Origin of the sequence: Mucilaginibacter flavidus, assembly GCF_024055575.1 — a bacterium.
In the GTDB taxonomy this organism is placed as follows: Bacteria; Bacteroidota; Bacteroidia; order Sphingobacteriales; family Sphingobacteriaceae; genus Mucilaginibacter; species Mucilaginibacter flavidus.
In genome coordinates this window covers 749729-807399 of sequence record NZ_JAMXOE010000002.1, presented here as the reverse complement: position 1 = coordinate 807399, position 57671 = coordinate 749729, and the positions used below count along the sequence as shown (strand labels likewise).

The 57671-nt window shown below is 42.6% G+C and carries 60 protein-coding genes and 1 tRNA gene (2 of these 61 running past the window's edge); 31 read left to right on the top strand and 30 right to left on the bottom strand.

The window, feature by feature from the left end; genetic code table 11:
* From NAF19_RS07740 to NAF19_RS07730, 3 genes are all read right to left on the bottom strand, one after another.
* Positions 1-676 carry the 5' portion of a TolC family protein gene (locus NAF19_RS07740; RefSeq protein ID WP_252789250.1) on the bottom strand. It extends 668 nt beyond the left edge of the window, so 676 of the gene's 1344 nt are visible here — the first part of the coding sequence; it begins with the start codon at positions 674-676; its stop codon lies off the left edge, out of view.
* 603 nt (positions 677-1279) lie between these two features.
* A complete protein-coding gene (locus NAF19_RS07735; protein ID WP_252789249.1) occupies positions 1280-1765 on the bottom strand; it encodes a rhodanese-like domain-containing protein in 486 nt (161 codons plus the stop codon).
* Positions 1766-2041: 276 nt separating this feature from the next.
* Positions 2042-2344, bottom strand: coding sequence for a DUF6799 domain-containing protein (locus NAF19_RS07730; protein ID WP_252789248.1), 303 nt, complete (start codon positions 2342-2344; stop codon positions 2042-2044).
* 906 nt (positions 2345-3250) lie between these two features.
* Between NAF19_RS07730 and NAF19_RS07725 the strand changes: the two genes are divergently transcribed.
* The 3 genes from NAF19_RS07725 to NAF19_RS07715 all read left to right on the top strand — a co-directional run bounded on the left by NAF19_RS07725 (position 3251) and on the right by NAF19_RS07715 (position 4682).
* Positions 3251-3430 (top strand): hypothetical protein, encoded by a 180-nt coding sequence (locus tag NAF19_RS07725; RefSeq protein ID WP_252789247.1) that lies wholly within the window; start codon positions 3251-3253, stop codon positions 3428-3430.
* 229 nt (positions 3431-3659) lie between these two features.
* Entirely contained in the window at positions 3660-3911 is a 252-nt protein-coding gene (locus tag NAF19_RS07720; protein ID WP_252789246.1) for a hypothetical protein, read from the top strand.
* 393 nt (positions 3912-4304) lie between these two features.
* The gene (locus NAF19_RS07715) at positions 4305-4682 is read left to right on the top strand and encodes a sensor histidine kinase (RefSeq protein WP_252789245.1); all 378 of its coding nucleotides are present in this window, start codon (positions 4305-4307) and stop codon (positions 4680-4682) included.
* Here NAF19_RS07715 and NAF19_RS07710 read toward each other — a convergent pair.
* The gene (locus NAF19_RS07710; protein ID WP_252789244.1) at positions 4641-5087 is read right to left on the bottom strand and encodes a hypothetical protein; all 447 of its coding nucleotides are present in this window, start codon (positions 5085-5087) and stop codon (positions 4641-4643) included. The two genes, NAF19_RS07715 and NAF19_RS07710, sit on opposite strands and share 42 nt — an antisense overlap.
* Positions 5088-5785: 698 nt before the next feature.
* On the opposite strand from NAF19_RS07710, the gene NAF19_RS07705 reads away from it, so the two are divergent.
* The 13 genes from NAF19_RS07705 (at position 5786) to NAF19_RS07650 (ending at position 14394) form a co-directional block, all read left to right on the top strand.
* Positions 5786-6178, top strand: coding sequence for a single-stranded DNA-binding protein (locus NAF19_RS07705; RefSeq protein WP_252789243.1), 393 nt, complete (start codon positions 5786-5788; stop codon positions 6176-6178).
* Positions 6179-6223: 45 nt separating this feature from the next.
* Positions 6224-7291, top strand: coding sequence for a DUF932 domain-containing protein (locus NAF19_RS07700; RefSeq protein ID WP_252789242.1), 1068 nt, complete (start codon positions 6224-6226; stop codon positions 7289-7291).
* 43 nt (positions 7292-7334) lie between these two features.
* Positions 7335-7688 (top strand): penicillin-binding protein, encoded by a 354-nt coding sequence (locus tag NAF19_RS07695; protein WP_252789241.1) that lies wholly within the window; start codon positions 7335-7337, stop codon positions 7686-7688.
* Positions 7685-8359: a DUF8835 domain-containing pootine gene (locus tag NAF19_RS07690; RefSeq protein ID WP_252789240.1), complete on the top strand. Its 675-nt coding sequence runs from the start codon at positions 7685-7687 to the stop codon at positions 8357-8359. Before NAF19_RS07695 ends, NAF19_RS07690 begins: the two co-directional genes overlap by 4 nt.
* Before the next feature lie 5 nt (positions 8360-8364).
* A complete protein-coding gene (locus tag NAF19_RS07685) occupies positions 8365-8952 on the top strand; it encodes a hypothetical protein (RefSeq protein WP_252789239.1) in 588 nt (195 codons plus the stop codon).
* 12 nt (positions 8953-8964) lie between these two features.
* Positions 8965-9183: a PRTRC system protein C gene (locus NAF19_RS07680; RefSeq protein ID WP_252789238.1), complete on the top strand. Its 219-nt coding sequence runs from the start codon at positions 8965-8967 to the stop codon at positions 9181-9183.
* Positions 9184-9186: 3 nt separating this feature from the next.
* Positions 9187-9360, top strand: a complete 174-nt coding sequence (locus NAF19_RS07675) for a hypothetical protein (RefSeq protein ID WP_252789237.1) — start codon at positions 9187-9189, stop codon at positions 9358-9360.
* An 11-nt stretch (positions 9361-9371) separates the two neighbouring features.
* Positions 9372-10337, top strand: coding sequence for a hypothetical protein (locus tag NAF19_RS07670; protein WP_252789236.1), 966 nt, complete (start codon positions 9372-9374; stop codon positions 10335-10337).
* The gene (locus NAF19_RS07665) at positions 10334-11053 is read left to right on the top strand and encodes a prokaryotic E2 ligase family D protein (RefSeq protein WP_252789235.1); all 720 of its coding nucleotides are present in this window, start codon (positions 10334-10336) and stop codon (positions 11051-11053) included. The genes NAF19_RS07670 and NAF19_RS07665 overlap by 4 nt, the downstream gene beginning before the upstream one ends.
* Entirely contained in the window at positions 11050-11856 is an 807-nt protein-coding gene (locus NAF19_RS07660) for a PRTRC system ThiF family protein (RefSeq protein WP_252789234.1), read from the top strand. Before NAF19_RS07665 ends, NAF19_RS07660 begins: the two co-directional genes overlap by 4 nt.
* A 748-nt stretch (positions 11857-12604) precedes the next feature.
* On the top strand, positions 12605-12898 hold the full coding sequence (locus tag NAF19_RS07655) for a hypothetical protein (RefSeq protein ID WP_252789233.1): 294 nt from the start codon (positions 12605-12607) through the stop codon (positions 12896-12898).
* A gap of 193 nt (positions 12899-13091) precedes the next feature.
* Positions 13092-13274, top strand: coding sequence for a DUF2630 family protein (locus NAF19_RS30720; RefSeq protein WP_370362860.1), 183 nt, complete (start codon positions 13092-13094; stop codon positions 13272-13274).
* A 43-nt stretch (positions 13275-13317) separates the two neighbouring features.
* A complete protein-coding gene (locus NAF19_RS07650) occupies positions 13318-14394 on the top strand; it encodes a sensor histidine kinase (RefSeq protein ID WP_252789232.1) in 1077 nt (358 codons plus the stop codon).
* Positions 14395-14836: 442 nt separating this feature from the next.
* Here NAF19_RS07650 and mgtA read toward each other — a convergent pair whose 3' ends face one another.
* The 9 genes from mgtA to NAF19_RS07610 form a co-directional block, all read right to left on the bottom strand.
* On the bottom strand, positions 14837-17398 hold the full coding sequence (mgtA, locus tag NAF19_RS07645; RefSeq protein ID WP_252789231.1) for a magnesium-translocating P-type ATPase: 2562 nt from the start codon (positions 17396-17398) through the stop codon (positions 14837-14839).
* 45 nt (positions 17399-17443) lie between these two features.
* The gene (locus tag NAF19_RS07640) at positions 17444-19843 is read right to left on the bottom strand and encodes a phosphoketolase family protein (RefSeq protein ID WP_252789230.1); all 2400 of its coding nucleotides are present in this window, start codon (positions 19841-19843) and stop codon (positions 17444-17446) included.
* A gap of 2 nt (positions 19844-19845) precedes the next feature.
* Positions 19846-21045: an acetate/propionate family kinase gene (locus tag NAF19_RS07635; protein WP_252789229.1), complete on the bottom strand. Its 1200-nt coding sequence runs from the start codon at positions 21043-21045 to the stop codon at positions 19846-19848.
* A gap of 186 nt (positions 21046-21231) precedes the next feature.
* The gene (locus NAF19_RS07630) at positions 21232-21921 is read right to left on the bottom strand and encodes a VIT1/CCC1 transporter family protein (RefSeq protein WP_252789228.1); all 690 of its coding nucleotides are present in this window, start codon (positions 21919-21921) and stop codon (positions 21232-21234) included.
* A gap of 370 nt (positions 21922-22291) precedes the next feature.
* Positions 22292-22399: a hypothetical protein gene (locus NAF19_RS30715; protein ID WP_370362858.1), complete on the bottom strand. Its 108-nt coding sequence runs from the start codon at positions 22397-22399 to the stop codon at positions 22292-22294.
* A gap of 350 nt (positions 22400-22749) precedes the next feature.
* On the bottom strand, positions 22750-23073 hold the full coding sequence (locus NAF19_RS07625; protein ID WP_252789227.1) for an MFS transporter: 324 nt from the start codon (positions 23071-23073) through the stop codon (positions 22750-22752).
* Between the two features lies 1 nt (position 23074).
* Positions 23075-24334 carry a hypothetical protein gene (locus NAF19_RS07620; protein ID WP_252789226.1) on the bottom strand — a complete coding sequence of 420 codons (1260 nt, stop codon included), beginning with the start codon at positions 24332-24334 and terminating at the stop codon, positions 23075-23077.
* Positions 24331-26001 carry a 2Fe-2S iron-sulfur cluster-binding protein gene (locus NAF19_RS07615; RefSeq protein ID WP_256484232.1) on the bottom strand — a complete coding sequence of 557 codons (1671 nt, stop codon included), beginning with the start codon at positions 25999-26001 and terminating at the stop codon, positions 24331-24333. Before NAF19_RS07615 ends, NAF19_RS07620 begins: the two co-directional genes overlap by 4 nt.
* Before the next feature lie 73 nt (positions 26002-26074).
* Positions 26075-26380 carry a hypothetical protein gene (locus NAF19_RS07610; protein WP_252789224.1) on the bottom strand — a complete coding sequence of 102 codons (306 nt, stop codon included), beginning with the start codon at positions 26378-26380 and terminating at the stop codon, positions 26075-26077.
* 102 nt (positions 26381-26482) lie between these two features.
* Between NAF19_RS07610 and NAF19_RS07605 the strand changes: the two genes are divergently transcribed.
* Entirely contained in the window at positions 26483-26710 is a 228-nt protein-coding gene (locus tag NAF19_RS07605; RefSeq protein ID WP_252789223.1) for a hypothetical protein, read from the top strand.
* Positions 26711-27046: 336 nt separating this feature from the next.
* On the opposite strand, the gene NAF19_RS07600 is transcribed toward NAF19_RS07605, so the two are convergent.
* The 6 genes from NAF19_RS07600 to NAF19_RS07575 all read right to left on the bottom strand — a co-directional run bounded on the left by NAF19_RS07600 (position 27047) and on the right by NAF19_RS07575 (position 31275).
* Complete coding sequence (locus NAF19_RS07600) at positions 27047-27709, bottom strand: hypothetical protein (protein ID WP_252789222.1); 663 nt, start codon at positions 27707-27709, stop codon at positions 27047-27049.
* Entirely contained in the window at positions 27709-27879 is a 171-nt protein-coding gene (locus NAF19_RS07595) for a hypothetical protein (RefSeq protein WP_252789221.1), read from the bottom strand. The genes NAF19_RS07600 and NAF19_RS07595 overlap by 1 nt, the downstream gene beginning before the upstream one ends.
* 123 nt (positions 27880-28002) lie before the next feature.
* Positions 28003-28860: a hypothetical protein gene (locus tag NAF19_RS07590; protein ID WP_252789220.1), complete on the bottom strand. Its 858-nt coding sequence runs from the start codon at positions 28858-28860 to the stop codon at positions 28003-28005.
* 1234 nt (positions 28861-30094) lie between these two features.
* Positions 30095-30424, bottom strand: coding sequence for a hypothetical protein (locus NAF19_RS07585; protein ID WP_252789219.1), 330 nt, complete (start codon positions 30422-30424; stop codon positions 30095-30097).
* A 29-nt stretch (positions 30425-30453) separates the two neighbouring features.
* Positions 30454-30732, bottom strand: coding sequence for a helix-turn-helix domain-containing protein (locus NAF19_RS07580; protein ID WP_252789218.1), 279 nt, complete (start codon positions 30730-30732; stop codon positions 30454-30456).
* Between the two features lie 12 nt (positions 30733-30744).
* Entirely contained in the window at positions 30745-31275 is a 531-nt protein-coding gene (locus NAF19_RS07575) for a hypothetical protein (protein WP_252789217.1), read from the bottom strand.
* A gap of 230 nt (positions 31276-31505) precedes the next feature.
* On the opposite strand from NAF19_RS07575, the gene NAF19_RS07570 reads away from it, so the two are divergent.
* A complete protein-coding gene (locus NAF19_RS07570; protein ID WP_252789216.1) occupies positions 31506-32093 on the top strand; it encodes a hypothetical protein in 588 nt (195 codons plus the stop codon).
* Positions 32094-32103: 10 nt separating this feature from the next.
* Here the strand turns inward: NAF19_RS07570 and NAF19_RS07565 are convergent, their stop codons facing one another.
* On the bottom strand, positions 32104-32496 hold the full coding sequence (locus NAF19_RS07565; protein ID WP_252789215.1) for a helix-turn-helix domain-containing protein: 393 nt from the start codon (positions 32494-32496) through the stop codon (positions 32104-32106).
* A gap of 457 nt (positions 32497-32953) precedes the next feature.
* Between NAF19_RS07565 and NAF19_RS07560 the strand changes: the two genes are divergently transcribed.
* The 6 genes from NAF19_RS07560 to NAF19_RS07535 all read left to right on the top strand — a co-directional run bounded on the left by NAF19_RS07560 (position 32954) and on the right by NAF19_RS07535 (position 43729).
* Positions 32954-33277, top strand: coding sequence for an RNA polymerase sigma factor (locus NAF19_RS07560; RefSeq protein WP_252789214.1), 324 nt, complete (start codon positions 32954-32956; stop codon positions 33275-33277).
* A 19-nt stretch (positions 33278-33296) separates the two neighbouring features.
* Positions 33297-33581: an RNA polymerase sigma factor gene (locus NAF19_RS07555; RefSeq protein WP_252789213.1), complete on the top strand. Its 285-nt coding sequence runs from the start codon at positions 33297-33299 to the stop codon at positions 33579-33581.
* Positions 33582-33785: 204 nt separating this feature from the next.
* A complete protein-coding gene (locus NAF19_RS07550) occupies positions 33786-37406 on the top strand; it encodes an ABC transporter permease (protein WP_252789212.1) in 3621 nt (1206 codons plus the stop codon).
* Between the two features lie 309 nt (positions 37407-37715).
* Positions 37716-38765 (top strand): FecR family protein, encoded by a 1050-nt coding sequence (locus NAF19_RS07545; RefSeq protein WP_252789211.1) that lies wholly within the window; start codon positions 37716-37718, stop codon positions 38763-38765.
* A gap of 202 nt (positions 38766-38967) precedes the next feature.
* Positions 38968-42537 (top strand): SusC/RagA family TonB-linked outer membrane protein, encoded by a 3570-nt coding sequence (locus NAF19_RS07540; protein WP_252789210.1) that lies wholly within the window; start codon positions 38968-38970, stop codon positions 42535-42537.
* Positions 42538-42547: 10 nt separating this feature from the next.
* Positions 42548-43729 carry a RagB/SusD family nutrient uptake outer membrane protein gene (locus NAF19_RS07535; protein WP_252789209.1) on the top strand — a complete coding sequence of 394 codons (1182 nt, stop codon included), beginning with the start codon at positions 42548-42550 and terminating at the stop codon, positions 43727-43729.
* A gap of 143 nt (positions 43730-43872) precedes the next feature.
* Here NAF19_RS07535 and NAF19_RS07530 read toward each other — a convergent pair whose 3' ends face one another.
* Together NAF19_RS07530 and NAF19_RS07525 are read right to left on the bottom strand one after the other, a co-directional pair.
* The gene (locus NAF19_RS07530) at positions 43873-44070 is read right to left on the bottom strand and encodes a hypothetical protein (RefSeq protein ID WP_252789208.1); all 198 of its coding nucleotides are present in this window, start codon (positions 44068-44070) and stop codon (positions 43873-43875) included.
* A gap of 295 nt (positions 44071-44365) precedes the next feature.
* A complete protein-coding gene (locus NAF19_RS07525; protein WP_252789207.1) occupies positions 44366-44671 on the bottom strand; it encodes a calponin homology domain-containing protein in 306 nt (101 codons plus the stop codon).
* A gap of 80 nt (positions 44672-44751) precedes the next feature.
* Here NAF19_RS07525 and NAF19_RS07520 point away from each other — a divergent pair, with 80 nt between their 5' ends.
* The 4 genes from NAF19_RS07520 (at position 44752) to NAF19_RS07505 (ending at position 48621) form a co-directional block, all read left to right on the top strand.
* Entirely contained in the window at positions 44752-44979 is a 228-nt protein-coding gene (locus NAF19_RS07520) for a hypothetical protein (RefSeq protein WP_252789206.1), read from the top strand.
* A gap of 27 nt (positions 44980-45006) precedes the next feature.
* Positions 45007-45267: a hypothetical protein gene (locus NAF19_RS07515; protein WP_252789205.1), complete on the top strand. Its 261-nt coding sequence runs from the start codon at positions 45007-45009 to the stop codon at positions 45265-45267.
* A gap of 248 nt (positions 45268-45515) precedes the next feature.
* Entirely contained in the window at positions 45516-48275 is a 2760-nt protein-coding gene (gene mobF / locus NAF19_RS07510) for a MobF family relaxase (RefSeq protein ID WP_305884787.1), read from the top strand.
* The gene (locus NAF19_RS07505) at positions 48244-48621 is read left to right on the top strand and encodes a hypothetical protein (RefSeq protein WP_252789203.1); all 378 of its coding nucleotides are present in this window, start codon (positions 48244-48246) and stop codon (positions 48619-48621) included. The genes mobF and NAF19_RS07505 overlap by 32 nt, the downstream gene beginning before the upstream one ends.
* Before the next feature lie 6 nt (positions 48622-48627).
* Here NAF19_RS07505 and NAF19_RS07500 read toward each other — a convergent pair whose 3' ends face one another.
* The 3 genes from NAF19_RS07500 to NAF19_RS07490 form a co-directional block, all read right to left on the bottom strand.
* The gene (locus NAF19_RS07500; protein WP_252789202.1) at positions 48628-48978 is read right to left on the bottom strand and encodes a hypothetical protein; all 351 of its coding nucleotides are present in this window, start codon (positions 48976-48978) and stop codon (positions 48628-48630) included.
* A gap of 133 nt (positions 48979-49111) precedes the next feature.
* On the bottom strand, positions 49112-50083 hold the full coding sequence (locus NAF19_RS07495) for a hypothetical protein (RefSeq protein ID WP_252789201.1): 972 nt from the start codon (positions 50081-50083) through the stop codon (positions 49112-49114).
* Positions 50076-51500, bottom strand: a complete 1425-nt coding sequence (locus NAF19_RS07490; RefSeq protein WP_252789200.1) for a type IV secretory system conjugative DNA transfer family protein — start codon at positions 51498-51500, stop codon at positions 50076-50078. The genes NAF19_RS07495 and NAF19_RS07490 overlap by 8 nt, the downstream gene beginning before the upstream one ends.
* 35 nt (positions 51501-51535) lie before the next feature.
* On the opposite strand from NAF19_RS07490, the gene NAF19_RS07485 reads away from it, so the two are divergent.
* Positions 51536-51814, top strand: a complete 279-nt coding sequence (locus tag NAF19_RS07485; protein ID WP_252789199.1) for a helix-turn-helix domain-containing protein — start codon at positions 51536-51538, stop codon at positions 51812-51814.
* Between the two features lie 318 nt (positions 51815-52132).
* Here the strand turns inward: NAF19_RS07485 and NAF19_RS07480 are convergent, their stop codons facing one another.
* The 3 genes from NAF19_RS07480 to NAF19_RS07470 all read right to left on the bottom strand — a co-directional run bounded on the left by NAF19_RS07480 (position 52133) and on the right by NAF19_RS07470 (position 54521).
* Positions 52133-52576 carry a hypothetical protein gene (locus tag NAF19_RS07480; protein WP_252789198.1) on the bottom strand — a complete coding sequence of 148 codons (444 nt, stop codon included), beginning with the start codon at positions 52574-52576 and terminating at the stop codon, positions 52133-52135.
* A 216-nt stretch (positions 52577-52792) separates the two neighbouring features.
* The gene (locus NAF19_RS07475; protein WP_252789197.1) at positions 52793-53698 is read right to left on the bottom strand and encodes a nucleotidyl transferase AbiEii/AbiGii toxin family protein; all 906 of its coding nucleotides are present in this window, start codon (positions 53696-53698) and stop codon (positions 52793-52795) included.
* Entirely contained in the window at positions 53679-54521 is an 843-nt protein-coding gene (locus NAF19_RS07470; RefSeq protein ID WP_252789196.1) for a type IV toxin-antitoxin system AbiEi family antitoxin, read from the bottom strand. The genes NAF19_RS07475 and NAF19_RS07470 overlap by 20 nt, the downstream gene beginning before the upstream one ends.
* A 266-nt stretch (positions 54522-54787) precedes the next feature.
* Between NAF19_RS07470 and NAF19_RS07465 the strand changes: the two genes are divergently transcribed.
* Together NAF19_RS07465 and NAF19_RS07460 are read left to right on the top strand one after the other, a co-directional pair.
* Positions 54788-56410 (top strand): hypothetical protein, encoded by a 1623-nt coding sequence (locus NAF19_RS07465; protein ID WP_252789195.1) that lies wholly within the window; start codon positions 54788-54790, stop codon positions 56408-56410.
* A gap of 6 nt (positions 56411-56416) precedes the next feature.
* Positions 56417-56935 carry a DUF6705 family protein gene (locus NAF19_RS07460; RefSeq protein WP_252789194.1) on the top strand — a complete coding sequence of 173 codons (519 nt, stop codon included), beginning with the start codon at positions 56417-56419 and terminating at the stop codon, positions 56933-56935.
* Positions 56936-57089: 154 nt separating this feature from the next.
* Here the strand turns inward: NAF19_RS07460 and NAF19_RS07455 are convergent, their stop codons facing one another.
* Both NAF19_RS07455 and NAF19_RS07450 read right to left on the bottom strand, forming a co-directional pair.
* Positions 57090-57368, bottom strand: a complete 279-nt coding sequence (locus NAF19_RS07455) for a helix-turn-helix domain-containing protein (protein ID WP_252789193.1) — start codon at positions 57366-57368, stop codon at positions 57090-57092.
* A gap of 248 nt (positions 57369-57616) precedes the next feature.
* Positions 57617-57671: transfer RNA gene (locus NAF19_RS07450), tRNA-Met, on the bottom strand (it continues 19 nt past the right edge of the window).

Sequence of the window (57671 nt, the reverse complement as noted above, 5' to 3'; positions counted from 1 at the left end):
GCGCTTTGGCCAGATTGCTTATAACGGCGGTAACGTGTACCTGCGCATTTAACAAGTCTGACTTCTGTATCAGTCCCTGCTTCAAATGGTTATCAGTATAGGTATAAACGGCTTGCGCGGTTTGGTTCGCTTCCGTTAAAACTTTCACCGCCTGGTAAGCCAACTGCAATTGCTGGTAAGCTTTCGTAATTTCAAAAATCATGTTTTCCTGAGTGCGCTGAGTTTTATATTGATAAATTTCTGTTTGCTTTTCGGCGCTTTTACGCATGTAAAGCATGTCGATATTGAGCAATGGCTGCTTAACCTCCAACTCTGCCATATAATCTGTGGTCGCCGAAGGGTGATTTAATAAAGCAGGATTAAAGTTATTTTGGGTGATGGTTCCTTGTTGCAGTTTAAAGCCGAAGGCGTTGAGGGGGTTATTGGTGCTCATCGCGGTATAGGACAGATCAGCCTGTGGCAGGAAAATAGCCTCCGTTTGCTTGTAATTGGCCGCAGCGATATTTCCGTCCAGCTTGGCCAGCTGAATGTTTTTATTGTTGGCTAAAACCGCTGATATCGCTTCGCTAAAACTTAAGCTTTTAGTGTTTTCTTGTGAATGTGCCGTCGAAAGCACACCAATGGTTGCTATGACCGTTAAAACAAGTAATTTTAAAAAATGCTTGATATTGTTCATTCCTTTTTATTTGAAGCAAAAGTAGTTTCAGAAAAAAAGTTAAACGGTAACATTTGTTACTTACTAAACCGGGATAAGTAAATTTTCAGGCATTCCATAAATTGGTTGCAGATACCCTAGCATATTCCAAAATCCAAAATAGGTTTAGAGAGATTTAATAGACTTGGAAACATAATAAATAGAAGTTATAATAATTATCAAATAGGGAGAGAACCTGCCACCTTGTAAATTTAAGTTAGCGCTCATGATGATCATTTGCCAGGGCAGACAGAAAGTTCAACCAAATTGGATTGTATCTGAAAAAGCCTTACATAGGAATAGTCCAGATTTGTCTTATCCAATTGCTGGCTGATAACCCTATGAACGTGTTTTATCGTTTCATAAATTTAGGTATACTATATTTGCCTTTACCAGTCAGGTCAACGAAATGTGCCCTGCGGTGAGCACTATTCCTTTCGTTATAAACAAACCCGTTACGAGTCATACCTTCGATTGAACATCAACTATCCCTAGTAAATGATCTGCAGATATTTTCCGATCAAAGTTTCCGGGCGGTATTTTCGAAAAGGGTTGTCCTAACATGTAAATAGCAATCTGCTAGTTTTATTCATGATCTTTACCTGCCAATGGGTAACCTTTTGTTTTCCAATTGGTTTGCAAGTTGGTCGGCAAATCTAAGAGTTTAATATTCATAAAACCTATTTTTTTCAATTCAATAAACGCAGGCCTAATATTCGGGCATTTAGTAAACGGACAGCATCCGCAATAGATAACGATAACGGTGCTTTTAGGCAGAGCCGCAACAGTGTTTTTCAGCGTTGTCATATTTTCATCGGCGCTCACTGCGCCGATATGTTTTGCGCCTTTAATATCTTCCACCGCGCCAATATTAAGGATCACTGGTAGTTTGCCCGGACTATCTTTTAACATAGTTGCAAGCTCCTTTGGTTCTATCAATTCGCTATCCTTCCAGGGATAAGTATTAAAGATGAAAGGTGATAGGGTCGGTGACGTTTGGGCTCTAACGACGGACGACCATAGACAGGCTGTTAGCAAGCAATAAAACAACACACTGGTTTTATTTTTCATTTGATTTCTTATAAAGACCTTTGACCGTGTAAAGATGATATTTATCCATGAAAAATAACCGTAAAACCCGTTAGGATAATGTTTATATTCACAACACGCCGGATTAGGTAAGCTGGACACAAGCGGTTCCGCAAGATGGTCGTTAAAAAAAAATGAATTAGTACGTTTCACTGATTGAAAATACTGATATTTATTTAATTAAGAATAAGGTAATAAAACCGCCCCGTTAAGGAGCGGCTTGCAGATACATGATAAGCCGAAATTCACGAGGTGAAATTACATTTTCATCTTGTCATCCATCATGCCCTTTTTCATCGGCATTTTCATCACCTTACCATTCATCATTACACATTGCCCTTCTTTTAACATCATGGTTTTACCGTCTTTCATTTTCACGGTACCATCTGTCATCACCATTGTCCCATTGTTCATGGTCATCGTTTTAGTCATTGGCATACTTTTACCATGCATCATGGTCATCATTTTACCGTCCATCATCATAGCGGAGTGGTTCATTTTTTTCATAGACATGTGCGACATCTTATGCATAGATGTGTCGGCCATTTTGGTTTGTGCCATTGCGCTACAACTCAATGTAAGCGCAGTCAAGGCGATCATAATTCTTTTCATGTTTTCGTTGGTTAGCTTTGCTTATATATACCCACTAATCGAGCCACGTTTTTCGAATTACTCTTTTACTTTGAGCAAACCGCAACTTTTAAAACCGGGAATGTATGGAACGTTCAATTTATAGATGGCCGTGAAGTGATGCTAAATGTCGTAATGAATGGGTTCAGCGTAGTGAAGTCATCTGGACAATACCGTGATCATAGCCATAGGAAAGCACATCGATGGCATAAATCAAAAAAAAAATCACCTAATGTTACCATTAAGAAAGATCTATTACTGTATTAAGTTTACGATTCTTGCCGTATTATCTCATAACTGGATTAACTAAAATCGGCAACTTTGCAGTTTCAAAACTTTTATTCTTGCGGATAATGGAACGATTAAACAGTTTTCTGGACGAGGAACGACAGATTTTCGAAATATCCCTATTATTCAAGTGAGCCAATTGGAATGCCATTGTCAAAAAAGAACTTGAGCAACCGCTCCCTTTTGATCCTAAAGAACCTATCATTCCTCAAGAAGATCCTTACCGGATACCGGACGAAGACCCTATTAAAACACCGCCAAACGAAATACCTTTTCCATTTGAATTACCATAAATATTAATAACAAGAGCAATTAAAAAGGGTCCGTAAGGAATATACAACTCTATTGATATTGATTTTTTAATACAGTCTATGACGGTTGAAGTGCTTAGTAGTAATTGTAAACGTTTACTAATTAATCAGTTAGCTTACATCAAAATCCCAACACTCAGGACAAAATTCAATTTGAGTTAGAGATAAGATCATTTTTAAAATCGTTCGGAATGACAGAGATTATGAGCGCAATCAATTCACCATAAATAGTACAACAATGAGCAAAGAGAAAAAAAATAACTTGAAAAAAACAGTAGGAAAAGTAGTTCCAAAACCTTCCAATGATGGCATGAATACGCCGGTGCCGGATCAAACGGCAGCCCACGAACCTTCAGCAAGTGAGGTTGCATTATTAAAACAAGCTGAAAATCCATTAGGTGATCCGAATAAGGTTTAATGGTTTTAAGCCACCGAGGATCACGGTAATTAATTGATGCGTTTTTTCTTAGTCCGATTTTTGTAGTGTAATAGATGTAATTAGCATAACCCTTTGGATAATGATCGAAATTAAAAATACAGCACCCGTTATTACTGTAACAGCTACATTATTGGTTAAGTTACCAAAGCTAAAAAGGCCACGTATTAACCGCCCTATACATAAATAATCATTTATTCAGCTTTTACTTATGAAAAGTTTCACGGTAATTATTTCGATATACAATTTGGCGATGGACTTTATTGTAACCTGCATTGGTTCCAAACCTTATCGTTTCAAGGTGGAAACGATCATTGGCGAACCTCATACTACTGTGCTAAAACTCCTGCCTGGACATGAATGGGTAGCAGAGGAGGTTTCGATGAAGTATTTTACCAAAGACAACATCAAGAGATTAGGCTTACTAATCGAGGACGAAAAACCTAAATGGGCTTTGAGTTGATTATTCCTGATTTAGTTCATTTGGTATTAATCGTTCTTAATAACCTACAGTTATTTTAGTATAAGTTTGACACCAATAGTATTCATCTATTATTAAATTGTAACGAATGAGTTATGAAATCCTGTTAGCTGATGGCGTTGTCTTACTATTGCAGATCACTGCGGCAACTTTCAAAACGTGGAAAGTATGGTGTATTCAATTTATAGATAGCCGGGAAGTGATGCTTTATAAGTGTGGTGATGAATAAGTACAGCGTAATGAAGATAACTAATCAACGCCGGGCTTTTGGTCAGCAACTTGTTGTTCAATGGCTGTTACCCTTTCAAGCAACGCTGAATCGACTGGTGCCATCGTTGAATTGATAAAATCGATCAGAACCACTTTCAAAGTGTATTGCATAATATCCTGTCGAATGCCGTAAAGTTCTCACCAAAAAACGGATTAATCAATATTTCCAGCAAGATTATTAAAAGTGGGTTCAATAAACCTAAGTGGCTTTTAGCTATTAAGGACGACGGTATTGGCATCCCGTTTGAAATTCAAGGTTTTGTTTTTGACCAGTTTACTCAAGCGCAGCTGCCTGGTACCGAAGGTGAAACACCGACCGGTCTTGGTTTATATTTCGCTAAAAAAACAATGGAACAGCATGGCGGCAGGATCTGGTTTGAAAGCGTTGAAAACAAAGGCCCACTTTTTTTATTGAACTGCCTTCCTATAAGTTTTTATTTGCTAATGGTCAAGCTCATCCAGCTTCTTTTGCTCTTCAGGTGAAAATTGAACATATTCCGATAAGTCTTTAACCATCTTCCTGGCAAAAACGGCACTTTCTGAATCACTTTTCATGACATCATCCTCCCCTAAATCAACGTCTGTCCCATATATCGCTTGCTTTAACTCTTTCCGGTGATGGAGCTCATCAATCTTTTCCCTCATTTTTTCAACCTTTGAAAAATCCGGCTTTCCGTTTTTCAGCAGGTCAGCGAAATCTTTATAAGGTGACAGATCGATTTTGATCACTTTTTGCATGATCTCGCCCCACTGCAGCACTTCAACCACTGAATATTCCTTATTATTTCTTGACTGTACCTCCATTACCATCGCCAGGTACATTTCCGGTGTTCCGTTCCAACCCGGTTTCAACTTAAACAGCTTCAGCAAAAATGATAACGCGCCCATACTTTGGTTATTTGCATTCGTCCGACATATTGTAAATATAGGTATGCCTATTGTTTTTGTCAACTCGTTATTTAGTTAGTCCCTATTTGGGCAAGCCCTTCGGGCCGGGCTTTCCGCTATATCTGCTACGCAGGATGCCGCTCCTATCCCTTTTGCGAATAAATGGTTAACAATTTACCCTGCGCAACAGCCTAACCAGCGGATATAAAAATGTCACGGTGCCCGCATTTGTTGACCACGCTCATTACATTTTGCCGGGTCAAGCCGCTTTTGCGAGGCTGCCGTATTTTAGGATTTCACCTGCTTTCCTCCTCAGATTAGCAAACTACGGAGATTTTTAGTTGAACACTTTGTGTTTCCTGATTGCCTCTGACTTTTTTTTCCGGCTGAGGTCGTTATCGCCTACGGCTCCAATGGCATTTTTTATTTAATCAATGAGTATTTTAATCGAAACGGGTAAAAAGCGCAGCTAAAATCAAGCCTGGAGTTGTCGTGGGGTTTGCAAAAGACTACGGCATAAACGGTTTCCTCCCCGCCTATGGGCGGGTCCCCTCCAATTATTCCGTTTCCTTTTGCCCGCTGCCGGGCTTTAAGATTTGCTTTCTTTTTCCCCTTTTTCTTTTAAAAATAATCAATCAGGGCAAGGCGGCGAAAGGAAAAAGCAAACAACAATTTATTCATTATTAAACATTAAAATTATGCTATTCACAGGAAGATTAACCGCAAACGCAGAAGTAAAGGCGGTAAAAGGGGACAAACAGGTAATCAATTTTACCGTAGCCATTAACCAAAAATGGAAAAACAAAGCGGGTGAAAAAAAGGAAAAAACCGCATTCGTTGACTGCGCTTACTGGCGCAACTCCGGCATTGCCGAATACCTCACCAAAGGCGCAGTAGTAGAAATTTCAGGATGGATGGAAGCACAGGGCTACCAAAGCAAAAGCGATGGCATTAAGGCAAGGTTGATTTGCACCTGCGACACCATCAAGCTGTTTTCGCTAACTCCCAAAAGTGCCGACCCAACAGAAGGCAAAGAGAAAAAAGCGGTAACGGCTGGCGCAGGTAAAGACGACGACGACCTGCCATTTTAAGCAATCCCATTCATTAACAATTTACAAAATTTAAAAATTACCATCATGGCACATAACTTAAATTATAACGAAGCAAATCAGGAATACAGCTTTTTCAGCGTAAAGGAAAGGGCATGGCATGGATTAGGTAAGATAGTGGAACAACACCCCACCAGCGCCGAAGCCATTAAATACGCAGGGCTTGACTACTTCGTAGAAAAACGCCCCTTGTTTACCTATGATACCGAGAACCATACTGGCGACCCCGATACAGATATACTCATTCCTGAAATCGAAGTGCCTAACTACTTCGCTACTATGCGCACCGATACCGAGCAGGTTTTGGGTGTCGTGGGCAGGGATTACGAAGTCGTACAAAATGTAAATGCCTTCGAGTTTTTTGATGCTATCGTAGGTGGCGGTGATGGTATTTTATACGAAACCGCAGGGGCTTTAGGCAAAGGCGAGCGTATATTTATCACCGCCAAACTGCCCGGCTATATTCGTGTAGGCAAAGACGATTTTATTGAAAAATACCTTTTCCTGACCACTTCGCACGATGGTTTCGGCAGTATTACCGCAGCATTTACACCTATTAGAATTGTGTGTAATAATACGCTTAACGCTGCATTAGCCAACCATTCAGGCGCAATCAAAATCCGTCATACCGCATCTGCAAACGACCGTTTAAAACAAGCGCATACCCTAATGGGCATCAGTTCAAACTTAGGGGCAGAATTGCAGGACTTGTTTAACAATTGGTCACAGGTACGTATCACCGATAAGGAAGTAAAAAAATTGATACAGGTGGCAATGGCACCGAATAAGGAAGTCCTTAAAAATCTCGAATTAGGCAAGGACGATGAACTTTCAACCACCTACACCAATATGGTTGACAAGGTATATGAGTATGCTTTTAGCAGTCCTACCCAACAAATGGAAACTACCGCCGGAACAGTGTTTGGCGCATACAATGCCGTTACAGGTTACTTTCAAAATGTCCGCAACTATAAGGACGAAGAAGCCAAATTTAAATCCATCATCGAGGGGACAGCCAAACAACGAGCACAAACTGCCTTTAACCTCTGCCGTGATTTTTCCCGCAGTGGTGCAAGTGCCTTAATCCTTAACTAACCATCCGGGGGGAGCAATCTCCCCTTAATTAAATCAAAAGAAAATGACACGTTCAAATCTTTATATCACCCTTACTAATGGCGAAGCGATTATTTGCGTTGCCGACAGCAGTAGCGCACCCGAACAGGGGTACATTGTGGAAAGGCTATTGCTCGTGCTTTTATCACTCAACGATGCAGATGCGGAACTGGCTTTGCTAACCGAGCATTGCGCCTTAAACGAATTACGCATCAATGCGACCTACCGCTATGAAATCAATCTGCAAACTAAAACCGTAGCTTTTTTTGACGAGATATATTTCTATAAAACGGAAATCTTCCGAAAGGGCGAAAATCTGACCCGCAGGTACACCGCTTATTTGTCATCCATTGAAAACAAAACCCCTATAAAGCCATGAAAACGATAACACTCAAACTATATAGTTTTAATGAATTGGAAAAGGAAGCCAAACAAAAGGCATTGACGACCTACAGGGATTTAAACGTCAATTTTAATTGGTGGGATGATGAACTGGAGGACTTTATAGAACTGTGTTCCTACTTAGGCATAGCGGTCAACAATGACAGTATCAAATTCAGGGGCTTTTATTCGCAGGGCGATGGTAGCGGCTTTTCCGCTATAGTGGACATACCCAAATTGCTTATCGCAGTTGCCAACCAATCGTGGAAAGACTATGCGCCAATGCAGGAATTTGTATTCAGTATTCCGCAGATTGACCGCAGCGTAATTGCATTGGTCGCTAAGGGATTGTTACCAAGCGAACCACAAATCATTTGCAGGTCGAGGCAGTTTGGCATAGTAACAGATTTAGGCATTTCCGGATTTATCAGGGACGGCAAAACGCATGATAACATCTTTGAAGAACTGGACAAACTCGAAGAATGGCTACGCTCGTTCGCTGAAATCCTGAACCGCTACCTATATCAAACACTCGAAAAACAATACGAATTTCTAACCAGCGATACCGCCATCAAGGAAAGCATTTTAACGAATGAATACCTGTTTACCACAGATGGCAGGTCGGCAAACCATTTAGTTAAATTGAATAAACGCACACTTAAAAATTAAAAATCATGACAACGAACTTTTTTCAAAATATAGCAAGCCTCAATCTTCCCGGTACATGGAAGTTAGTCATTCAAACCGATGCAGATGGCAACATGACCGTATCTGAATTATTTAACGCTACCTGCGGGGATAAAGCGGTAAAGCTGATTATCCCTTATACGCTCACAGGCACAGCGCAGGACTTAGACGAAGCATTTTTTACCAAAATTACCGACCCGTTAGTAAAAACCGCAGAACTGCAAACCAATTTGGAAGCGCATTTAAAAAGCGTGGAACAGGCTAAAGCAGCTTCTAAATTGGAGCAGGACAAAAAGAATAAGGAAAAAGCACAGGCAACCGCCACCCCGAAAAAGACGGAAGATGCGGAACTACCTGAACCAAAAATCAGTAAAGAGGACAAGAAAAAAGTCTACGATACGACAATGGAAAATGTAACCGAACTGATTAAAAAGTTCAAGTTTTCCGAAGCCCTGACCATCCTGCCAAGCGTAGAGGAACACCCCAACAAAGAAAACGAACTGAAAAAGAAACGCCAGTATTTGGAGCAACAAGCCAACCTATACGAGAAAGCATTATTGAATTACAACTCTTAAAGAAACACAGCCATGTTAGAAACGAAATTACTACCAAGAGTTTTTGTCCACACCGAGAACGGGCAAAAAATCCGCCTGACCGACCCTAACGAAGATTTTAGCCCCGAAGCAGTATGCAACTATTATGCGAACCTGTACGCCATCCTCACTACCGCCAAAATTTCAGGGCCTGAGTTTGTAGATGACTGCCGGGAATATAAATTTGTATCCACCATAGGAGTGAAAGGATAGTCGATGAAAACGAATGAGAACAAAGGATTAATTAAACAATGCAATCAGCAACAATGGAAGCTACATCAGCAACTCGCACATTTCGCAAAAGACCTCGACAGGCTACCCGATGCGCAGGAAGCAAGGCTCAACCGCCCACGCTCCGCACCGCAGAACCTGTTGCCAATGGTTTTTTAAGGCACAGCTTTATGCCCATGTACCAGCCGGCAACGGAATTGCCAAAACAATCAGCAGTAGAGGGGGATTTTTTTAAATCCCTCTCACACCTGGTTAAACACTATGGTTTAAACCTGACAGGCTATCGACAACTGCCCTACCCTTATAATATTCTGATGGCAGAAAAGGAGGTCAACCGCCAACTAAAAAAAAAGGGCAGGTATCGGGAACTGCTGATCGTGGAACAGGAAGATAGTCATACCTGCCTGACCGTTAAAGAAACATTCAATCAGGATTTTGGCTTGTTTTATATCCCGGTGATGCCGATTTACGACCTGTGGCAAAAGCCGGAATACACCCATTGTGCCGAACTGATTACCGCCGTTTGCGCCTACCTGTATATCGAAGCGGATGTTACCTATTACCGGGACGAGGACACCTATATGTTTTACAATTATCAAATACTGGACGAATGGATAACCGAGGGCAAAGACGATATGGAGGAACATGATTATAAAAGGCAAAAAACAGCCTATGATAACGCACTGACACAAGGTGATTTTATACAGGAAAAAATGATGGCGACAGGTTTTCGTCATAGTCTGGACAGCCTTATCGCCAACTTCTATGCCCTAAGTGATTTTGAAAAGGAATGCCTGAGCGTAGCCCAAAAATGTTGGGACTTATGGCAGACCTTTCCCGGCATGAACCTTTTTAAACATGCCAGTTTACAAGATTATGAGGTGGAAGATTACGAGGATAACTATGTAGCCATGCACGAGTATTTCTCTTTTGTCGGGAGCATGAGCGATAGCGTAAGCGATACGTTGCGGGACATGGTGAACAACGATTTTAACGAACGTTCCCGTTACCAGGAGCCGGAAGTCATCACCTTTTTTAATGAACATAAACCATTATATACCGATGAACTGGCTTATGAAGATAAGCTATATAGGCTTATCGATGATTTATGTACCCTATTATACCACAAGCCATGAAAGATTTAACGAACACTTTCGGAAATTTATACCAGCCTGTAAAAGCCCTGCTGATTATGCAAAAAACAGGCAATGACCATCAATCCGATTTTTATATCGAAAGTTATGATATGGACGTTTCGGGCTGCCCCATCAACGGGCATCCCTTATCTATTCAAGAAAGCCATAAATTAGCAAAAGCATTACAGGTTAATGAAAAAAAGGCGCAGGGCTTTTTAAATCCGAAAGGCTTAATGCCCCCTAACGTGCTAACCATCAATAGTAGTTCATCAGGCTTTGCCGTTTGGCACACGCCACCCCAACAAATCAAACTGCTTTTCATAGAGAGCCTCGGCATCCCATCGGGAATGGCGCATGTCCCTGCAATGGTTTGGAAAGCAGGGAAGAATAGCCTACAGGTTTTTGCCGTAACCGAAACCGACTTTACAGAAGATACGCTGTTATATCACGCGCCTTACTTTAATGTCTATCCTGACGGTAGGGTTTGTATGGGTAATGTGCAAATCAGCATCCCCAAAGATTGCGGGTTGGAACAGTTTATGGAGTTGTGGCAAAGCGATTTTTTCAACAGCTATTTCAGCCACCTGTTTGGGGGGCATCAGCCAGTAAAAGGAAACATCGTACAGTTATGGCAACACCTGACCGAAAGCGGGGAGCAATTCCCGACCGATGTATTGATACCCAACAAATTTCAAATTAAACACCTCATCAGATGAAAACATTAACGCCCATACATATTACCGATAATTACCTGATAAACCCCACCAATCCTATTACCGTTAACTTAATCGGTTGTGGTGGTACAGGTAGCCAAATGCTGACCAATCTTGCCCGGATAAATCAGGCTATGCTTGCCCTCAATCATCCGGGGCTAATGGTTTTCGCTTATGATGATGATCCGGTGAGCGAGGCCAACCTCGGCAGACAATTATTTGCCGAAGCAGAAATCGGCTTGCATAAAAGCGTGGTATTGATCAACCGCATTAACCGCTTTTTTGGTACTAACTGGAAAGCGATAACGCAACGCTATGATGCAGGCTACGTGGAAACCCGTTCCAATGATGGCAAAGCCAATTTGTTCATTACCTGCGTGGACAATGCCGTATCAAGGTTTGAAATCGGTACGATACTGCAAGAGTTTACAGGCTACCAAAGTTATGAACGCAACCGCCCTTTATACTGGATGGATTTGGGAAACAGCAAACACACAGGGCAGGTGATTTTATCAACCATAGGAAATCACAAACAGCCGGAATCGAAGAAATATGCACCCGTGGGGAACCTGCCATTTGTAACTGAAACTTTTAAGGAACTGTTAGAAACGGCAGACGCTACCGACAATACGCCAAGTTGTTCATTAGCCGAAGCCCTGACCAAACAGGATTTATTTATCAATTCTACCTTAGCCAATATGGGTTCATCCCTTTTGTGGCAACTGTTTAAGGACGGCTTATTATTTAACAGGGGCTTCTTTATGAACCTGCATGATTTCAGGACACAACCCCTAAAAGTAGCTTGAACAGTCATGACCATTGTAGATCAAAATAATAAAATAATTACCGTAGAAAATTTGGATTTAGCCCTCCTGCAAGCGGACGATTACCACCATTACCGGCATGTTGACCCCTCATTAAGTTACTGGATGAGGGCTTACAGGCTTATTGGGAAGATGTCTATCAAAAATTGCTCCGGCTAAAAAACGAATAAAAATCGCGCCATCCTGCCACTTGCTACTTTCATCCGCAACAGGCAGTATGGCGTGTTGGGTCGCCAGACTTTCATAAAATCAATCCTGCCTCCGGCTATTATTGATTTTGCGAAACACAGGCATATTTAATTTAAAGAATGATGGCTAGTTTGGTGCAATACAATCCTGTATTTCATCGCTTGGGTGTAAAGTGGGAACAATCATTAGGAGAACTATATATAAACTTAAATATCAATAATTAGATTTTCTCCAAAAACAGCTTTTGAAAGCCTGTAAAGAGCAAGCTTTTAGTTTGAAAAGTATTTAATGCAATAATTTCTTATGATTGGAATGATCTGCAAATCTAACGATTGAATTAGCAAGCCTAAAGAAAGCCAGTCAAAATATAAGTCTTGCATTTATAATGTATTACGCACAAACAAATCTTGTTATAATTGTTACATCTGTACAACTCCTATCAATCAGCGGATCGATTAAGACTCATTACCAACTTATCCGGCTCATTTTCATGTAGGGTTAATGGTCGTTAATTAATTGCTTCTTAAAATAATTCATATTCATGCACTCAATAAAAAATACACATCTGGTAAGTGCTGAGACACTTTTCCAAAGTTTGCAAAGCGACTTCGCGAATGAGATCAATATCAAACTGTATTCCAGCCTGAGCATAGAATATGCTCATGTATATGACGTGATCAATGTCTACTTCCTCGAAATTATAGATGGTGCTGTATTTACCATTACCGTTAATGAGAATGAAATAGAACTATCAAATAACGGTGACGTTACTGAATACAATACAGACTTACTTGAACAACACCTTCATGATTTCCTGCTTGAAAGATGCAGTTAGCAGACGACTGGCTCTCTTATAAAACACTTATAGATTAATAACCTTCTTAAAGACAATATTTAACTAAATATATCAGGGAAGAAAAAAAAGAAGATAATTTAATTATAAATCATATCAGACAACTTACGGAAAAAGGAGAGCATTTATATGGCAATTCTGAACTAACTGATCAGTATGTTCATACTTACATACAATTAAATCTGAACTTGATAAGTATTGGGATTTGCTTCGTAAGCGCCGGGCTTTCCGCAATGTAGGAGATGATCCAAACAGAGCGCAAATGCGATCTGCTGATACTATAGAGCATTACAAAAGTGAAAAAGGCCAATTTATTAATCTTCTCTACCTGTATATATTATTTCAATTGGCATTTTAGATAGGCCAAAAAATACTTTTTTTTTGTGAACTTATAATAGAATATGGTTAATCAAGATCAAAAAATTAAAAAACTCATTAAGCTAAATGATGAGTTAGAGAATTATTTCAGAAACACGATCATTCCGCAGTTATTTGTCGATAGTGACTTGATTTTACGGAAGTTTACACCTCCGGCCATGAAACAGTTTTCCTTAAAAACAGAAGATGTAGGGAAGAATATCGATGACATTAAAGATAATTTTCGCTTTCCTACTATAGTTGAGAATATTGAACAAGTCATCCACAGTAATGAAATCCTTGAAAAAGAAATCCAGACAACTGATTTAAGATGGTATCAGATGAACATTATACCCTATGTTATTACCAAAACTAAAAAAACAAATGGGGTAATTATCACATTTGTAGAAATAACAGCACGGATTAAAGATCTGGTCAATCAGGAAATGCTCATTGCCGATCATGAAACCTTACTTGACACCATATCTCATGACATTAAAGGTCCGTTAACCAGTTTACTGCTAACTATTAATCAACTTAAAAAGGTTTCCACGGATAAGTCCAAAATATTTTTAATGTTTTTCGGGGTTTTAGAAAGTTCCATAAAAAAAATGCAAACTATTATAACGGAGTTGACTGATGCTGGTAAGCTAAAGCATAAATATAAAGTAGAGGAAGAGCGTATAGATTTTGAAAATATCCTTGAGGATGTTCGTCTTACCCTGGCTGGAACGATTATGGAATCCGGCGCCATAATTAGTAGTAATATTAAAGTGTCCCGGATATTGTATTCCCGAAGAAAACTAAGAAGTATAATTTATAATCTGGTAAATAACGCCATCAAGTTCCAATCACCAGATCGAACTCCTGAAATAACAATAAGTACAAGAAAAGAAAAAAAATATATCGTGATAAGTGTAAAGGATAATGGTATTGGGATAGAGGAAAGTAAATATAAAGAAGTATTTTCAAAATATAGCCGTATCGAAAATACTGTTGAAGGCACTGGTATCGGCTTGTATCTGGTCAATGAGATAGTAACTAATTCTGGGGGGAAAATCTTACTGAAAAGCGAGTTAGGCAAAGGTTCTGAATTTCAGGTTTACCTAACCGTACAGTAATTAAAAGCAAAATCGCAAACCAAGAATTAAGTGGATAATCTTCTCTCAACACTAATTTTTTTACTACAGTGGTCGAACTTAAACCCCATGCAGTAATTTAAAACAAAATTTCATGGAATATTCCAAACGAACGAATAACCCTTCCAGGTTAAAGTCAAGCTCTTGAATATCTTTTCGCTCCAAAAGAACATGTTCTATAAGGATTTTTTTTTGGGAAACAAGCCCATGTAAATCCATGTTTAGAGAAGCTACGTCTTTATAAAGTTCCCTTCCGTAATTTCATCAAAGCCTTTTATACCGGTGAGGCACTTTTGTAGTTGCTTAGGAAGATCAGCACTTTTTTTCATGTTATTTTAACGTTTAGAATAGTCTTTTTTTTCCTTTTATCGCCGGCCATTGAATGGTTAACGATGTTTTCAGTACTCTTATATCCATCATACATTCACTCTTTCAACACCGTTAACATTTGCTTGTTTGCAGCAGCATTCATCTTTCTATAAAACGCTCTTTTCGCCAGTTCGGCCGAGCCGAGGTAGCATACAATGATAAGCAGCATCCAGCCATAATAGGATAAAGGCAGCCGGGTAAACCCGAACCAGGCGGCTAAAGGTGTCAGCGGAAGTGCCAGTACCAGTAGCAGGATCATTACCGTAGCGATAGCCAAATATTTGCCCGGCAGACTTTTAAAAAATGGCAGCCGCGTCCTGACTACCAATACGATCAGCGTGGCGGAGATTACCGATTCGGCAAACCACCCGGTTTGAAACACCTTTTCGTTCGCATGAAACACAAATATCAATACCCCAAAAGTGAGGTAGTCAAAAACAGAACTCAGTAACCCAAAGGTGATCATAAACCGTTTGATGAACCGCAGGTCCCAGCGTTGCGGCGATTGAATATTGATCTGGTCGACCCTGTCTGTAGCGATGGCCATTTCGGGAAAGTCGGTTAAAAGGTTGGTCAACAGGATCTGTTTCGGCAGCAGGGGCAGGAATTTCAAGAATAATGATGCCCCCGCCATACTGAACATATTGCCAAAATTTGCGCTGGTAGCCATAAAAATATATTTCATGGTATTGGCAAACGTTTTGCGGCCTTCGATAATGCCATCGATCAACACTTCGAGGCCGCTGCTTAACAATACTATGTCTGCCGCTTCCTTGGCTACATCTACCGCAGTATTTACAGATATGCCTACATCGGCGGTGTGGAGCGCCGGGGCATCGTTTATGCCATCGCCCATAAACCCTACTACGTTGCCTGCCTTTTTTAAAATGGTGATGATCCTTTCTTTTTGATTGGGCTCCACTTCAGCAAATACATCCGTTAGGGGCGCTTTGTGAAACAACGCCGCATTGGTCATCTTCAGCAGGTCGCCGCCGGTTAGTATTTGCGGGTCTGTAATTCCTATTTGCAAAGCCAGGCTTTTGGCCACCAGGGCGTTGTCGCCGGTGATGAATTTTAGTTTTACACCGAGGTCGTTCATTTTAGCCATCAGATCGGCAACATTGGCCTTCAGTGGGTCAAACAAGGTGATGAAACCTATAAATACCATGTCCTTCTCGTCGGCTTTGGTAAAATCCTGTTTGGCATCGGCAGGTTTGTAGGCCACGCCTAATGTACGGTAACCAGCGGCGCTCAATTGCTCGTATTGCTTATGTATAGCGGCCGTGCTATCCGCAATAGCCTGTACCTTCCCGCCGACGGTTTCAACCTGGCTGCAAACTGCTAAAATATTATTTAATGCGCCTTTGGTAATGGCAAAATTCTCTTTTTGGTTTTTTAACTGTATGGTGAGTCGCTTACGGATAAAATCATAGGGGATCTCTGTTTGCACCTGGTACGTATTTGCCGGGCCTTTATATTCCGCACAAATTGCGGCATCTATGGGGTTATTAAAACCCTGCTGCAGGGAGGCGTTGAGCCAGGCGTATTGTAAAACCTTATCGCTGTGCCGCCCGTTGATATCCAGCGTATCTTTTAATTTCACTTTACCTTCGGTAATGGTGCCTGTTTTATCGGAACACAGAATGTTCATGCTGCCAAAGTTTTCAATGGATGACAGGCGTTTAACGATCACCTGTTGCTTAGCCATGCGCCGCGCGCCCGTAGACAGGTTGACACTGATGATGGCGGGCAGCAATTGCGGCGTTAAACCTACGGCTAAGGCTAAGGAGAACAGGAAGGAATCGAGCACCGGCTTGTGCAAAAACACATTGATGCCAAAAATGATGATCACCAGCAACAAAGTGATCTCCATTAGCATGTAACCGAATTTCCGGATCCCTTTTTCAAAATCAGTTTCGGGTACCCTGGCCTGCAAGCCTGCGGATATTTGTCCGAATTCCGTTTGTTTACCAGTTTTTATGATGAGTGCGCTGGCCTTGCCGCTGATGACATGCGAGCCCATAAAGAGCGCATTGCTTCTTTTGGCCAGCGGCGTACTGGCGGGCAAAACGCCGGCATTCTTTTCTACCGGATAGGTTTCGCCGGTAAAGGCGGCTTCATCAACAAATAGTTCCTGCGACTCCAGGATCAGGCTATCCCCGGGGATCACATCGCCGGCAGATAAGATCACCACATCGCCCGGAACGACATTTTCAACCGGTATCTCTTTGGTCTTCCCGTCCCTCAAAACATTACAATGCAGTTGTACCATTTTCATCAGCTCTTTTACCGCATCCGAAGCGCCTTTTTCCTGCCAGAAGCCCAGAAAACTGCTGATCATTACAATAGCCAGGATGATCAACGTATCGGCCACATCACCCAGGCCGGCCGACAGCAATGCAGCGGCGATCAGCATCAGGGTGATGGGGCTTTTAAATTGCGAGAGGAAGAGAAGTAATGCCGATGATGACGTGTTGGCTTTGATGGTATTAGGGCCATATTGCGTCCGCCTTTTGATCGCCTCCCGATCACTTAGCCCCTGCTCGTTAACCCCGAACTGCTTTAAAGCTCCCGCTTTATCCAGGTGCCAAAAAGGTTGATCTGTTTTCGTTTCCATTTGATTAGCCTTTTTTATGCACGGTTAACAGGGATTAATTTTCAATCATGCTTTTGATGGCTTAATGGCGTCCCATTTCCAGTTCAGGATTTCGGGCATATCTTTACCATGGGCACCAATATAGTGTTTATGTTCCGTTAGTTTATCCTGTAACATTTGTTTCAAATAAACGCCTTTAGTGCGGGTTTGCGGCAGGCGGTCTATCACATCCATCACCAGATGAAACCTATCCATTTCGTTAAGCACCGTCATATCAAATGAGGTGGTGATGGTTCCTTCCTCCTTATAGCCCCTTACGTGCATATTGACGTTATTAGCCCGGTTGTACGTTAAACGGTGCACTAACCAGGGGTAGCCGTGGAAAGCGAACACCACGGGTTTGTCGGTTGTGAACAAGGCGTTATAGTCGGGGTCGCTCAGGCCGTGCGTATGTTCGCTACTCTTCTGAAGCTTAAACAGATCCACTACGTTGATCACCCGTATCTTGAGTTCGGGCAAATGTTCGCGCAAAATGGAAACGGCCGCCAATACTTCTAATGTCGGCACATCGCCACAACAGGCCATAACCACATCCGGTTCCGCTTCCTGGTCATTGCTGGCGAAGTTCCATATACCGATGCCGCGCGTACAATGGTCTACCGCTTGTTCCATAGTGAGCCATTGCGGCGCAGGGTGCTTACCCGCAACTATTACGTTAACGTAATGAAAGCTGCGCAAACAATGATCCATTACCGATAAAAGACAATTGGCATCAGGGGGAAGATATACGCGTACAATATTTGCTTTCTTATTCACCACGTGATCAATAAAGCCGGGGTCCTGGTGGGTGAAGCCATTATGGTCCTGCCGCCAGACTGTGGAGGTTAGTAAAATATTTAATGAAGCGATCTTTCGCCGCCAGGGCAATTCTAAAGTAATTTTCAACCATTTGGCATGCTGGTTAAACATCGAATCCACAATATGGATGAATGCCTCGTAGCAGTTAAATAAACCATGCCTGCCGGTTAACAGGTAACCTTCCAGCCAGCCCTCGCACTGGTGCTCACTCAGCATTTCCATCACACTGCCTTCGGGTGCCAGAAACTCATCACTGGCTATAACCGGTGCCTCCCATTGGCGCGGGGTTACTTCAAATATAGCTTCCAATTTATTGGAAGCCGTTTCATCCGGCCCGAAGATCCGGAAATTTCGGTTTGTGCTATTCTCTTTGATCACATCCCGTAAAAAACGGCCGGAGACGTAAGTGTCGCCTTCGCCATCCACTCCCGGTGCACCTACTTCGCAACCATAATTCCTAAAATCGGGCATTCGCAGGTCGCGTAATAACTGGCCCCCGTTAGCATGCGGATTAGCGCCCATACGTCTTTCTCCTTTTGGCGCCAGTTCAGCCAGTTCGGGCATCAATTGTCCTTTATCATCAAACAATTCTTCGGGCTTGTAGCTCTTCATCCAGTTTTCCAATAGCTGCAAATGCGCTGGCGGAGCAGATGCAGAAACGGCGAGCGGTATTTGGTGCGCCCTGAAATTCCCTTCGATCTTAAAGCCATCAACTTCTTTAGGCCCGGTCCATCCTTTGGGCGATCTCAATACGATCATCGGCCAGCGTGGACGTTCCGTAACCCCATTAATAGCTGCATCGTTTTTGATCTGCCGGATATGTCCGATGGCCTGGTCTAATACGGCGGCCATTTCCTGGTGCATAAGGGACGGGTCATCCCCCTCGACAAAATAAGGTTTCCAGCCGTAACCCAAAAACAATTGTTCCAGTTCTTCATGGCTAATGCGCGCTAATATTGTTGGATTAGATATTTTGTATCCATTTAAATGGAGTATGGGTAATACCACCCCATCGGTAAGCGGGTTTAAAAATTTGTTGGAATGCCACGCCGTAGCCAATGGGCCTGTTTCTGCTTCGCCGTCTCCGACCACACAGGCCGCGATCAGGTCCGGGTTATCCAGTACCGCGCCAAAAGCATGACTAAGCGAATAACCCAGTTCGCCGCCTTCATGAATGGAACCTGGTGTTTGTGGCGACGCGTGGCTGGAGATTCCACCCGGGTAAGAAAATTGGGTAAAAAGCCTTTTTAAACCTTCTTCGTCCTGCGTGATATTGGGATACACCTCCGTATAGGTACCTTCCAGATAGGTACCCGCTACCACCGCCGGGCCGCCATGCCCGGGGCCCGAAATATAGATCATGTTCAGGTCGAAGCGTTTAATGATCCGGTTCAAATGGGTATAAATAAAGTTCTGTCCCGGCGTTGTACCCCAATGGCCCAGCAACATATTTTTCACATGCTCCAGCTTTAAGGGTTCTTTTAATAAAGGATTATGCCGCAAATAAAGTTGCCCGACAGACAAATAGTTAGCCGCACGCCAATAGGCATTGATCTTGTATAATAATTCGGGGCTTAACGTTTCCGGTTTCATCAATTCTGTTTCCATAATTATTTTTTAATATCCTGTTTTATTACCCTGCAAACCATGCGGGCTATCATTAATTCTTCGTTGGTTGGAATAACGCGAATGGTAACCTTGCCAGTGCTTTTAGAGATGATCGCTGCATTTTCAGCATTCTTCTTTTTATCCAGGTCAATTCCTAAAAATTCAAGATCAGCACATATCCTATCCCGTACCGCAGGCGCATGTTCGCCAATGCCACCGGAAAACACCAAAGTGTCTAAACCCCCTAAAACGGCGGCGTAAGCCCCGATATATTTTTTAGTTTGATAGCAAAAAAATTCAATGGCTTCGGCAGCGCGGTGATCGGCATGACGGATTTTGAGCAGCTGCCGCATATCAGCGCTGGTTTCCGAAATACCAAGCAGGCCCGATTCATGGTTGACCAGGTGATTGAACTGGTATGGACTCAATTTTTCGTGTTGCATCAGGTAAGCCGCCACACCCGGATCAAGGTCACCTGTCCGCGTGCTCATTGGTATACCAGCAGTTGGCGTAAAGCCCATACTGGTATCCATGCTTTTGCCATTTTTGACAGCGGCAAGACTGGCACCGCTGCCCAGGTGCGCTATAATAACCTTGCCCTTAGCAGCTTCCTTACCGGCGATCCTTTCCAATTCCTCCATGAGGTAGGCATAAGAGAGCCCATGGAAACCGTAGCGCCTGATACCGGCCTTACTGAACCGGCGTGGAATAGCCAATAGTTTAGCCACCGTTGGCATGGTAGCATGAAATGCGGTATCAAAGCAGGCCACCTGTACGATGGATCTGTAGCGCTTGCTGAGCAGCCCGATCATCTTAATTTCTTCCGGTAAGTGCTCCGGGTCATAAGCGCTTATTTCTTTTAGTTTACCCAATAATTGAGTTGTAATTTTTTCAGGCATGGTATGTTCCAGCCCGTGAACCACCCGGTGCCCGACCGCTTTAATATGATCAAAGGCATCCTGTTTTTCCAGCCAGTCTAATAAAGCATTACCGGCTTCATGGTGATCGCCACCTTTTATATCGATGATGTTTTGTTCCGAACCAGCCTTTGTAAAACTGAGCTTGCAGGTTTGGGTACCAATATTTTCCACCTGACCCGACAATAAAAGCGATAAAGGGGTTTTAATAGCATACAGCGCAAACTTAATGCTGAACGAACCGCCATTGATGGTCAATACAGAGCCCTTGTTCGATCTCGTCATAGTAGATTTTTATGGGAATAATTGAAAGCAGTAGTATTGGGCAGGAACGAAATAATTTAAAGGCCTTTTATGTTCGGTTGCAATTTTATGGCCATTAAGAACTACTGCTGATATAAGCCATAAAAGCAGTAAAGGTTTTAATTTAAAATTAATATTATTTGGCGTAAGGTTGGAGCTGTTTTGAACTTACCCGGTCTTTACGCTGAATAAATATCCAACTAAAGCGGTGATGCCCATGGCTATGGTTCCCCAAAAGCAGATTCTGATAATACCTTTCACCATACTTGAACCACCTGCCTTTGCGGCGATTGCTCCCGACAATGCAAGAAATATAATGGCCAAAGAATAAAGCAAAATAACCATCATACCTATAGGGGCAAATAAAGAAACCAAAAAGGGCAACAACCCGCCGGATATAAATGATGCGCCGGAAGCTAAAGCTGCCTGCAATGGCTTTGGCTGCGAAAATTCATTAATTCCTAATTCGTCCTTAGCATGAGCTTCTAAGGCATTGTGCTTTGAAAGCTGTTTAGCTACCTGCAATGACAATTTAATGTCTAAGCCGCGTTTTTCATATATTTTCGCAAGCTCTTTTAGCTCGATATCAGGTATGGTTTCAAGCTCTTTCTTCTCTCTTTCTAAATCTGCAGTTTCTATGTCAGACTGTGAACTGACAGAAACATATTCACCCGCTGCCATTGATAATGCCCCTGCAACTAATCCGGCTAACGCTGCCAGAATGATCGGGCTTCTCGTGGTACTGGCCGCAGCTACTCCGATTGCTATACTTGTTGTTGAAAGGATACCATCGTTTGCACCTAAAACAGCCGCCCTGAGCCATCTACTTCTATTGGTATAATGCTTTTCCAGTTCCATTCTTTATTGTTTGACCTTCGTAATTGAATTAAACCATGAACAAATACCTTTGTTTGATTATTTGGTTTTATCCAGATTAAGGATATTTTCGCAAAGGCAGCTTTAATAAACAAATCGACGGGTACTTACTAAAGGGCATAAGCCAATTCTCCGTCCTCAATTGCACCAAGTAAAAAGGCCGACCAGCAGATAGGATTATACCAGTCTGAAATAATACCTGTTCAGCGGTCATATTATCCGGCGCCATAGACAGCTGATGTTCACATACGGCACACAGAGATGTTTTGCCTCTTCACGAAGTAGCCGTTGCATCCAGGAACGGCTACTTCGTATGCAGTCTAATAATTTTAGGCCATTTGTTTAGCAAGATTTATCTCGGTAGGGACATAAAAAAAGAAGCTCCTTCACCCGGTTTAGACGACACCCTGATCGTGCCATTTAAAGCTGTGACCAAGTCTTTAACAGTAGATAACCCAATGCCCGTGCCGTTTTGTTATAACGATCGGTAACTTTGTATTTGTATTTGCACATAATTACAATTGTGAAGTTAGCTTTCGGTAGTTCTACACCCTTTTGCATTAATTTTTATTTGGTTCTACTATACGTTCGATTGATTAAAACTGATTTACTTAAAAACACAGCTATGAAGAAACGGGTCATTGATCTCTCAAGACACCTGACTGGAGCGGGAATTAAAGAAAATTTTCAGAACAGAAAATCTATGCCGTGTTACTTCTGTTATTGTGGCTTTTAGTTTTTATATTGAAGAACTAAAAGCCATAATCACAACTTGCCAACAAAGTTCGTTATGCCTATTTATTTGAATATTCAGTTACTACCATATTTTTGTCGAGCCGCTTCATAAATCAAAGCCTTTTCTGGGATTGAAAAACACTTGAACAGAGCACTTAAAAAATACCCCCAACGAATAAAGGGTATCCGTCTGCTAAGATGATCGGATAATTTGCCAAAATAGCCTTTACTAAACCCGGCAACTGCTTCAGCAAGTTCTTCTAAAACTCCTATTAATAATACCGAAAAGCCAATGTGCTTTAAGTATATGGGCATTACCGGGTACAGCATCTCACTTGAGATGTCGGTAAGCAAACTCACCAATGATAGTATCCAAATAGCCCTTGTTATAATTTGCATATTAAAATCTTAAATATCTGGCCGCGTTAACCCGGAACTCAAAACGAAACTCATCAAAATTTTGCTGGCCAGGACTTATTATTTGCGAAGAACCGTTTAATAAGTGTTTCGCGTACTCGACATGAAAGTTTACTAATTTATGTGTGAATGGCAAATTATAATTGATCCCTAACCGAACCGCCTGTTCTGTGGCGGCTGAGACCCTATTTGATAAATTAACAAGATCATACCTAACAAATGGAACAAGATCCCCGGTATTTTCTTCGTCAAAGAGCTGAAATTGCAGCATGGCATAGCCGCCTGCGACATTTAAACCCTGATCTGAATAACGCGAGTAAATCGTTTCATATTCAAACGTATATAAATGCTTGCCGAGTTTATTTGTATAATCCAGGTTGTTTTCAAAGCTAAATTTATTCCCGGTGGCGGGTGTGCTGCCAAGTGAAACCTGGTTTATTGCAGACACCAGAACAAAACTCCGGTTGGTAATATCAGTCGTCCGGTCAATGGCAACACCAACATTCAATCTTTCAGGGCTTTTGTCCGTAGGCTGGATGAAGGTTTTGGTTACTTTAATAGCTATATCTTTCCAAAACTGATAACGGGGCGTATCTGTATTCATGGAACCCCGGTTGTCCTGCATGGCAAATTGCAAAAAAACAGTAGGATTAATTTGCTTCTGTATTTGCAAGCCCCACTGCGTGCCGAAATTATTAACGGAGCCATGTTCTTCTAATATCAGGCTTCTGTTAATGGTAACAAGATTGCCTGACGAGAGGTTATCTTCCCGTGAAAAAACATGCGTGTTTTCGCCAAATAGTATTCTGAATTTATTCGGATCGTCCGCATTTTGAAAAGCAATAAATAAATTTTCCCAGTCTTTAAAACGTTTGGTTGCCTGGAAGAACTTATTATCTGTAAAGTCAACTTCGTAAAATAATACCGTTCTGTACCTGTTGCCACTGATGCGAAAGTTATAAGCCGGAAGCCTAAATTCCATCCCCTGCCTTACGCGCCGGAATGCGGAATAATCGCCAGGAGAAAATAAACCTTCCGCATAAGCCCAGGTTGTTAAAGTAAAATCTCCATTTTTATACTGTAAACCGGAATCCTTGTCATATTGAAAAGGGTGGGGACGCGTGGAACTGTCATCAAGGGTGAATTTTTTAGTAGTATCAGTCGTTTGCGCATGAAGTTTCATAGTAAAAAACAGCCAGGTTATGGAAACCATAGCCATTACCGGATATTTTAACTTGCTCATGATTTTACTGCATCATAATCAATCTTGATATTCCCGGTCAGCGGAATGGCCTGGCAAGTCAAAATTAAGTTTTCCTGAATGTCTATGTCTGTTAAAGAAGCGTGCTTTTTCATTACAACTGTGCCATCCAAAAGCTTTGCTTTGCAGCTTGAACAAATCCCTTCTTTACAGGAATACGGTGCATTGATACCTTCTTCCAATAGCGCATCCAATAGCGTTTGTTCTTTTGCACAATTCGTTTCACTGTTGCTACCCTCCAATTTTGCGCTTAACCCGGCACCTGCATTAGTAATATCTTCCAAACCGGTACCTGCTTTTAATGGGTCGTTTTCATCACTAATAGATATAAATCTTTCCAGACGAATTTTAAGCGGTGGTATTCTATGCTGAATTAATTCTTGCTCGACTAATTCCATAAATGGCGAAGGCCCGCATATGTAATAGACAGTATCTGCAACCGGCATGTTCTTCCATCTATTCATAAACTGAACTATTTTATCTTGATCAATTCGCCCCTTCAATCCGTCCCATCCCACTGAAGCAGCACTTAAAATATGGGTTACCGAAAATCTTCCCTGGTAAAAAGCCTGTAACTCTTCCAATTTCTCCTTAAAAATAACTGAACCCAATTCCCGGTTAGCATAGATCAGGGAAACATGTGTATGTGACTGCCTGAGCAATAAAGATTTAATAATAGAGAAAATGGGTGTAATGCCACTTCCACCGGCAAAAAAGACAAAATGAGAAGGATTCGTTAAATGGTTTTCTTTAAAAAAATTGCCCGCTGGCGGAAGGACAAAAAGCTCGTTGCCTGGCTTCAGATTATCATTTAAAAGATTGGATACGACACCATCTTTCACCCGCTTAACCGTAAAATAAAACGTATTATCTGAATACGGCGAACTGGCAAGCGAATATGCCCTTTTATACTCCTTACCGTTCACTGATATTTTTAACTGGATAAATTGACCCGATGTATATTTAAATGCACTTTTGAGCTTTTCCGGTATATTTAGTACAAAGGTTTTTGTATCAATTGTTTCTGTGACTATTTGCGAGATGTGCAGTTTATAAAACTTTGCTGATTGTCTTTTTCCGATCTCGAAACGAACCCTGAAAAAGATTGCAGCTAATAAAACCAATAAACATGCTTCACTGGCTACCTTTTCCGCATCCAGGAAATCAACCGGCCTGTTCTTTAATTCCGGGTCCATCACAATCCCATGCACAACGAAAAGCAAACCTGTTGCGTAAGAAATTAAGTGAATATTTTTCCAGGTGCGAAACCCAAGCCGGTTTTTTACAAATTTTTGCGTTGTCAGGATAACCAGTACAATGGCAAACATGGAGATCGTGCCTAAAGCCACAAAAAGCTTTTGAGTGGGCGCATGAACGGGAAAAACAAGGTCAATAAATGAAAATTTTGTTGCTGGGTCAAAGAGCAATAACACCGGATGCAGCAATATGATGGACAAAGCAATGTAAGCTGTCCGGTTATGCCAGTTATAGATATTAAAGCTTTTTAGGGCTTTAGGTAACCTGTTATAAAGGGATGATCTTTGATAAGATGTAATGATCAATATGCCAAACAGGTAATTGACGGTTAAAATAAGGGTGGCTACAATACCCGAATCAGCGGATAATTGCAGAAATATAGAATCTGTCATTGATTGTGATTTTTAATTTCCATAAAGTACCTGCCGGATAAATGACAGGCGAATTTGAGAACTGGAAATAAAATCAGATACGAAAAACGGAGTATTGCAAAAACAACCTTTCGGGTGGTAGAAATCGGGAAAGATTAGAAAGTTTTTGAGGGTTTATTTTAGTGCAAAATGGTAATATAACAACGCCAAAAACAATTAGCAGGGATAAAATAGCTAACTGAACGGGGGAATGAAAGTCATTCAGTTTTTCGATTGCTATTTTAAATTGTTGCTCCTGCTTAAAATTGGCTTTACTTTCTTCCTGATCAAACTCCAATACTGATGAAAGGTAAAAAACACCTGCCAGGAGCAGGAAAAATACAGGGGTTTTCCGTTTCACTATGCAAATATAACTATAACTCGGTCAATTTTTAATTTCAATAAGTTTGTTTACAGATTGTGAAGGTTATCTGTAACTCAAAATGAATGCAAATGTTTATAAATGCAGTTGTCCTTATACTGGCAGGATTTAGGTTACAGCAAAGATATCGGGCTAGTGATTTTGTCAACGATAGGAAATCACATACAACCGGAACCGAAGAAATATGCACCTGTGGGAAACCTGCCATTTGTTACCGAAACTTTAAAGAAATTATTGGAAACGGTAGATGCTTACTATACCCATGATAGGAGACCCATATCGCAGGTTAACTTAGTCTATTTTGACTAATATAATTGTGTTTGTATATTAGCATGTAATCGCCTTTGCACCTAATTATAGTTGCAATTGTTTAATTAACAGTTCTACACCCTTTTGTATTAATTTCTATTTCGGTAATATTTAAACATTCAGTTGAGAAATCAGTTTACTTAAAACAGTTATGAAGAAACGAGGCATTGATCATGCGAGATAACTGACTGCAGCGGGAATCAAAGGAAAAATTTCAAAACAGAAAATCTATGCAGTTCTACTTCTGTTATTGTGGCTTTTGGTTTTTTTATGGAGGAGTTGAGATCCATTATCACAGCTTGCCAACAAAGTTAGTTATATCTATTTCTTTGATATTTAGGTATTGCCGTATTTTTTGTCAAGCCACTTCATAAAATCAAAGCCCTTTCTGGGATTGAAAAACCCCTGAATACAATCCGGGTTTCTGATACAAATTTGTATGTGGCTTTTTTCAAAAATGCCGGCACCGGTAAAGGCTGGCCCTCCCTCGGTAAATACGCCCCTGGTGGAATCAAAATGCTTGATCCCACTGAATCCCTTCGCTGCAATTTCCGACTGGTATTGCTTGTATATCCCGGCATGCATGTACTCAATAGTGGTACAATCCAGCACTCTTAAAATCTTATCTTTATTAATATCGTAGGCGAGGTCTTTATTTTCAGGAAGTTCTTCTCCGAGCGCGTGGTATCTGCTGGCCATCAATTGGTAATGGAATTTTAACAATTGAATATAACGGCTATCCAAAAAATCACAGCAATAATTTAAATGAAGAACTGCCCCGACAACTGCAGGGACTTTGATCTCTCCGCGCTTCTTTTTGTCTTTGGCCCATTGTAAGGCCCTTTCATAATTGTTTTCCCAAAAGTACATGCCGTGACCAAGCCAGTCATAAGGCTTTTCACTCAACTGAATGGTACTGGAACTATTAATGAACTTGTTTTTGATCTCTTCTTCGCAGCCATGAAAACCAATGATCAGATTTGGCCGGGACTCATACATCAGGCAGATTTAACCAATTTATTTAAGATAGCATACGGCGCGGTGAACTCTCCTTTGTCGTTCTTGATGCCTGCCGAAATAAAGGATTGAAGCGCCTGTTCCTTTGTAGGAACGGTTTTGAGTTCTTCTTTAACCAAGTCGGTCAATTTTTTTAAATCCTTGTCGCTCATGATCGTAATAATTAATAACAAATATCGACAAATTATTTTAATAACTCAAATCATTATAGCAAGAGTGACGTGGGCCTGGTTATGTTTACCGACCAATATAATGCCGGCTGAAAATCATCTTTACTAATTATAATTGGAAAGGTTATAGTTGGCATTGAGCCAGTTGATCATGCCAATCAGGTGTCCCTTTAGTTTTTGTGCAGTGGCAAATTCAACGTCGGTGGATTTTTTTTGCAAGCTATCCGGAGAAATGTACAAAGTGTTTGGTGTGTAAAAGTGACCGGCAAAAAATTTGAATAACTCGCCAAGGTTTTCTTTTACTAAAAATCCTTTTTCAATTTGCATCCTGATGAATAGTCCAAACTGCGGAACCGGTAAATTGATCAGGAACCGCGAATTTGTTTGTGCGTTTTTAGTATCGCATATAAACCTCCGTTGTAACTTAACCCTTTTTTTTGCAAAAGTATATTTACCATTTACAAATTCACCCAGTTCCATAAATAGACTTCTGTTCTTAGATGGCATCGTGAGCCCTTTTTCAGTCGTCAGGTTGTAAAGCCTGTCCTTTTCCGCCAATAACATTTCTCGTTGTTCATGCAGGCCGGGAATGTCATCCAGGCGCTCCCTGAGTTGATAAAGGTAAAAGAGGTAAAACGCTTGTGTGTTAAAATCGTGAATGATCAGCAGGTCGGCCAGTTTTTTGTTGTCCAATTCAGAATCCTTTAACAGCAGATCCATCAGGGATGTGATGTACCTCGTGTCGTCCAAGGTAATGTCTTTTTTATTTATAAGCGCTGATAGGCCGGTTATGACTACATCCAATAGTTCTTTATCAATAACGAAGGCATTAAAATGATCCGATACTTTATAAAACTTTTCTTTTAAGCGGGGTATAACCGCTCGAAGATTTGCCTGTGATATTTTTACGCTTGCTGTCTGTGCCGGAAAGGATTCACCCAGCGACAAAAGGAGTCCTTCCAATAGATTAAGTGAATAATAGTAATGTTCCTTGATACTCCGCGCTTGGGGATGATTTTTTAGTAAAGCTGAATTTTTTAAAATGTAGGCATTCAGCGTATTACTTAAATTGACAATTCCGGTAATTAAACTTTCGATGTGCTTTTGGTCATATTCCTGAATGCTCAAAGGCCATTCTGAAACCGCGAGAAGTATTGTAGCTTCTTCCTTTTCCAGAAAATTTTTCCATTTATTAAATTCTGATGTAGTTATATGCTTGCCGATAAAATTTTTAGGTTCTATTGACTCTTGTACAAATAGCCGTAGTTGGACAGATATAAAGTTCATAAATGATGCTAAAAATTCGTTTTTTGAAACATAAAATTTACTGCCAAAACTAAGTGACCTGCTAAAGGGTATAAATACTTATATCAGGGGTTTACGGTAACTAAATAGGGGTATGTTTGATGACATACCCAAAGATTTAACCTTCCGGCAATGATTTCTCGTCCAATTGCAGCGGCATCATTTTATATTCCTTGAAAAAGGACTATTTTTAATTAAATGAGTTTAAAGAAAGTAAAGTGATAAGATGTATCGGGATCGATGATGAATTTTCGTGCAATGAAATATTGAAAGAGTATTGCAGTAGGATACCATTCATTGAGCTTGTAGCCGCGTTTACTGATCCGTTATCGGCGGTGCTTTTATTAAAAGTGGAGAATTTGATCTCGTATTTCTTGATTTTTATATGAGCAATATCAAGGCCCGAGCCTCTTTGCCCGATATTCCCTCCCCGATTAAAGTCACTATTATGACATCTGAACTTTAAGCAGAATCAAAGAATATGAAATGACAGTAACCGATATCATACCAAGCCCTATTCATTTGAACGGTTCTTAGCGGTCGTTAAATCAGTTGACAAGAAAACAAAAAGACAGCACCTAAGTTTATACCAAAAGTGAATATCGCTATGTTAAGTCTTACAATATGAGAAAGATGTCGTTGTTATATTGTTTGATTCTATTTAGTTGCTCAACTCAAAAATCGGTTGTAACAGATTTTGCTGTGATTCAAAAACATCCCAGACCTATAAAAATATTTTGTATTGGCTATTGGAAGGCCGGTTATATAGTACTTACCTTGCTGGATGCGAAAAAGAGTATTTTACGATCATAGCGAATCGAAATGATTCTTTAAAATCAACACTATCTATTTACCTTAACTTGAATATTCTGGCATTGTAAGGTAATGTCAATTATTCAATAAACCGGCTTTGTAAGTCAGGCCTGATATAAAAAGTACTTGGAATTTTTTGATGGGAAATTTTATTTGTTAATTCTCTGTGAACTTCAGGAGTCCAGGTTAGCTGTTGTTTATTATCAGCTTTGACTAGGCCATACTTCCCCCCGAAACCCACTTCCGCTTTATGAAACAAGAATTTAGTACTATCACCCAGTTTTTGCACTTCAAAAATATGATAGGGCATCATCCCACCATCCAGCTTATTGCCTTCCTTGATAAGAAATACTACTTTAAAAGTATCGTCGCCTATGATATAATGTTCATTAAAAACTTCTTGCATCATGATTTCTATGTAGATTATAAGTATAATTATTAAGCGTGAGCATGCTCACGGGCAGTATAGATAAGTGGAGCCCCTAATTCTGCTTCCAGTTTAGCCAGGGTTTTAAGGGTGAGGTTATGGTTTCCTTTAAGCCACTTGTTAATTTCGGATGGCTTTTTATTCATTTTTGCAGCCAGGTCTTTTTGAGTATAGCCCTTCTCCTGCATGAGCTCATTAATTCTTACCACGATATCAGTATATTGACGTACAAAAATACGCACTTCCTGTGGAGTTTCATCCTGTATCCTTTGCGAAACTTTACTTCTCATAGCCTTATATTTTTAAAGAAAAATGTCTTCGTCATTATTGGCAGAAACTATTCTCCTTTTATTTTCATCAATTATAATTTCACCGTCTTTTAACCCTTCCTCGATCCGTTTTGCAAACCGGCAGGCTTCCACCCATTTAAGGTGAATATCTTTACTCTCCTGATTTGTCCAGGCAGATTTAATACCCCCGTTAAACAAAACCACAATATCGCTGCGGTTATTGATCCGCAAAGCGTACAACCGAAGCGGGAAATTAGGATAGGCAAACAATACTTGTTTCACCTTTACCTTACCTGTATTGGGTAAGCCGGTAACTTCATTTTCCGACCGGTTAAACAAAGCATCAATAGCCCCGTGATCATCGCCCAAACTATCCAGCACAAAACTTAACATCTGCTGGGTCGCTGTTTTTAGTTCAGGAATGGCGTCGTATTTATTAAAGAACTTATCTGTTTCACTTTCGCTTGCATCCTCCCAACGTACAGTATAAAACGTACACTTCTTCCCTTCGTCATCCCAAATTTCTAATGCAAAGATATTCACTTATAAGTTAATTTACAATATTTTGTTTTATGATTAATTTTATAATCCATTTATGACATGTCGGTAGTTAAATAAACGTTTTTCTTTCCCATTTCTTACTCGTTACAGCAGTTGTAAAATTAAGTATCATTAGATATATTAAGATTAATAGGCATTGTTGACTCATTAATAAACTTTAAGGCATAAATTATAATTATTACTAACGATGAGCGTTTAACTTTACTATAACTATGTTATTTGCATTGCCACTTATGAAAGCACCTATTTCCTCCTTTTTAATACTTGCATTTTTGTTTTTTGTAAAAGTTTCTGCGATTGCTCAACCCCCGACCAGGATTATTGCAGGGAAGGTATTAATTAATGATGGTACCATGAAATTTACAGCTGCAAAATTTAGACCCATTGTAGATAGCTTGGATAAAGTTCTTAAAGTCCATCCCACCGACACCATTAGTCTTTTCTATCGTGCTTTATTTTATTCGCTTAGTAATAATTTGATGGCCAGGCCCTACCAAAAAGAAAACAGTGCTTTGGATAACCTTATCATTGGGAAAAGTCAAATTGAAAAAGCGATCAGCTTAGGCATGTCGGATTTTAAAACAAGAGTCTTACGCGCCCAAATTTATGGTGATATTGCCTATAGATATACTGGTGACGAATCATGGATGTTTAATAAAAAGCAGATCGCTGATCGAAAAACACAATATAACAGCTTTAAGGAACTGGCTAATAAATATTACGATGAGCTGGCTGTTCTTGATAAGGGAAATGCTTATGATTATCAGAAATTAAGGATTACGGCAAATTATCCATTGTAAAGTACCTGAATTATTTTTTCTTTTTAATAGTCAATTTTTTAATTGATGTTTTCTCCTCATGCAATGAGATTACTTTTTTCTGAGTTTCAATAATATCAGATAAATACTTCAATTTTTCTCCATTAGCATTTGATTCAGTTTCCAATTCAATAATGCGATTTTGAAGGGTAACAATATCCTTGCTGAACATGCTTTTTAATGGTTCCTCACTTAAGTAATAAAGGAAAAGATTTTTATTAAGAAGTTTTGAAAATAGTATAAGTTTATCGATATCTACAGAGTCTCTTTTGTAGATATCGTAAAGCGTTGATTCGCTAACATTAACATATTCAGCAACAAACTTCGCTTTTAGTCCCTTCTCGTGCACAAAACCATGAATGATACTACCTATTTCTACCCCCATATGCAAATCTGATAAAAGAGAGGTCGAGAAATATCTTTTTAAACTATGATAAAATAATAGTTTCTACTATTATTATTTGATAGTTTTTATGAAAATATTATCTTTGTATTAAGAGAATGAATGAACACTGTTGATTATGGCAGCATTCTCTATTCAAATTAATAGTATGCGAACATTCAGAATAGAAAATTTATAATTTTGCAGGACTTACCTTTTGCTTATAAGTAAGACTGCTTACGAGCCTCGCAGCTAAATCTGACAATTTAATCCAGCGAGTGTAAGTGCAGCACCTCGACCCTATATATACGATAGGGCTGGTGCTCGCTTATGTCTTTTGTTGGAGGCCATTACGAAAGGAATGGTTGGCTTTGTCAGAGCCATGCTACATTAGACTTTGCGGGTTACCGGCCCTATTGTATTTTACAATAATCCAGCCTTCATTTCTTTTGGCTTGCCATTGATTTTCAATTTAGGAGGCAAAGAAATGACTTCGGATAATGAAAATTTAAAGCTTCTAATTCAGCAACTCCAACAAGGAAGTGAGCGGGCCTTTACTATTTTGTACGATCAATTTAGTAAACCAATTTACAGGAATATCCTTCGATTGGTTAAAGATGAAGACATTGCGCAGGAACTGTTACAAGATCTGTTTTTGAAGATTTGGGAAATCAGGCAAAATATAAAACAGGAAGGCTCCTTTAAATCCTTTCTTAATAAAGTTGCGGAAAATATGGTTTATATGCACTTCCGGAAAATAGCCAAGGATAACCGGGCTAATTGAAAAATTGGTAATATCGTATGTGGATTATGAAATAAATAAGGAAGAATCAATTCTTTCTGAAGAAAATCTCGACTTTCTACAAATAGCAATTGGTACTCTCCCTCCCCAAAGAAAGCAAATATACACCTTATGTAAATTAGAAGGCAAAAGTTACGAAGAAGTGAGTAACTTATTAGGAATTTCAACCTCAACTATTAGCAATCAGATAGTTAAAGCTAATAAAACCGTTAAACAATATTTCTTATTAAATAAAAATGTAATTGTCTTGTTCATTGTGGAGCAAATTTTACTTCACCGGATATGATTTTTCTCTTTTATGAGACTGTTTTTTCATTTTTGGTGAGACCCAAAATCGGGGAAATAATGTACCAGTTCCTGATCTTATGATCAATTCAAAACCGGACAGCCAAATGTTCGCTTTTGTTACAATCGCCACAGTCTGCAAACTATAATTCTATATCTGTCAACATCTTAGAAATTTGGAACAGCGATTGAGTTATTAATTTAGTTGAATGCATATACTTTCCATATCGCCCCATACGACCTGGCCTTCCTGGGAACGATATTTATCGGGCTGACTTTTACTTTGCTGTTGTGGTTCACCAAAAGGATTAACCTGGCTGCCAACAGGTTTCTTGGCCTGGCCCTGGCAACTATCGCTTTGCAGATGGCCTGGTTATTGGGCGTTGATATCCGGCTGGGCACCTACTTTCCACACTGGAGCTGGCTGCCGCTGCAATTTTCGCTGACACTTGGCCCCCTGATCTATTTTTATGTGCTTAAAACAACCCGGCCGGAATATAAGATCCGGTGGAAGGATCTGCTGCATTTCAGTCCCTTGTTGTTGCAACAGGCCGTCCTGGGGCTGGAGATTAAGGAAAGTATAAAGACGGGTGCGGCTACATATAATACACTGACCTTTCAGCAAATGAGCCTGGTATTGCACCTGGCAGCGTTTATTTCGGTCAGCACCTACTTGTATTGGTCTTTCAGGCTAATAGAACGCTTTTATCAACGGCTGAAATTTAATAATGTAAGAGAAAGGTACCGCTACGAATTGCGGTGGCTGTATCGTTTCCTGACGGGTTTCGGCCTGTTATGGCTATTGTGGATCCCGTATGCCGCCGTGGATTATTTTTATTACCATGGCCAGATGAATATCCAAACTTGTTATCCTTTGTATCTCTTTTTGGCAATAGTCTTCATCCGAATTGCAATCGTGTCCTTTTTAAGGCAGGATGTTGCAGTGCCGGTGCATGCGCCTTTTGTTTCCAGGCCGTCACCGCCCGCGGAACTGAAGCAAAAAGGTACGTGGCTGAAGAAAGTCGTTAAAGAAAACTGCTATTACCAAGACCCGGAATTAAGTTTAGGCTCACTTGCTGAAAAGCTTGACTTGACTCTCCATGAGTTATCCCGGATCATCAATGCGGTGCTCAAAAAAAGCTTTAATGATTTCATTAATGAATATCGTATTGCTGAAGTGATCCAGAAAATGCAGAACCCGGTTTATGACCGGTTAACCCTGCTGGGCATTGCTTTTGACTCAGGGTTCAAGTCAAAAACAACTTTTAGCCGGGCCTTTCGGCGAATGACCGGGAAAACCCCGGGAGAATACAGCAGCGATCTGAAAAAAGAGGGTTCATCTTATAACTTGAACCCTCATTCCCGCTCTTCAGCGATAGTTTCGTGTCACGAAGTCACTCCCAAGTGGTCTTATGAGAAATTAAATCGCAATTTTATGTTTAGAAATTATTTAAAGATCGCATGGCGCAATACGCTGCACAACAAAGTTTACAGCATGCTAAACATCACCGGCCTGGCAGCCGGTATGGCCGTGGCACTCCTGATCGGTTTATGGGTGATTAACCAATATTCTTATGATCGTTTTCTGCCAGGCTATAAGCAATTATACCAGGTTGAGATGAACCTGACCTCGCAGCATAACGGCACGAGTACCCAAACTTCCATAGCGCTGCCACTGACTGATGTTTTAAAGAAAGAGATCCCCGGCATACAGTACGTTGCTGAAGCTGACAATATAGGCCGCATGAACCACGGCCTTTTGGTGGGCGATAAAAAGCTGTACCTGGGCGGAGGAGCAGTCGGTGCGGATTTCTTTAAGATATTTCAATATCCGTTTGTTAAAGGCAACACTAATTCAGCCCTAAAGGATATTTATTCAATAGTCATAACCGAATCGACCGCCAAAGCATTGTTTGGCGACGCCGATCCGATGGGAAAATCCATTCGCTTTGATAATTCGCAGAACATGACGGTAGCGGGTGTTATCCGCAATATCCCTGCAAATGCTACGCTACAATTCAATTACCTTGTGCCTTTTGCCTACTCAGAAGCAACCGAGGGCTGGATCAAAGATGGACGTACCAAGTGGACTTACAATTCATTCTCCGCCTACGTGGCGCTGGAGCCGGGCGTGACTTACGGGCAGATCGCCCCTAAGATCAGGGACATTGTCAATAAAAGAAGCCCTGAGATGCGGTCATCAAAGCCAGAGGTGATCATGCATCCGCTAGCGGACTGGCATTTATACAATGATTTTAAAAATGGCAAGCCTGCGGGGGGCTTTGTGGAATATGTGCGTTTGTTCAGCATCATCGGTATGCTGGTACTGACCATAGCCTGCATCAATTTCATGAACCTTTCCACTGCCAGATCTGAGAAAAGAGCGAGGGAAGTTGGCGTACGCAAAGCCATCGGCTCAGCGCGTATCGATTTGGTTTACCAGTTTTTGCTGGAGTCTGTCCTGATCACTTTTATATCGTTCCTGCTGGGTTTGCTGCTAGTTCAGCTGGCTTTGCCGGCATTCAATTCGCTGACGGGTTCTGCTGTCCATATTCCTTATGGCAATATCGGTTTCTGGGGTATCATGGTCGTGTTTGTGCTTTTCACGGGTTTGGTAGCGGGGAGCCGGCCGGCGTTTTACCTGTCCTCATTCAACCCGGTTAAGGTGCTGAAGGGCAGCATCCAGATGGGCCGCTGGGCATCCATGCCGAGGAAGGTGCTGGTGGTGGTGCAGTTTACCTGTTCCATTGCCTTGATCATCAGTACCGTGATCGTTTACCAGCAGATCCAGTATGTGAAGAACCGGCCGACAGGCTACAGCGCCGACAGGCTAATGATGACCGACATGAATAGCGACCTTTCCCGCCAGTATGAGGCGCTGAAAAACGATCTATTAGCTTCAGGGCTGGTGGAGAGCGTGGCCTCATCAACCTCGCCGGCCACGCAGGTGTACAGCCATTTTTCGCTGGACAAATGGCCGGGCAAAAATGCTGGCGACGAAAGTGTGAATATCGGCGCAATATGGGTGTCTGAAGATTATTTTAAGACTTTGGGGATGACCTTTTCCGGCGGGCACAATTTTATGGGCGACTGGAAAAGTGACACGCTGAATGTGATAGTGAATGAAGCGATGGTTAGGCGCATCGGTTTGAAAGAGCCCGTTAATCAACTGATAACCATTAATTTCAACCCAAAACCGGTAAAGATCATCGGCGTGGTAAAAGACGCGCTGATGGATTCGCCTTATAGCCCGGTAGAACCTGCCGTTTTCGGGCATAATCCCTTTGGGTTTGTGGTGACGTACCGACTGGCGAAAAACGCCGGCAGCCATACCGCGATAGACAAGATCGGGAGGATATTTGGGAAATATAACCCGGCTTACCCCTACGAGTACAAGTTTGTGAACGAAGAGTATGAACACAAGTTTAACCTGGAGGTGCTGGTGGGCAAACTGGCGGGCGTGTTTGCCGGGCTGGCCATATTTATATCCTGCCTCGGGTTGTTCGGGCTGGCGGCTTACGTTGCTGAACAGCGCACCAAAGAGATCGGCATCCGCAAAGTGCTGGGCGCATCCATAGCCCAGGTTTGGCTGCTGCTTTCGCGCGATTTTATCGTGCTGGTGGTCATCAGCTGTGTCATCGCCTCGCCGGTGGCGTTCTATTTCCTGCACAATTGGCTCCAAAAGTATACCTACCGCGTCGGCATTGGTGTTGGGGTATTCATCGCTTCGGGGATAGCGGCTATTATCATCACACTGTTCACCATCAGCTTCCAGGCTATCAAGGCGGCGCTGACGAATCCGGTGAAGAGTTTGAGAACTGAATAAGGCTAACCAGCCAAAAAAACTAGGTATAACGTGAGATCTGAGATTAGTTGACACACGATGTGGTGCGTTCCGGGGTGAGATACGGAACGCATTTTTACTATTTTATATTTACCGATTAGCCTGAAATACTACAAAGACTTATATGAAATAATAACTGGCTCCCTGCTTCAGGGAGAATACAGTTATCTGGGTCTCACTAAAAATGAAAAAACAGTCTCAGTAAAAAAGGAAACTTACATCGGAAATAAATTTTTTTAAATTTTGATAGTGTAAAAATCCTCTTTTTGCATGTTGTGATAAAATACAACAGTGAATAATCAATCATCCATTTACAAACTCTTTGTAAAATATCTTGAAGACAATTGCACTCCGGAAGAGATAAGACAGCTATTGTTATATTTTGATGATGGCGAAAATGAAAAAGTATTAAGGGTCCTCATACGTGCAGAATTGGGATTTGTAGAAAATGATAAGGACAGCGCCGGAAAAACCGAAACTGCAGTCAACAAAGTAAAATCAATAATCATAAAGGAGATTAGGGATCGAAGTGCTCATGAGTCAAAATCAAGAAAGAATTATAGTATAAAAAAATGGTTGAAAATCGCAGCGCTCTGGCTTGTGCTCATGTCTTCCACGTTATTACTCTTTAACCAGTATATTAAGGAGCGCAATAAATCCCGAAATTTAAAACAATTACTGCATCTATCTACCCAACCAGGGGAAAAGCAGATGCTTCAGCTATACGACGGCACTAAGATTTGGCTAAGCCCTTCCAGCTCTCTTGAATACCAAGATCAGTTAATAGGTAATTATCGCGAGGTAAAGCTGGAAGGCGAAGCTTTTTTTGAAGTAGCCAAAGACAAAAAACATCCATTTATTATTCATACCGGCCAGGTTCAAACGGAGGTTGTGGGCACTTCTTTTAATATTCGAGCATTTAAGCAAAATAAAGTGACGGTGACGGTGGTTACCGGAATCGTCAAGGTTTCAGTTTGGTCGGCAACCAATTTAAAAATTAAACAAGTAACGTTAAAACCTAACCAAAGTGCAGATTTTACTAAAGAAACTCGTACGCTAAAGACAAATAGTGTACCAAACATTCAGACTGAAATAAAAAGGAAGGACGGCATTTTAACTTACAACGGCACGCCCGTTCCGGAAGTGATAGCAAACTTTCGTAGATATTATAATCTATCGATTGAATTGGAAAATAAATCAGCCCAATGCTTATGTTATGGTGAGTTTGATACCACAAAACCTATCAACATTGTGCTTGACCAGTTGGCCGCTGCAATAAACGCAAAGGTGGTTTATAAAAATGAACGATATATTTTACAAGGGGGGTGTGATGATCACTAAAAGGCTGTATCGCGAATAGTTAGAGCGACGCTCTATAACCAGTAAAGATTCTAATAAAAAACTAACTGCAAAAATATGAAAACTTGCTTTATGGGCTTGCCTTTGCCTATTCTTTGGCCTTGTGATAAGCCACCGCCATATCTCTTATCTAATTACAACCTGATTAGCAATTATTCTTTAAACTTTCATTAATGTTTTTTCTATGTACAAACCATTACCCATAAAACGAAAAAAAAGACTGCTGATTTTAAGCATGGCACTCTGGTGCTGTTTTAATTTGGCATTTGCCAGCAGCAGAGTTGCATCTCAAGACCTAACAAAAATAATCAGCTTAGATTTAGAAAGGAAAACCTTAAAAGAGGCTTTTGATCAAATAGCTGAAAAAGCAAAAATTGCGATCATCTATAGTAATATAAATGAGGTCACTAAAAAAGAAGTGACCATGCATGTCAAGAAAAAGGCTTTATATCAAATTTTAAACGATTTATTGCCTCCATATAAATTATCCTATCAAGTTATAGATGACAAAATTGTTATTGTTCAAACAGGTGTTAGACTAAATCCTTCAAAAGACGATAATCGACAATCGCCAGTAAATCAGATTAAAGGAAAGGTTACAGATTCTAACGGTGTGGCTTTACACGGGGCAACCGTCAAACTCAAAGAAGGCTCCACAATAACTATTACCGATCAGAACGGTGATTTTGAAATAAACTCGCCTGAAACAACCGGGACATTGATTATTAGCTTCGTCGGTTACAAGCCAATTGAGGTAAATTTCTCTCAAACGGAAACAGGGCCGTTTAAAATTGTCTTAATTGAAAATCAAAGCACGCTTAGAGAAGTGAGCGTTGTTTCTACGGGTTACCAAACTTTACCAAAAGAAAGAGCTACAGGAAGTTTTGCACAAATTAATAATCCACTTCTAAACCGAAGAGTTAGTACTGATATATTAAGCCGGTTAGAAGGCATTGTTCCTGGTTTATTATTTAATCGTAATACACTTAATTCTTCTAATGGTGTAGCGGACATAAGCATAAGAGGTGTCAGTACAATTAATGCACAAAAACAACCATTAATCGTTTTAGATGGCTTTCCTTATGATGGCGATATTAACAACATCAATCCAAATAGTATTGAAAGCATTTCTATATTAAAAGATGCTGCGGCAGCATCAATTTGGGGCGTAAAATCAGGCAATGGGGTAATCGTGATTACCTCAAAACATGGGTTAAGAAATCAAAAGACCTTAATAGAATTTAATAGTAATGTCACCGTAGGCGAAAAACTAAATTTGAAATACAATTCTAATTTTTTGAATTCTAACGATTTCATTAATTATGAACAGGCTTTATTCAGCAAAGGTTATTATGATGATGATTTAAGTACAGGGTATGTAGCCGTTTCCCCTGCAGTTGCCATTCTTGATAAACAACGCTCCGGCCTCATTTCTTCTTCCGAAGCAGCAAATCAACTCAATACTTTAAGAAATATTGATGTTAGAAATGACCTTAGTAAATACTTTTATCAGCCTTCAGTTAATCAACAGTACAGCTTAAATTTAAAAGGTGGTAGCACTAATAGTGACTATTTTTTCTCAGTTGGATACGATAACAATAAAAGCAATGAAGTCGGCAATCTGAATGACAGGCTTGCAATCAGTTCAAATTATAATTTCTATCCTGTCAAAAACTTAACGATTTCTGCGGGTGTAAATTATGTACAAACGTCAGCAACCGCGAATAGTCCGCTTGCTAATATCAATGGAGGCAATACAAAATCTGGTCTTTATCCCTATGCACAGCTTGTAGATAGTAAAAGTAATTCATTATCCATTGTAAAGGATTATGCTTCATCTTTCGTCGATACAGCAGGAAACGGCAGGTATTATGACTGGAAATACAGACCCCTCGACGAACTGCATAATGCTGATAATAAGTCAACCTCAACAGACAACAGGATAAATTTTGGAATAAAATACGATTTTTTGAAAGGCTTCAGCGCCGAACTCAAATATCAATATGAAAGACAGCATATATCAGGCAACAATTATTTGAGCGATCAAACCTACTACACCGGGGACTTGATCAATCAATTTACACAAGGCTATCCATCGACGACATTGACTTACCCTATACCCCAGGGTGGTATCCTTCAGCAATCATCGAATGATCTTTACTCAAATCACGGACGTTTTCAACTGAACTATAGCAAAAAATTCAACAGTAATAACGAACTGAATGTCATTGCTGGTGCTGAAATAAGCAGCGCAGTTACACAAAGCAACAGTAATACTGCCTATGGATACAGTAAGGAGAATTCCACCACGTCAAATATCGATGCTGTCACCTATTTTCCGACTTATCCATCCACATATGATAGTCAAATACCCAATTCGCTGGGTTTCGGAAAATTCACCGATCACTACCTTTCCTACTTTAGTAATGCCGCTTATACTTACAAAGAAAGATATGTTATTTCAGCAAGCGGCAGAATAGACCAGTCTAATTTATTTGGTGTTAATACCAATCAAAAAGGAGTGCCATTGTATTCAACCGGCCTTGCCTGGCTATTCAGCAAGGAGTCTTTCTTTCACAGCAGTTGGCTCGATTATGGCAAATTGCGGGCAACCTACGGGTATAATGGAAATGTAGACAAAACGGTCGCAGCATTTACCACCCAAAAGCAAATCGGAGGAAATGGCAACTATTATTATGGCATTCCTTTCCTGATTGTTGATAAACCAGGAAACCCCGATCTAAGATGGGAAAAGATTAGAAACATCAATCTTGGTTTAGATTTTAGCACAAAAAATGGCTTAGTATCAGGCTACGTCGAGATCTACTTTAAGAAAGGTGCAGACTTGATCGGAGATACGCAACTCCCGCCAACCACGGGGTTTATTAAGTACAGGGGCAATTATGCCGATATTAAAGGTAGCGGAATTGATGTTGCCTTAAATTCTGAAAATATCCGAAGCGATAACTTCAAATGGGTAACCAATTTCTTATTTAGCAAGGAATCAAATATCGTTACTAAATATAATGTTCAGCAAACCGTAAACACCTGTTTCTTATCGGGCTCGGGAAATGGCACAAATGTAATTCCTTTACAGGGGAGGCCGTTGTACGCCATTTACAGTTACAGATGGGCAGGCTTAAGCCATGATACAGGCGACCCCCAGGGTTATCTTAATGGCATAGTCAGTAAAGATTACAATGCCATCATCAATACTACAACACCCAATAATTTTAAATATGATGGCCCCTCGCGTCCAACAATTTATGGATCGTTGCGAAATAATTTTACTTATCATGCTATCTCTCTATCGTTCAACCTGATTTATAAATTTAATTATTATTTCAGAAAGCCATCTATTGATTACGGCGCATTGGCACAAAGCTGGTTTGGGAACAGCGATTTCATTACACGCTGGCAAAAGCCAGGAGACGAAATTACAAACAACGTCCCATCAACCGCCTACCCTCCATTTGATACCCAGCGGCAGACATTTTACAGCTATTCAACTGCTTTGGTGGCGAAAGGAGATCATATAAGACTACAGGATATTACACTTTCGTACACCCTTGATAACCTAAGTTCGAAGAAACTTCCTTTTCGTAAGCTTCAAATTTATTATTACATCAATAATGTCGCTATTCTTTGGCGGGCAAACCATAGCCATTTAGATCCGAATCTCTATGCTAACGGTTCATATGAAGTACTTCCAATTCCGAGAACATATGCCATAGGCTTAAAAGCAAACTTTTAATCAGCAAATCATGAAAACAACATACAATAATATTACCCGGCTATGCTTTTCAATAGTGTCTTGCGCGTTATTAAATGCATGCAATAAAAAAGACGACTTTTTAAATGTAAAGCCGGATCAATCACTAATCATAGCTTCTTCATTGAACGATGTCAAATCCATACTACTAAATGAAAATTTGTTTAATGTCAATGACCCGGCAATGGGTACAATTTCAGATGGCGATCTATATGTAACATCCGATGTCTGGACAAATTCGATCATTAGCAATACCGAGCGCAATACCTACATCTGGGCCAGGGATATCTACCAGGGTTCCAACGAAGTAAACCAGGACTGGAATGTCATGTATCAACAGATTTACAGCACGAATACCGTACTCGAAGGCTTGGCAAAAATAAACACTGTAAACCAAAACGCATACAATGAAGTGAAAGGAATTGCGCTTTTTTTCAGGTCTGCTGCCTTTTACAATATTGTTCAAACTTTTGCACTGCCTTATGACCCGGCGACTGCCTCCTCCGATCCCGGGATACCTTTAAAACTTACGACAAATCTTACCGAGCCGGTCAAACGTGCGTCCGTCAAGGACTGTTACGACCAGATTATCAGTGACCTCCAAACAGCAGCAGGGAGTTTGCCTGATAATGCTTCTGAACGGACTACTCCAAACAAAACAGCAGCCAATGCCATGTTATCAAGAATTTATTTGGCTATTGGCGATTATACAAATGCCATGAAGTATGCCACAGCAGCATTAAGTGTAAATAACACGTTAATAGATTTCAATACTTTGACGCCGGGTTCCTCTTCTTTAAGCTCCGATTTTCTTCCCGAAGATATCCTGCATTTAACGATGAGAAATACCGATGTGTTAAACCGTAGAAAAGGCATCGTTGACAGCACACTTTACAGATTATATACCACTAATGACCTGCGAAAAACCGCCTATTTTATCGTTGTCACCGGCGCAATCCGGTTTAGAGGAAGCTACGATCAATATGGCAGCAAATTCTCTGGTCTGGCTACGGATGAATTGTACCTGAACAGGGCTGAATGTTATGCAAGGGCGGGAAATACCCAGCAAGCGTTGAATGATTTGAATAATTTATTGATCAAAAGGTGGAAAACGGGAACTTTGGTCGGGTCTTTCTCAATATTGATTCCCATGTTAATAACCCTCCATCGGTAGGCTACTTAATTACATGATACTTTAATCAATGTTAAGCACTAAATATTGTAGCCGAACCAAATCGTAAAGAATCACCCGCTTAATCTCATTTAATATTCCTTTCTCGCATGAAAAGCGGGCGAACCGAAGTTCGCCCGTGACGGTTATTTCACTGTCGCCCGTAGGATGACGCGGCTATCTTTAGGAAAACTATTTAGATGGACGGTGAAGCCTTTCGCATCTTTGTGCGACCATGCTGCGCCGATGGCGATCCAGCCATTAGGTTCGATGTCGTCGCTAACCTGATAGGCGATGAAAGCCGGTTTTTTGGTCTTCTTCTCGTCTGTGTCTTGACTGCTCATTTTGTTCTCCGAATTAAGGCAGCTTCATTGCCGTCCTTATGAGAACGGCCCGAAGTCGCCCCAGACGCGGCGAAGCGTACCGGTCAACCGAAACACCGAGGCTCCATACAATGGAAACGGTGTTGGCAGGTTGACCGGCGCGGCGGCGGCTTCAGTTTCTCATGGAAAGGAAGGGAATTAAGCTGCATGTGCCAGGGCGAAAATGGAAGTGGACGACTAGATGCGGCACTTTACATTGATTGATGGAAAATCAATTGTGACGAAACTCGGATTAACGGGATTAAGGCGTTACCTGTTATTGAAGAAGTTGCAGGAAATCGTCCTCCAATTGTTTGTGGCCTATAAGAGAGTTTATCACAGGCAAAAATTTCAGCACCCCCTCCTTACCTATTCCTAGGGGTATCCTCTTGGTCGTTAGGAAAACAAAAAAATCTCCTACATGGTCACGGTATTGCCCAAAATCATAAGGGACTTTTCCAGGTTTCATCCTGTTATAGACGTTATCTAGCTTCGTAATTTCATTAAGCAACGCCGAAAAAACCTGCCCATAGTTTAACCCTGTTATTCCTTTTATAAATTCGTCCAGGTCGTATTCTTTCATACTCAAATCTACGTTTATGATTTGAGTACCGGTTGTAATTAGGGATTTTTCCTTAGCTTTATAAAAAGCAACGATTCCACATGAAATATAAAGTGAATGATAAGGTTTGCGAGATAGGCACTGGGAATTATCCAAGATTGCAGGTTACGGCAATATCAGAGGACGGAAAATATTACTGCGTGGGAACGAACCATCGATTGACGGGTAAGAAAAAAAATATCGCCCGTTATTTTAACGAGGTGGAATTGGAGCCGTGGGTTAACCATGCAGGCATAACGATTTTAAGAGATATAAGCACTTTTCGATGATGTGTTATGAGAAAAATGAAGTTAACCATGGAAGCATTTTACGAGCGCTCGTTTGCTTTTAATGAACAATTAAATACCCTCGGCCTTAGTTATGATGATTATGTGAGGTCAGTAACATTCAATGGGAAACATATAGAGGGCCTGAATGAAATCGTCAGGATAGATTCTTTGAATCCTGAAAATGGCACTGTTATGGGAGATTTGCACTACTTCACTCCGGCACGCATCCCGGAGAATCTGAGGTCAGATATAGCCGATATTTACGTTTCGCTTTTTTGCGAACAATAATCGCCTGCACACCGAATATACCAATCTGGCCATTCCCACTGTTGACCATTCCCGCAATCCTTCGAATTGCGCAGCACTATAATCCTACTTTCTAAGATTGCGATTTTCTCTGTCATGCGCCGCGCATAAGGCATTTGCTCGACAGCATCAGAGGGGATTTCGCAGCAGATGGAACCACAGTTCAACAGATCAAGCCAAAAATTTCCGGCACGGAAACTCGATTTTAATACGCAGAAAATGGATTGACCATGCTGCGTATTACGATGAACAAATCCGCGTCCGGCGCGAAGAAATATTACTGCGAACAGTATTATCAGGAGGGGCGCGCAGCGGCTTTCGACTATTACGGCGAAGGTAGCGAGCTGATCGGGCGCTGGGGCGGAAAAGCAGCGGAAGCGCTGGGACTGCGGGGCTCTATTGATAAAAAAAATTTCGCACGGATGTGCGACAACATCACGCCTTTTACCGGAAAGAAATTAACGCCTCGCAACGATACCGACCGCACGGTCGGGTACGATTTCACGTTCAATGCCAGCAAATCGGTGAGTCTAGCCTATGCGTTTGCGGACGCCGATGACAAAAAAATCATCCTCGATGCGTTTCAGTCCGCCGTGCGCAGCACGATGACAGATATTGAAACCGGCATGCAGGCACGGGTACGTGCCAAAGGTAAAGATGAGAACCGCGCCACCGGTAATCTCGCCTATGGTGAGTTTACGCATTTCACGACGCGCCCCATCGACGGGGTACCGGACCCGCACTTGCATAGCCATTGCTTTGTGTTCAATGCCACCTTCGACAGGGACGAAGGCCAATGGAAGGCCGGGCAGTTCCGGCAGATTAAGCAGGATGCGCCGTATTATGAGGCGATATTTCATGCGAAACTGGCGCAGCAGTTACAGGAAGTCGGCTATCGGATTGCCCGGACGAAGAACGGGTTTGAACTGGCCGGGCTGGAAAAGCGGACGCTGGAAAAATTCTCCCGGCGCACGCAGGAAATCGAAGATTATACGCGCGAACACCATATTACCGACGAGGCGCAAAAATCACAGATCGGCGCAAAGACGAGGGAAGCAAAGCGCTCGCCGCTGTCTACTGAACAACAGGAAAGTGCCTGGCAATCTCGGCTGACGCCGGACGAACAGGCCGCGCTGCGACAGCTTAAAGGGAAATCGACACCCATTGCGGACATGCAGGCGGCAGAACGTGCCGTGCAATTTGCCCTGCGGCAACATCTGGAACGTAAATCGGTGGCCAGCGATAAAGAGATACTGGCAACGGCGATAAAATCGGCCATCGGCGAGGCCAGCCCGGAACAGGTCAGGCAGGCTTTTCGGCAGGAAAGCAATATTTTGTCCGTGGCGGAAAAGCTGCGCACCTTCATCACCACGAAAGAGGCGCTGAAAGAAGAAAAGCAGCTGATTCAGCATTGCCTCGCCGCACGTAATAAATTCCGCCCTATTCATGACGGGTATGAGCCACAAAACCCGCTGCTTAACCACCAGCAGAAGGCGGGTGTCACACATGCACTTTCCTCGACCGATGGGATTATCCTGATTACTGGCAAGGCCGGGACGGGCAAAACTACCTTAATGAAGGAAGTCCAGCAGGGAATTCTGGACGCCGGGAAGCAAATTTTTTCCTTCGCGCCATCGAGTGAAGCTAGCCGGGGCGTACAACGTAGCGAAGGGTTTGACAACGCCGACACAGTGGCGCGGCTGATCCAGCAGACGAGTAGCCATCCGGCGTTGAAACAACAGGTGATATGGATTGACGAAGCGGGCATGCTCTCCAACCGCGACATGAACCGCATTTTGGAAATCGCCCAGGCGCAAAGCGCACGGGTGATTCTCTCCGGCGATACCAAACAGCATAATAGCGTGGAGCGCGGGGATGCGCTACGCATCATCCAAAAAGAAACCGGCATTAAGCCGGTGACCGTCAATAAGATTCAACGGCAGCAGAATGCGGCTTACCGCGAAGCGGTGGAATCGCTCTCCGATGGCAGGGTGGAGCAAGGGTTTAAAAAGCTCGACCGCATGGGGGCTGTTCATGAAATGACCGATAGCACCCAACGGATCGACGCGGTCGCCGACGATTATTGTGGCGCTGCCTATGCGCCCAATGGCCAGGTAAAAGAAGTGCTGGTGATCGCGCCGACCCATGCCGAAGGCGAGGTCGTGACCGAACGTATCCGGGAAAAGCTGAAAGCGCAGGAAGTAATCGGGCAAGAGGATCGCAACTATACCGTGCTAAGAAAGCGGCAGCTGACGGAAGCGGAGAAAGAATTACCAGAGAACTATCGCGCCGGGGATGTGGTGATTTATCACAAACACAGCAAAGGCGTGAAGGCCGCGAATAAAATGGACGTGGTAAGTGCGGATGACCGGGGCATTTTTGCGACTGATAGGAGCGGTTCGGATTATCACCTGCCCTTTTTGGACGCTAAGAAATTCACGGTGTTTGAACCGAGGGAACTCGCGATCACCGAGGGCGATAGGTTACGCATTACCGCCAATGGAAGAAGCAATGAGGACAAGCATTTATTTAACGGCTCGGTCTTTCAGGTCGAGGGATTCGACAAAGGCGGCAATATCCGGCTTTCCAACGGCTCGACGATCTCCCCGGAATTCAGGCATTTCAATCTGGGCTATGTTTCCACCTCGCATGCCTCGCAAGGTAAAACTGCCGATAAGGTGATTATTTCGCAAAGCTCGGCCACGTTCAACGCGTCCTCAATGGAACAGTTTTATGTGTCCGTGTCGCGCGGGCGGCAGGCCGTGTCCATCTATACCGATGACAAGGAGCATCTATTAGATGCCGTCAGCCAATCGTCGGAACGCACCTCCGCCACAGAGCTGATGGCGAAGCGGCAGGAACAGGCGCAGGAAATCAACCGGCTTTCGACCCTCAGAACACAACAGGAAAAAGCGCCTTCGCCACACGAATACATGAACATTCAAACCAATAGAAATTATGGACTTCAGACAGCGGCTCGAACAGAGTAGAGTGCAACTGGTCGGCGGCACTTCCGAATTCGACCCGGACGAGCATTTTACCAGCCTTTATTTTGCAACGGAACGCGGCAGTAATCCCCTTTGCCTTGACCTGCGATTGCCGGACGGCAGCCGCAAGGCGGTCCCTTATTCCTACTTTACCGAAATTAATTTTGATGCCGATGCAGGTATCGAAATTCTCACCACGCAGAAACGTATTTCCGTCACCGGCAGGAATCTCAAGGCACTCTACGAACATCTGATAACCTACCGCGTGCGTTATGTGCAGGCGAATATTGGCAACGACACTGAGGAAGATGGGCTATTTGTGGAGGAAATTCGTATTAGTGAACCATGAACTTTATCATAGAGAAGGCATCAATATCGTGGGGTCATTAAAAGGCAAGGCCTCCCCAGAAGAAACGAATATTTGATACCCTCGCCAGTGTTCATTTTCGTCCTTACATGCGCAAAGATAAATGTTCTCGTCGGTGGCCTTCCTAACTTTAATCTCCGGGCAGGGTATGCTTTTTTTAACTAAGGCATGAGCAATTGTTGTAAATTCCTGTCCAACATTTGGAGTCCGCCAAGAGTTCTCAAACCTCTTACTGGGATCAACGAATGTTGAAGGTGACGAAAGATTTTTGTTGATAAACGTTTGTAATAGTACAATTGCTAAAATCGTAAACACGACCCAAAGTAAGAATTTTTTCATCGAGATTGTTTTTGTAAATATAAAGCATTCAGATATAAATAAAATGCGCTTATATAAGCGCCAAAAGCCGTTAAAATGAATATGGAAGTCGCGACGCGTCAAACAGATTTACGTAACACAAATGCGAATTGCATTACCTTGCAAGATGACCTTTCTCCCTGTTCATCTCCTCAATAATTCCCATCAGGTCAGGGTATCGTATAGCAGTCTGCGACGCTGGCTGCAAATTAGGCTGAACCCCCTTCGCCGCTTTCCACCATTGGGCTTGTTGAGCCTTTTCTTGCGCCGTTGAATTCCTCAACTCTCGCATGAGTTCGGCTTCGACCTTGCCATCCTGAAAATCCAGCATTTTATTTCTGCGTGCCATTTCTTTCCAATGCGCATGCACGAGAACGGCAAAGCCGGAAAGGTAGAGCCAGAAACTGACGATTTGTGACGTGTTATAGGCAAGCGTGAAAATCAGCGCGGGTTCGACGAAAACGTCGGTAAATGCCTGCTGATTGGAAATGAGGACCGGAAATGTTTTCCCCTGGCGCTGCTTACGCGGAATTAACAAAAAACAGACCGCCATATACGGTATCGAAAGCACATTCAAAACCCACATCAATACGATGCCTAGCCAGCGCAACCGGGAAGTGCCGTCATCGTAGGAATGGATCGGGGTGTTTGATTGATTCCGCCATTTGATTTTAAAGAGGTGGTAAAGTCCCATAAGGACATAAGCGAGCAAGAAATAGCCCATGATGGCCATCATATCCGTCTGCGCTTTTTGCAACTCCTCTTTGGGGGTTACAGACGAAATAAAGCCAATATAGGAGAAAATAGATTGGATACGCCCCCATACGGCGACATAGGTTTCCTGAAGTAATGCAAATACAAACACCAGCAACAGACCTAAATAGAAATTGATCGGCGTAAACCAGCGTTGGCCGAAATCGCGGCGAAGAATCACTTCAAAAGGAATGGTGAACCATCCGAGAATCAGCATCAAGGTGCCGACCAGGCGCGAAGTGCGCGCCCATTTATGCAATCCCGTTACGTGACGGGATTTGTTGGTTACCTCGCCGTGGACAAACGGTTGGGTGATAAGCTTGCTGTTATACATATTGGGTGAATTCTGCGAATAAATGGGTCTGTTCGTTTTTCCATAAGCGACCATTCTGGAACACGATGGCCTCGACGGTCCGGTTATTCAGCGCGCCGCCTTTGTGCAGCTTGGTGAAGGATTGCGGCGGCACGTCGTAATCGAAGCTTTCGTTTTTGCTGCTGCTGACATTGTAAGAATCCGCGCCGTAGCTCTCGCCGGAAGATACGCGTGTCTGCCAGCTACGGCCAATGGTTTCGGCGGCATGGTCGTTGGTCATGGGGTCGCTGTTGGCATGCCAGATTTTAGTTTGCAGATTACCCATCAGCGAGTCCACGCGGTATTTGCTTTGCGTGCCACCCATGACGGCGTAATAGTTCGGCAGGTTTTGCGTGAGGTACACTGTGCAGGCGCGGGCGCTGCGGGCGGTGGCCTGGAACTGCATATCGTATTCCGTGACAAAGTTCTGTGCCTCATCGACCCACAGAAACACCGGGATGGTCTGATTGGTGGCCGCCCGGCGCTCTACCGCTTGCTGCCAAAGATATTTATACACGACCTGGGCCGCCCTGCCCGCATCGCCAAATTCTTTCACCGGCAGGTTTAAAATGATGATGACGCCACGATGGGAGAGTTCGGGATAGGCGATCTTCCGCCGGTCATCCGGCATTTCGGAAAACAGCCTACGGAAAGGCCTGCGCAGGAAAATATCCATCATCGTCGAGAGGGTGGAGATAATGCTGCTACGGGTTTTATCGGCGAGGTTGGGGTATTCTTCTAACCAGAAGGCGGCCGTGCAGTCAAAATCATGCTTGGCCCATCTATCGTGGTTTTTTGCGTAGCCTTCCAATATGAGCTTCCAGCAGAGACTTTTATTTTTAAACTCGTCCGTGTCGAGCTGCGCGATGCTCATCGGCGCGGAAAGGATGACATCGTGGATCAGTGGTACGGAGACGGTGCCACGGGCAAGCATGCATAGGTCGATGGTATTCCTTAGCAACTGCTGCATGGCGCGTTCCCAATAGGGATCGCTACCCTCGCTTTTGACGCTGCGGTCGAGCGCTTCGTAGATAGTGGTGAACAGCCGCACTAAATTGTCGGTGTAGCCGGCGCCCTCGCCCTCCCGCTCGATTTCATATTGCAGGAACGGAAACACAAAATCGCCGGAATCGTCAAACACCAAGACCTGTTCGGCGCGCCCGGTTTCACGCGCGTAGCGTTTCCAGTCTTCCAGCACGTCTTTTTTAGCGCAGAGGACCAAGCCACCAAAGCCTGCCATCAGGAAGGCGCGGGCCAGCGCTTCGCCGCTGCCGCTGGTCTTGCCGGAGCCGATCCCACCAAAAATCTGCACCCCTTCACAGGCATTGCCGATAGTGAACGGTTCGTCGTTATTAAAAGAATAAATAGTTCGGTCGAGTGGAAAATCAAACGCAGGCATAAGGAATAGGATTTGCGCTAAGATAATACGGCGCATTGAAAATCCAAAAAAATATTTTTAAATGCAAAAACCCTAGCTTCGCCGCCATGACAACAACAGACAAAGCCGCCTTATGCAAAGTTGGGGCAAGGATGGCAGAACTTCGGATCGAACGGAACATGACGCAGCAACAACTCGCCGAAGCAATGGGTGTAAAGCTGGAATGGGTTCAACGGCTGGAAACGGGAGAACTGAACTTCATGGTGAGTTCCCTCGGCAAACTTGCACGCGCCTTTCACATGCGCATCGCCGATATGTTTCCACCCGACTTTTGAAAAGAAATTCTATATTTACCGCATCTATATGGCGGGATTCTTCCGCCTATTGTGATAAGGTTTAGGTTGAAGCCCCCAAGCAGCGAGTGCAAGGGGGCTTCGTATTTAGAGTGTTTTTTGGGGTTTTGCGTTTATCGCCTTTTCATTTTGATAAGCTCCATGATCCATCCACCTATTAAAAACAATAGGCTTAGAGCCACAATTAAAAGCACTAGATACGTCTGCTGAAGAAACAGCAATAGTGCGACGGCTGTCGAAACACCTATTAATATCGCTATCAACTGCTGCTTGATAGATAAGCGCGCATGGGGTCGCCGTTTAGCGGCCCATTGCTCTTTGCGGTTCCTCATATTGTGGCATTTCCTGTGCTTGCCGCGCCAAGGCACGATCTACAGCATTTTGGTTGAGATAATTGTTACCCTCTCCCTGCTCGATACTTTCAATCGTATTTTTTGTGTCGGGGTGCAGTTCGATGACGTTGGAATTCATTTGGCCATGCGTCTGCGATGCATTCACCGGCGGCGTGTTCATCGGCGGCGATACCGTATCGACATGCTGCATCGTTTCAAAGGGGATGGTGCGTTTGGCATCCTCAATGACCTGCGCTTGATGCGCGACATTCGTTGCACTAGTTGAGGAAATATCCCCCATTTGCACATTGTTCATTTGAATATTGCGGCGTGCTTCCTCTATGGTCTGCATCGCTTTTTCGCGTTGTTCGGCGCTGCCCCGGTTCAACGCATCTTCTACTGCATTTGCCATCGCTGTCGTGATTGGTTTGCATAAAGATATGAATTTTTAAAAACAAATCCCGGACAGCCTTTGATCGCGAATAATGGCCTGCGTTTTTTTTGCTACTTTTCTTTGCCCCCGAAGCAAAGAAAAGTAGGCGGCGGACGGGTGCTGCTGACAGCAAATTAGTATCATCTTTTCCCGTTGAAACGGCAAATAATCATCCTGGTTTTCTGTTTAGGCGCGCTAAATATTATCAAGGAGGTTTTTCAGCGCCTCATATTGCTCTTGATGCTTAGCCGCATTACCGTCTTTGAGACGCTGCAAATGGTGAATTTTCCAGGCAACAGATGGGAACTTTTCGAAATCGTAGATGCTCCAATCAGGGGTTAGCCCTTTGATACTCAAGATAAACGCTTTATCCTTCGGTGTCAGGGCCGTACGTACAGTAGTAATAAGTATGGCGCGCGTTGCTTCATATTCTTCATAGCTAAATTCTTCATCGGCCATACCGGCGAACTGATTTTCCATTGCTGCACGTTGATCTTGTAAATTCGGATGGAGAATCTCGCGTATCGGCCTGTCGCTGCCCAGCAATGAAAGCAGAAATCCCTTTTTGACCTGTTCGGAAAATCCTTCGTTCGCCAACAGGTATTTTACATCAAATAAATCCCTCGGATGTTGCCGATCAAGCGCCGCGCAAATTTTTCCACCGTAAAGCTGCCCGACCGGCACAACCGGAATCGCGCAGAATGCGTCAAAATCTTCCTGTGCTTTTGCACATAATTGCATTTCTACCGGATCGCCTATGGCACCACGTCCTACCAGGCTTACTTCTAATTTGATTGTAGCGGCCTGTGTTGCGATCTGTAGCTTTGCTACTTCCCTGCGGTGTATCACACGCGTGCCGGGAACCGCTTTTTCAATGCTGGCCTTTAACCGTTCCAGTGCTTCAGCGATATGTTGAAGCGATGCGGCCCTGTCTTCGATAGGAAGATAGGTCAGGTCGATGTCCACCGAGAGGCGCGGCATATCCCGAACAAAGAGATTGATTGCCGTACCGCCATGCAATGCAAAGCAGGTTTCCTTTGCCACTTCCGGTAATACATTGAGTAAAAGACTGACCTGCTTTTTATACGCTTCGTTCGCCATGTTCTGCTAATTCCTTCGGGACAGTTATTTGATAACGGTCGATATAGACCCCGTTTTTGACGATACTGCGTTTACCGCTGCCCACATTAATTTTTTCGTGATTCAGAAATTTAGTCCAGTTGTGATTTGCTTTTTCCGCCAGATAAAGAAACAGCCGCTTTACTTTGACGGACTGGCATTTTTCCAGCAATTGCTGAACTTGAGCAGGCTTTAGGTTATTGAGGCCTTCCATCAGCTCGTAGCACTCCATCAGCGCCATTTTTTCAGGTGCCAGATAAAGACATTCCATTAGCGCGCGCGCAGCGCCAGATACCTTGATCGAATAGGTTTTGATCTCGACCTCGGACATACCGATACCCGATGGGAGGAAGGAGGATTGATAATAGTCAACGCCTACGCCCCAATCATGGTTTAAAAACCATGTTGGTAATCGCGCGTTATCCTCGCCAAATACAGTCACCTTCTTTTCCGATAGGGAAAGATAATGCGCCTTTCCTAAAAGCGACAACGCCGTTCTTCCGCCAGGGTGAACGGGCATGTTGCTTTGCTGCTGCAAGGCATAGATTGCGCCCTCATAGCTAACAGTATCACCATTGCGTATCATCGCGCCCGTCCCTATGGATTCAAGCCAATGGCTGCGGCGGTAGGCTTTTTGCAAATCGGAATTATAGCCCTGCTCAGAAAGCCAAGAGGCCTGCAATACCACTCCGGCGGGAAGTGATGAGAGTAATTGGTTTATTTTGGTCTGTCCAGTGGTAGTCATAATACCGTTATACATTAGAAAACAAACTACAGCAACCGCATAGTTTAAAATAAAACGCATAAAGGTAGTTAAAATACCCTTAACCGGATAATTTTAAACACTAATTTTTTAGCGATTCCCTTCATTGAATATCAATGAGGGACAAGATAATTTGGGTTACCGTTCTTTTTCCCGGTTGCTAGGTACGTATTTTCCCTTTGTTCTGTGTTTCTTTGATGCGGACGAAGGCGGCTTTGTAAGTAATGTAAATGTAACATTATTGTTACATTTAGGTAGCCCTTTTACCCATACCTTGGCGGCACACTAAACCCTTTCGCTAAATCTATATGAAGAAAAATTCCCTTAAGCCATTATTGTTCAAACTATGCGCGGTTGTCGCGGTGCTTGTCGGCATCTTGGTAATTCACAGTTGCCGAAAGGAAAACAAACGCGACCCACAGTCGGCACCGCAAGTTGCGGCGGCAAAGGCATGGTACGAGAACACTTATCCCGTAAACGGCAGCGCCAGCGGTAAGCTGATAACCCAAGGCACGGGAGGAAACCACGACTTAAGCCAATGGATTAAGCCCGACTGGCAGCATCCTGCAACGTATGTTCGAATCAATAACAATGTAATTGAGATGCCGATTGAATCCAGCGCAAAATTTGGATCGGCGCTACAGCTTGGCAACAACCATCAAAACCCCGCCTATAGTCGAAGCTATTTCCTCCTCATAAATGATGGCAGTAAATACAGTGCCTATGTCCTAACGATAATTGCCGATTCGGGTTACGTAAAAAACGATACAAGCAAATTAGGGCATAATACCTATAGGCAGCATGATGCGGACTTTAGCGGCAAGGTGCTTTACTTTACCCCGAAAGGAAATTATTTGGGCGGATATGCCTACCATAACGGGCAGCTCGTTACGGGCGCAGCAACAGACGAAGGTTCTAACGCGCAGAAGGTGCAAAGCATTAGCCCCGACAAATTACTGCCAAACAACATTGTGAAACAGTGTACCGATTGGTACATTGCGTATTTTACTGATGGCGTATTCCAGTATGCGACTTTTTTAGGAACGACCTGTGTCAATGTCGATGATGGCAATACAACACCAGGTGGTGGGGGTAGTGCTAGTCCACCGCCCCCGCCGCCGCCATGTCCTCCGGGCAGCCATACGGGTCCGCCAGTCGTTCACCCCTGCACGCCGCTTGCAGTCGATGCCGCAAATGGCGTGGGGTTGCGAGTAGACAACATACCCGTGCCGCCTGACGGCGGATTGCCACCACCACCCGCCCAAACACCGTGCGTGGTAGATGCACCGGCAAAGCCATGTCCTCCCGACCCGTGTGCGCAGGCCAAAGCCCTTGCGCTCGATGCGAAGTTTAAGGCAGAAATGGCCGATTTAAAATCAAAGACGGCCCTGCCAAACGAGGTCGGATATATGATTGATGCAAGTGGAAATTATGCATATGTGCAGGGACTGGCCGGACAGGCCTCTATCGCACTCTCGCCAGCAACACCGCTTTCCGGCTATATCCATTCCCATTACACCGGCACGATGCCTACATTCTCCGGCAGCGACGTAAAAGCTATCTATCAGTTGCAGCAGGCCGGGAAAGTAGCGGATATCTCAAAGTTTACCGTGGGCGTCGTAACCGCGAGCGGTACTACATATATGATGAAGATAAACGACCCTGCTAAGTTTGCGACCTTTGCGGCAGCCAACTTTACCACGACAGCCCAATTCCAAACATTTGAGACCTACTATTCCAATAGCGAAAAAGTATACGAAGCATTGGGAAGAGATAAAACAACCGCATATGAGTTGGCATTGTTGTCAGCCCTGAAGAATTCCGGAATCACGATTTTGAAAGGCAATGCTACCTTTACCACTTGGAGTACCGATACGATTAATGTCACTAATGGCGTTACTGATTCAATAGTAGTTACCACCTGTAATTAAACCAACATGAAAAATCTTTTGACCATACTTTTAATAATCGTCGCCCTTTCAAACGCAAAGGCGCAGAGAATGCTAAGCGGCGGACACCATGTAAGCCAGTCCGAGTTGCATAAATTCGAAGGAAAATGGACGTATGCGGACGATAGCACCCGGCTAACAATTGAACTGCGAAATGATAAGGTGCATGTCAAACGCGGCACTGACGATTTTTATATCGACCTTATCCAGGGAGACTATGCTTTAGTGAAAAGCGGAAAAATAATACATTCGTCGAGCGGGAAAGACACCACCATTACCAGCGGCAGTTTTGACAGCGACGATAAAAACCGGCGCACCATTCATTTCATATTCGCAGACGAGGGCAGGCAGTCAAAACGCTGCAATGTAATCTTTGAACTATTGGCGGGGGGCCCGAACAAGGCCCATTGGGTGCTAACCAACACTGAACATATTGTAGTGGGAAACGAACATTACGATCCTACGTTTTCCGTTCCAACCAACATGATATTAACGAAAGTTAATTGACCAGGTGGGCGCGAACTTAGCGTCAGACAACAACTCAGTAAGCACAGCGCGGGTTCCACATTATGGGGCCTGCGTTTTCTTTTGCTACTTTTCTTTGCCGCAGAAGCAAAGAAAAGTAGGCGGCGGGATTTTAGGGATAAACTAACTATCTAGTTCATTTCATATCAAACGTCTCATAGGTGAAATCTTCAAGATAATCGATGATCGAATCCCGGTCATAAAGCACCGTGCGTTTTCCCGGCTGCGAGGCGCGTATTTTCCCCTCGTCGCGCAGTTTCTGCAAGGTGGTTTTGCTGGTGATACGCAGCATGGTCATTGCCTCGTCGGTTGAAATCCACTTATCAGCACTATTGTTCTGTTTTTCCTTAATGCGGGCAATGACGGTATCAATCAGGGCATAGAAGGCCGTATTTTCAATGCAAATGACGTTCATCAGGGATTAGGGTTTAGATGAAGATACGGTTTTTACCGATACGCCAAAGTGAATTTGGTAAAATTCACGCTAAGAAAATCGCAAATTTTTCGTCCGGGGCCGATGTTTTTTCGTATCTTTAAGTATAAACCGCAGCACGGTGCAGCGGTAGGCTGGCTCGCCTACATTGAAATATTGCTCTGTTTAAACATTGTTTTAACAAAAATGATAAAGGCAGCTATGATTTCTCATAACTGCCTGACTATCAGTAGCGGGGAGCAGGATCGAACTGCCGACCTTAGGGTTATGAATCCTACGCTCTAA

Excerpts from the sequence above, each read along its gene's own strand:
- NAF19_RS07735 (WP_252789249.1), bottom strand. The coding sequence starts at position 1,765 with ATGAAAAATAAAACCAGTGTGTTGTTTTATTGCTTGCTAACAGCCTGT.
- NAF19_RS07730 (WP_252789248.1), bottom strand. The coding sequence starts at position 2,344 with ATGGCACAAACCAAAATGGCCGACACATCTATGCATAAGATGTCGCAC.
- NAF19_RS07725 (WP_252789247.1), top strand. The coding sequence starts at position 3,251 with ATGAGCAAAGAGAAAAAAAATAACTTGAAAAAAACAGTAGGAAAAGTA.
- NAF19_RS07720 (WP_252789246.1), top strand. The coding sequence starts at position 3,660 with ATGAAAAGTTTCACGGTAATTATTTCGATATACAATTTGGCGATGGAC.
- NAF19_RS07710 (WP_252789244.1), bottom strand. The coding sequence starts at position 5,087 with ATGGGCGCGTTATCATTTTTGCTGAAGCTGTTTAAGTTGAAACCGGGT.
- NAF19_RS07705 (WP_252789243.1), top strand. The coding sequence starts at position 5,786 with ATGCTATTCACAGGAAGATTAACCGCAAACGCAGAAGTAAAGGCGGTA.
- NAF19_RS07700 (WP_252789242.1), top strand. The coding sequence starts at position 6,224 with ATGGCACATAACTTAAATTATAACGAAGCAAATCAGGAATACAGCTTT.
- NAF19_RS07695 (WP_252789241.1), top strand. The coding sequence starts at position 7,335 with ATGACACGTTCAAATCTTTATATCACCCTTACTAATGGCGAAGCGATT.
- NAF19_RS07690 (WP_252789240.1), top strand. The coding sequence starts at position 7,685 with ATGAAAACGATAACACTCAAACTATATAGTTTTAATGAATTGGAAAAG.
- NAF19_RS07685 (WP_252789239.1), top strand. The coding sequence starts at position 8,365 with ATGACAACGAACTTTTTTCAAAATATAGCAAGCCTCAATCTTCCCGGT.
- NAF19_RS07680 (WP_252789238.1), top strand. The coding sequence starts at position 8,965 with ATGTTAGAAACGAAATTACTACCAAGAGTTTTTGTCCACACCGAGAAC.
- NAF19_RS07675 (WP_252789237.1), top strand. The coding sequence starts at position 9,187 with ATGAAAACGAATGAGAACAAAGGATTAATTAAACAATGCAATCAGCAA.
- NAF19_RS07670 (WP_252789236.1), top strand. The coding sequence starts at position 9,372 with ATGCCCATGTACCAGCCGGCAACGGAATTGCCAAAACAATCAGCAGTA.
- NAF19_RS07665 (WP_252789235.1), top strand. The coding sequence starts at position 10,334 with ATGAAAGATTTAACGAACACTTTCGGAAATTTATACCAGCCTGTAAAA.
- NAF19_RS07660 (WP_252789234.1), top strand. The coding sequence starts at position 11,050 with ATGAAAACATTAACGCCCATACATATTACCGATAATTACCTGATAAAC.
- NAF19_RS07655 (WP_252789233.1), top strand. The coding sequence starts at position 12,605 with ATGCACTCAATAAAAAATACACATCTGGTAAGTGCTGAGACACTTTTC.
- NAF19_RS07650 (WP_252789232.1), top strand. The coding sequence starts at position 13,318 with ATGGTTAATCAAGATCAAAAAATTAAAAAACTCATTAAGCTAAATGAT.
- mgtA (WP_252789231.1), bottom strand. The coding sequence starts at position 17,398 with ATGGAAACGAAAACAGATCAACCTTTTTGGCACCTGGATAAAGCGGGA.
- NAF19_RS07640 (WP_252789230.1), bottom strand. The coding sequence starts at position 19,843 with ATGGAAACAGAATTGATGAAACCGGAAACGTTAAGCCCCGAATTATTA.
- NAF19_RS07635 (WP_252789229.1), bottom strand. The coding sequence starts at position 21,045 with ATGACGAGATCGAACAAGGGCTCTGTATTGACCATCAATGGCGGTTCG.
- NAF19_RS07630 (WP_252789228.1), bottom strand. The coding sequence starts at position 21,921 with ATGGAACTGGAAAAGCATTATACCAATAGAAGTAGATGGCTCAGGGCG.
- NAF19_RS07625 (WP_252789227.1), bottom strand. The coding sequence starts at position 23,073 with ATGCAAATTATAACAAGGGCTATTTGGATACTATCATTGGTGAGTTTG.
- NAF19_RS07620 (WP_252789226.1), bottom strand. The coding sequence starts at position 24,334 with ATGAGCAAGTTAAAATATCCGGTAATGGCTATGGTTTCCATAACCTGG.
- NAF19_RS07615 (WP_256484232.1), bottom strand. The coding sequence starts at position 26,001 with ATGACAGATTCTATATTTCTGCAATTATCCGCTGATTCGGGTATTGTA.
- NAF19_RS07605 (WP_252789223.1), top strand. The coding sequence starts at position 26,483 with ATGCAGTTGTCCTTATACTGGCAGGATTTAGGTTACAGCAAAGATATC.
- NAF19_RS07600 (WP_252789222.1), bottom strand. The coding sequence starts at position 27,709 with ATGTATGAGTCCCGGCCAAATCTGATCATTGGTTTTCATGGCTGCGAA.
- NAF19_RS07595 (WP_252789221.1), bottom strand. The coding sequence starts at position 27,879 with ATGAGCGACAAGGATTTAAAAAAATTGACCGACTTGGTTAAAGAAGAA.
- NAF19_RS07585 (WP_252789219.1), bottom strand. The coding sequence starts at position 30,424 with ATGATGCAAGAAGTTTTTAATGAACATTATATCATAGGCGACGATACT.
- NAF19_RS07580 (WP_252789218.1), bottom strand. The coding sequence starts at position 30,732 with ATGAGAAGTAAAGTTTCGCAAAGGATACAGGATGAAACTCCACAGGAA.
- NAF19_RS07570 (WP_252789216.1), top strand. The coding sequence starts at position 31,506 with ATGTTATTTGCATTGCCACTTATGAAAGCACCTATTTCCTCCTTTTTA.
- NAF19_RS07565 (WP_252789215.1), bottom strand. The coding sequence starts at position 32,496 with ATGGGGGTAGAAATAGGTAGTATCATTCATGGTTTTGTGCACGAGAAG.
- NAF19_RS07540 (WP_252789210.1), top strand. The coding sequence starts at position 38,968 with ATGTACAAACCATTACCCATAAAACGAAAAAAAAGACTGCTGATTTTA.
- NAF19_RS07535 (WP_252789209.1), top strand. The coding sequence starts at position 42,548 with ATGAAAACAACATACAATAATATTACCCGGCTATGCTTTTCAATAGTG.
- NAF19_RS07530 (WP_252789208.1), bottom strand. The coding sequence starts at position 44,070 with ATGAGCAGTCAAGACACAGACGAGAAGAAGACCAAAAAACCGGCTTTC.
- NAF19_RS07525 (WP_252789207.1), bottom strand. The coding sequence starts at position 44,671 with ATGAAAGAATACGACCTGGACGAATTTATAAAAGGAATAACAGGGTTA.
- NAF19_RS07520 (WP_252789206.1), top strand. The coding sequence starts at position 44,752 with ATGAAATATAAAGTGAATGATAAGGTTTGCGAGATAGGCACTGGGAAT.
- NAF19_RS07515 (WP_252789205.1), top strand. The coding sequence starts at position 45,007 with ATGGAAGCATTTTACGAGCGCTCGTTTGCTTTTAATGAACAATTAAAT.
- mobF (WP_305884787.1), top strand. The coding sequence starts at position 45,516 with ATGCTGCGTATTACGATGAACAAATCCGCGTCCGGCGCGAAGAAATAT.
- NAF19_RS07505 (WP_252789203.1), top strand. The coding sequence starts at position 48,244 with ATGGACTTCAGACAGCGGCTCGAACAGAGTAGAGTGCAACTGGTCGGC.
- NAF19_RS07500 (WP_252789202.1), bottom strand. The coding sequence starts at position 48,978 with ATGAAAAAATTCTTACTTTGGGTCGTGTTTACGATTTTAGCAATTGTA.
- NAF19_RS07495 (WP_252789201.1), bottom strand. The coding sequence starts at position 50,083 with ATGTATAACAGCAAGCTTATCACCCAACCGTTTGTCCACGGCGAGGTA.
- NAF19_RS07490 (WP_252789200.1), bottom strand. The coding sequence starts at position 51,500 with ATGCCTGCGTTTGATTTTCCACTCGACCGAACTATTTATTCTTTTAAT.
- NAF19_RS07480 (WP_252789198.1), bottom strand. The coding sequence starts at position 52,576 with ATGGCAAATGCAGTAGAAGATGCGTTGAACCGGGGCAGCGCCGAACAA.
- NAF19_RS07475 (WP_252789197.1), bottom strand. The coding sequence starts at position 53,698 with ATGGCGAACGAAGCGTATAAAAAGCAGGTCAGTCTTTTACTCAATGTA.
- NAF19_RS07470 (WP_252789196.1), bottom strand. The coding sequence starts at position 54,521 with ATGCGTTTTATTTTAAACTATGCGGTTGCTGTAGTTTGTTTTCTAATG.
- NAF19_RS07465 (WP_252789195.1), top strand. The coding sequence starts at position 54,788 with ATGAAGAAAAATTCCCTTAAGCCATTATTGTTCAAACTATGCGCGGTT.
- NAF19_RS07460 (WP_252789194.1), top strand. The coding sequence starts at position 56,417 with ATGAAAAATCTTTTGACCATACTTTTAATAATCGTCGCCCTTTCAAAC.
- NAF19_RS07455 (WP_252789193.1), bottom strand. The coding sequence starts at position 57,368 with ATGAACGTCATTTGCATTGAAAATACGGCCTTCTATGCCCTGATTGAT.